Annotated in this window: 61 protein-coding genes (2 of these 61 only partly in view); 43 read left to right on the forward strand and 18 right to left on the reverse strand. The window is 69.2% G+C overall.

Features of this window, described 5'->3' with window-relative positions; genetic code table 11:
• From EDF23_RS04545 to dnaA, 5 genes are all read right to left on the reverse strand, one after another.
• Positions 1–21, reverse strand: the beginning of a protein-coding gene (locus EDF23_RS04545; RefSeq protein WP_111083686.1) for a DciA family protein. It extends 480 nt beyond the left edge of the window; 21 of the gene's 501 nt are visible here — the first part of the coding sequence; the start codon lies at positions 19–21; its stop codon lies off the left edge, out of view.
• Complete coding sequence (gene recF / locus EDF23_RS04550; protein ID WP_131920796.1) at positions 21–1,211, reverse strand: DNA replication/repair protein RecF; 1,191 nt, start codon at positions 1,209–1,211, stop codon at positions 21–23. Before recF ends, EDF23_RS04545 begins: the two co-directional genes overlap by 1 nt.
• A gap of 31 nt (positions 1,212–1,242) precedes the next feature.
• The gene (gene gnd, locus EDF23_RS04555; protein WP_123292939.1) at positions 1,243–2,130 is read right to left on the reverse strand and encodes a phosphogluconate dehydrogenase (NAD(+)-dependent, decarboxylating); all 888 of its coding nucleotides are present in this window, start codon (positions 2,128–2,130) and stop codon (positions 1,243–1,245) included.
• 70 nt (positions 2,131–2,200) lie between these two features.
• Positions 2,201–3,346, reverse strand: a complete 1,146-nt coding sequence (gene dnaN / locus EDF23_RS04560; protein WP_111083683.1) for a DNA polymerase III subunit beta — start codon at positions 3,344–3,346, stop codon at positions 2,201–2,203.
• A 407-nt stretch (positions 3,347–3,753) separates the two neighbouring features.
• Positions 3,754–5,208, reverse strand: coding sequence for a chromosomal replication initiator protein DnaA (gene dnaA, locus EDF23_RS04565; RefSeq protein WP_111083682.1), 1,455 nt, complete (start codon positions 5,206–5,208; stop codon positions 3,754–3,756).
• 518 nt (positions 5,209–5,726) lie between these two features.
• Between dnaA and rpmH the strand changes: the two genes are divergently transcribed.
• From rpmH to EDF23_RS04610, 9 genes are all read left to right on the forward strand, one after another.
• Positions 5,727–5,864, forward strand: a complete 138-nt coding sequence (gene rpmH / locus EDF23_RS04570) for a 50S ribosomal protein L34 (protein ID WP_022889115.1) — start codon at positions 5,727–5,729, stop codon at positions 5,862–5,864.
• Positions 5,865–5,911: 47 nt separating this feature from the next.
• On the forward strand, positions 5,912–6,262 hold the full coding sequence (rnpA, locus tag EDF23_RS04575; protein WP_123937122.1) for a ribonuclease P protein component: 351 nt from the start codon (positions 5,912–5,914) through the stop codon (positions 6,260–6,262).
• The gene (gene yidD / locus EDF23_RS04580; protein ID WP_165901008.1) at positions 6,259–6,639 is read left to right on the forward strand and encodes a membrane protein insertion efficiency factor YidD; all 381 of its coding nucleotides are present in this window, start codon (positions 6,259–6,261) and stop codon (positions 6,637–6,639) included. The genes rnpA and yidD overlap by 4 nt, the downstream gene beginning before the upstream one ends.
• An 8-nt stretch (positions 6,640–6,647) precedes the next feature.
• On the forward strand, positions 6,648–7,616 hold the full coding sequence (yidC, locus tag EDF23_RS04585; protein ID WP_123292941.1) for a membrane protein insertase YidC: 969 nt from the start codon (positions 6,648–6,650) through the stop codon (positions 7,614–7,616).
• Positions 7,617–8,117 carry a R3H domain-containing nucleic acid-binding protein gene (locus tag EDF23_RS04590; protein WP_111083678.1) on the forward strand — a complete coding sequence of 167 codons (501 nt, stop codon included), beginning with the start codon at positions 7,617–7,619 and terminating at the stop codon, positions 8,115–8,117.
• Entirely contained in the window at positions 8,114–8,794 is a 681-nt protein-coding gene (gene rsmG, locus EDF23_RS04595) for a 16S rRNA (guanine(527)-N(7))-methyltransferase RsmG (RefSeq protein ID WP_131920798.1), read from the forward strand. The genes EDF23_RS04590 and rsmG overlap by 4 nt, the downstream gene beginning before the upstream one ends.
• An 81-nt stretch (positions 8,795–8,875) precedes the next feature.
• Positions 8,876–9,769, forward strand: a complete 894-nt coding sequence (locus tag EDF23_RS04600) for a ParA family protein (RefSeq protein ID WP_279388192.1) — start codon at positions 8,876–8,878, stop codon at positions 9,767–9,769.
• Positions 9,769–10,734 (forward strand): ParB/RepB/Spo0J family partition protein, encoded by a 966-nt coding sequence (locus EDF23_RS04605; protein ID WP_123292944.1) that lies wholly within the window; start codon positions 9,769–9,771, stop codon positions 10,732–10,734. Before EDF23_RS04600 ends, EDF23_RS04605 begins: the two co-directional genes overlap by 1 nt.
• 179 nt (positions 10,735–10,913) lie before the next feature.
• Positions 10,914–11,222 (forward strand): helix-turn-helix transcriptional regulator, encoded by a 309-nt coding sequence (locus tag EDF23_RS04610; RefSeq protein ID WP_131920802.1) that lies wholly within the window; start codon positions 10,914–10,916, stop codon positions 11,220–11,222.
• 24 nt (positions 11,223–11,246) lie between these two features.
• Here EDF23_RS04610 and EDF23_RS04615 read toward each other — a convergent pair whose 3' ends face one another.
• The 7 genes from EDF23_RS04615 to EDF23_RS19545 all read right to left on the reverse strand — a co-directional run bounded on the left by EDF23_RS04615 (position 11,247) and on the right by EDF23_RS19545 (position 20,707).
• Complete coding sequence (locus EDF23_RS04615) at positions 11,247–11,834, reverse strand: ATP-dependent Clp protease proteolytic subunit (RefSeq protein ID WP_131920804.1); 588 nt, start codon at positions 11,832–11,834, stop codon at positions 11,247–11,249.
• A complete protein-coding gene (locus EDF23_RS04620) occupies positions 11,831–12,469 on the reverse strand; it encodes an ATP-dependent Clp protease proteolytic subunit (RefSeq protein WP_131920806.1) in 639 nt (212 codons plus the stop codon). Before EDF23_RS04620 ends, EDF23_RS04615 begins: the two co-directional genes overlap by 4 nt.
• A 151-nt stretch (positions 12,470–12,620) precedes the next feature.
• On the reverse strand, positions 12,621–13,583 hold the full coding sequence (locus EDF23_RS04625; protein ID WP_131920808.1) for a D-alanine--D-alanine ligase: 963 nt from the start codon (positions 13,581–13,583) through the stop codon (positions 12,621–12,623).
• 60 nt (positions 13,584–13,643) lie between these two features.
• Positions 13,644–14,948 (reverse strand): PLP-dependent aminotransferase family protein, encoded by a 1,305-nt coding sequence (locus tag EDF23_RS04630; protein WP_123339332.1) that lies wholly within the window; start codon positions 14,946–14,948, stop codon positions 13,644–13,646.
• Positions 14,949–15,109: 161 nt separating this feature from the next.
• Positions 15,110–15,436 (reverse strand): thioredoxin, encoded by a 327-nt coding sequence (trxA, locus tag EDF23_RS04635; protein ID WP_017887828.1) that lies wholly within the window; start codon positions 15,434–15,436, stop codon positions 15,110–15,112.
• Positions 15,437–15,512: 76 nt separating this feature from the next.
• Positions 15,513–16,499, reverse strand: a complete 987-nt coding sequence (gene trxB / locus EDF23_RS04640; RefSeq protein WP_131920810.1) for a thioredoxin-disulfide reductase — start codon at positions 16,497–16,499, stop codon at positions 15,513–15,515.
• A gap of 83 nt (positions 16,500–16,582) precedes the next feature.
• Positions 16,583–20,707 (reverse strand): DUF6049 family protein, encoded by a 4,125-nt coding sequence (locus EDF23_RS19545; RefSeq protein ID WP_243648809.1) that lies wholly within the window; start codon positions 20,705–20,707, stop codon positions 16,583–16,585.
• A gap of 110 nt (positions 20,708–20,817) precedes the next feature.
• Here EDF23_RS19545 and EDF23_RS04650 point away from each other — a divergent pair, with 110 nt between their 5' ends.
• The 21 genes from EDF23_RS04650 to EDF23_RS04750 all read left to right on the forward strand — a co-directional run bounded on the left by EDF23_RS04650 (position 20,818) and on the right by EDF23_RS04750 (position 40,255).
• Positions 20,818–22,254: a CCA tRNA nucleotidyltransferase gene (locus EDF23_RS04650; RefSeq protein ID WP_123937113.1), complete on the forward strand. Its 1,437-nt coding sequence runs from the start codon at positions 20,818–20,820 to the stop codon at positions 22,252–22,254.
• Between the two features lie 159 nt (positions 22,255–22,413).
• Positions 22,414–22,797 carry a 30S ribosomal protein S6 gene (rpsF, locus tag EDF23_RS04655; protein ID WP_111083667.1) on the forward strand — a complete coding sequence of 128 codons (384 nt, stop codon included), beginning with the start codon at positions 22,414–22,416 and terminating at the stop codon, positions 22,795–22,797.
• 3 nt (positions 22,798–22,800) lie between these two features.
• Positions 22,801–23,388, forward strand: a complete 588-nt coding sequence (locus tag EDF23_RS04660; RefSeq protein ID WP_123311310.1) for a single-stranded DNA-binding protein — start codon at positions 22,801–22,803, stop codon at positions 23,386–23,388.
• 50 nt (positions 23,389–23,438) lie between these two features.
• Positions 23,439–23,696, forward strand: a complete 258-nt coding sequence (gene rpsR, locus EDF23_RS04665; protein ID WP_017887834.1) for a 30S ribosomal protein S18 — start codon at positions 23,439–23,441, stop codon at positions 23,694–23,696.
• Positions 23,697–23,710: 14 nt separating this feature from the next.
• Positions 23,711–24,163, forward strand: coding sequence for a 50S ribosomal protein L9 (rplI, locus tag EDF23_RS04670; protein ID WP_111083665.1), 453 nt, complete (start codon positions 23,711–23,713; stop codon positions 24,161–24,163).
• Between the two features lie 656 nt (positions 24,164–24,819).
• The gene (gene dnaB / locus EDF23_RS04675; RefSeq protein ID WP_111083664.1) at positions 24,820–26,184 is read left to right on the forward strand and encodes a replicative DNA helicase; all 1,365 of its coding nucleotides are present in this window, start codon (positions 24,820–24,822) and stop codon (positions 26,182–26,184) included.
• A gap of 270 nt (positions 26,185–26,454) precedes the next feature.
• Entirely contained in the window at positions 26,455–27,069 is a 615-nt protein-coding gene (locus EDF23_RS04680) for a TetR/AcrR family transcriptional regulator (RefSeq protein WP_131920812.1), read from the forward strand.
• Complete coding sequence (locus EDF23_RS04685; RefSeq protein ID WP_131920814.1) at positions 27,066–27,413, forward strand: SMR family transporter; 348 nt, start codon at positions 27,066–27,068, stop codon at positions 27,411–27,413. The genes EDF23_RS04680 and EDF23_RS04685 overlap by 4 nt, the downstream gene beginning before the upstream one ends.
• Entirely contained in the window at positions 27,413–27,727 is a 315-nt protein-coding gene (locus tag EDF23_RS04690; protein ID WP_131920816.1) for an SMR family transporter, read from the forward strand. The genes EDF23_RS04685 and EDF23_RS04690 overlap by 1 nt, the downstream gene beginning before the upstream one ends.
• Before the next feature lie 133 nt (positions 27,728–27,860).
• Positions 27,861–28,679: a UTRA domain-containing protein gene (locus EDF23_RS04695; RefSeq protein ID WP_131877907.1), complete on the forward strand. Its 819-nt coding sequence runs from the start codon at positions 27,861–27,863 to the stop codon at positions 28,677–28,679.
• A gap of 182 nt (positions 28,680–28,861) precedes the next feature.
• Positions 28,862–29,779 carry an ABC transporter permease gene (locus EDF23_RS04700; RefSeq protein WP_131920818.1) on the forward strand — a complete coding sequence of 306 codons (918 nt, stop codon included), beginning with the start codon at positions 28,862–28,864 and terminating at the stop codon, positions 29,777–29,779.
• The gene (locus EDF23_RS04705) at positions 29,776–30,645 is read left to right on the forward strand and encodes an ABC transporter permease (RefSeq protein ID WP_131920820.1); all 870 of its coding nucleotides are present in this window, start codon (positions 29,776–29,778) and stop codon (positions 30,643–30,645) included. The genes EDF23_RS04700 and EDF23_RS04705 overlap by 4 nt, the downstream gene beginning before the upstream one ends.
• 48 nt (positions 30,646–30,693) lie before the next feature.
• Positions 30,694–32,211 (forward strand): ABC transporter substrate-binding protein, encoded by a 1,518-nt coding sequence (locus EDF23_RS04710; protein WP_131877901.1) that lies wholly within the window; start codon positions 30,694–30,696, stop codon positions 32,209–32,211.
• 10 nt (positions 32,212–32,221) lie between these two features.
• Positions 32,222–32,896, forward strand: a complete 675-nt coding sequence (locus EDF23_RS04715; RefSeq protein WP_131877899.1) for an isochorismatase family cysteine hydrolase — start codon at positions 32,222–32,224, stop codon at positions 32,894–32,896.
• An 85-nt stretch (positions 32,897–32,981) separates the two neighbouring features.
• Complete coding sequence (locus tag EDF23_RS04720; RefSeq protein ID WP_131920822.1) at positions 32,982–34,658, forward strand: ABC transporter ATP-binding protein; 1,677 nt, start codon at positions 32,982–32,984, stop codon at positions 34,656–34,658.
• A gap of 106 nt (positions 34,659–34,764) precedes the next feature.
• Positions 34,765–35,448 carry a flavin reductase family protein gene (locus EDF23_RS04725; protein ID WP_131920824.1) on the forward strand — a complete coding sequence of 228 codons (684 nt, stop codon included), beginning with the start codon at positions 34,765–34,767 and terminating at the stop codon, positions 35,446–35,448.
• Between the two features lie 131 nt (positions 35,449–35,579).
• On the forward strand, positions 35,580–36,896 hold the full coding sequence (locus tag EDF23_RS04730; RefSeq protein ID WP_131920826.1) for an NtaA/DmoA family FMN-dependent monooxygenase: 1,317 nt from the start codon (positions 35,580–35,582) through the stop codon (positions 36,894–36,896).
• Positions 36,897–36,916: 20 nt separating this feature from the next.
• The gene (locus tag EDF23_RS04735) at positions 36,917–38,230 is read left to right on the forward strand and encodes an NtaA/DmoA family FMN-dependent monooxygenase (protein WP_131920828.1); all 1,314 of its coding nucleotides are present in this window, start codon (positions 36,917–36,919) and stop codon (positions 38,228–38,230) included.
• Positions 38,231–38,260: 30 nt separating this feature from the next.
• Positions 38,261–39,094: an alpha/beta fold hydrolase gene (locus EDF23_RS04740; RefSeq protein WP_131920830.1), complete on the forward strand. Its 834-nt coding sequence runs from the start codon at positions 38,261–38,263 to the stop codon at positions 39,092–39,094.
• A gap of 32 nt (positions 39,095–39,126) precedes the next feature.
• The gene (locus tag EDF23_RS04745; RefSeq protein ID WP_131920832.1) at positions 39,127–39,624 is read left to right on the forward strand and encodes a flavin reductase family protein; all 498 of its coding nucleotides are present in this window, start codon (positions 39,127–39,129) and stop codon (positions 39,622–39,624) included.
• A gap of 70 nt (positions 39,625–39,694) precedes the next feature.
• Positions 39,695–40,255 carry an MOSC domain-containing protein gene (locus EDF23_RS04750; RefSeq protein ID WP_131920834.1) on the forward strand — a complete coding sequence of 187 codons (561 nt, stop codon included), beginning with the start codon at positions 39,695–39,697 and terminating at the stop codon, positions 40,253–40,255.
• Between the two features lie 7 nt (positions 40,256–40,262).
• On the opposite strand, the gene EDF23_RS19465 is transcribed toward EDF23_RS04750, so the two are convergent.
• Positions 40,263–40,712, reverse strand: coding sequence for a MarR family winged helix-turn-helix transcriptional regulator (locus EDF23_RS19465; protein WP_185040719.1), 450 nt, complete (start codon positions 40,710–40,712; stop codon positions 40,263–40,265).
• 174 nt (positions 40,713–40,886) lie between these two features.
• Between EDF23_RS19465 and EDF23_RS04760 the strand changes: the two genes are divergently transcribed.
• The 3 genes from EDF23_RS04760 to EDF23_RS04770 all read left to right on the forward strand — a co-directional run bounded on the left by EDF23_RS04760 (position 40,887) and on the right by EDF23_RS04770 (position 43,425).
• Positions 40,887–41,540 (forward strand): hypothetical protein, encoded by a 654-nt coding sequence (locus EDF23_RS04760; protein WP_123293393.1) that lies wholly within the window; start codon positions 40,887–40,889, stop codon positions 41,538–41,540.
• A gap of 149 nt (positions 41,541–41,689) precedes the next feature.
• On the forward strand, positions 41,690–42,574 hold the full coding sequence (locus EDF23_RS04765; RefSeq protein WP_131920836.1) for a S26 family signal peptidase: 885 nt from the start codon (positions 41,690–41,692) through the stop codon (positions 42,572–42,574).
• Complete coding sequence (locus tag EDF23_RS04770) at positions 42,571–43,425, forward strand: LamG domain-containing protein (protein WP_131920838.1); 855 nt, start codon at positions 42,571–42,573, stop codon at positions 43,423–43,425. Before EDF23_RS04765 ends, EDF23_RS04770 begins: the two co-directional genes overlap by 4 nt.
• 99 nt (positions 43,426–43,524) lie before the next feature.
• On the opposite strand, the gene EDF23_RS04775 is transcribed toward EDF23_RS04770, so the two are convergent.
• The gene (locus EDF23_RS04775) at positions 43,525–44,436 is read right to left on the reverse strand and encodes a LysR family transcriptional regulator (protein WP_173169042.1); all 912 of its coding nucleotides are present in this window, start codon (positions 44,434–44,436) and stop codon (positions 43,525–43,527) included.
• A 105-nt stretch (positions 44,437–44,541) separates the two neighbouring features.
• Here EDF23_RS04775 and EDF23_RS04780 point away from each other — a divergent pair, with 105 nt between their 5' ends.
• The 3 genes from EDF23_RS04780 (at position 44,542) to EDF23_RS04790 (ending at position 46,791) form a co-directional block, all read left to right on the forward strand.
• Complete coding sequence (locus EDF23_RS04780) at positions 44,542–45,327, forward strand: inositol monophosphatase family protein (RefSeq protein WP_131920840.1); 786 nt, start codon at positions 44,542–44,544, stop codon at positions 45,325–45,327.
• Positions 45,328–45,392: 65 nt separating this feature from the next.
• Positions 45,393–46,046: an NAD(P)-binding domain-containing protein gene (locus tag EDF23_RS04785; protein ID WP_131920842.1), complete on the forward strand. Its 654-nt coding sequence runs from the start codon at positions 45,393–45,395 to the stop codon at positions 46,044–46,046.
• 175 nt (positions 46,047–46,221) lie between these two features.
• Positions 46,222–46,791, forward strand: coding sequence for a manganese efflux pump MntP family protein (locus EDF23_RS04790; RefSeq protein ID WP_131877877.1), 570 nt, complete (start codon positions 46,222–46,224; stop codon positions 46,789–46,791).
• Positions 46,792–46,814: 23 nt separating this feature from the next.
• On the opposite strand, the gene EDF23_RS04795 is transcribed toward EDF23_RS04790, so the two are convergent.
• A complete protein-coding gene (locus tag EDF23_RS04795) occupies positions 46,815–48,221 on the reverse strand; it encodes a hypothetical protein (protein WP_131920844.1) in 1,407 nt (468 codons plus the stop codon).
• 139 nt (positions 48,222–48,360) lie between these two features.
• Between EDF23_RS04795 and EDF23_RS04800 the strand changes: the two genes are divergently transcribed.
• The 3 genes from EDF23_RS04800 to EDF23_RS04810 all read left to right on the forward strand — a co-directional run bounded on the left by EDF23_RS04800 (position 48,361) and on the right by EDF23_RS04810 (position 50,516).
• Entirely contained in the window at positions 48,361–49,083 is a 723-nt protein-coding gene (locus EDF23_RS04800; RefSeq protein ID WP_131920846.1) for an SDR family NAD(P)-dependent oxidoreductase, read from the forward strand.
• Between the two features lie 17 nt (positions 49,084–49,100).
• Positions 49,101–49,751: a dihydrofolate reductase family protein gene (locus EDF23_RS04805; protein WP_131920848.1), complete on the forward strand. Its 651-nt coding sequence runs from the start codon at positions 49,101–49,103 to the stop codon at positions 49,749–49,751.
• Positions 49,752–49,916: 165 nt separating this feature from the next.
• Entirely contained in the window at positions 49,917–50,516 is a 600-nt protein-coding gene (locus EDF23_RS04810; protein ID WP_243648810.1) for a TetR/AcrR family transcriptional regulator, read from the forward strand.
• A gap of 12 nt (positions 50,517–50,528) precedes the next feature.
• Here the strand turns inward: EDF23_RS04810 and EDF23_RS04815 are convergent, their stop codons facing one another.
• Positions 50,529–51,524 (reverse strand): NADP-dependent oxidoreductase, encoded by a 996-nt coding sequence (locus tag EDF23_RS04815; RefSeq protein WP_131920852.1) that lies wholly within the window; start codon positions 51,522–51,524, stop codon positions 50,529–50,531.
• Between the two features lie 172 nt (positions 51,525–51,696).
• Here EDF23_RS04815 and EDF23_RS04820 point away from each other — a divergent pair, with 172 nt between their 5' ends.
• On the forward strand, positions 51,697–51,954 hold the full coding sequence (locus EDF23_RS04820; RefSeq protein ID WP_131920855.1) for a hypothetical protein: 258 nt from the start codon (positions 51,697–51,699) through the stop codon (positions 51,952–51,954).
• On the opposite strand, the gene EDF23_RS04825 is transcribed toward EDF23_RS04820, so the two are convergent.
• On the reverse strand, positions 51,955–52,476 hold the full coding sequence (locus EDF23_RS04825) for a MarR family transcriptional regulator (protein ID WP_243648811.1): 522 nt from the start codon (positions 52,474–52,476) through the stop codon (positions 51,955–51,957).
• 59 nt (positions 52,477–52,535) lie between these two features.
• Here EDF23_RS04825 and EDF23_RS04830 point away from each other — a divergent pair, with 59 nt between their 5' ends.
• Positions 52,536–53,759: an FAD-dependent monooxygenase gene (locus tag EDF23_RS04830; protein WP_131920859.1), complete on the forward strand. Its 1,224-nt coding sequence runs from the start codon at positions 52,536–52,538 to the stop codon at positions 53,757–53,759.
• An 8-nt stretch (positions 53,760–53,767) separates the two neighbouring features.
• Here EDF23_RS04830 and EDF23_RS04835 read toward each other — a convergent pair whose 3' ends face one another.
• On the reverse strand, positions 53,768–54,559 hold the full coding sequence (locus EDF23_RS04835) for an SDR family NAD(P)-dependent oxidoreductase (protein ID WP_131845123.1): 792 nt from the start codon (positions 54,557–54,559) through the stop codon (positions 53,768–53,770).
• Positions 54,560–54,666: 107 nt separating this feature from the next.
• Here EDF23_RS04835 and EDF23_RS04840 point away from each other — a divergent pair, with 107 nt between their 5' ends.
• Together EDF23_RS04840 and EDF23_RS04845 are read left to right on the forward strand one after the other, a co-directional pair.
• On the forward strand, positions 54,667–55,167 hold the full coding sequence (locus tag EDF23_RS04840) for a MarR family transcriptional regulator (RefSeq protein WP_131920861.1): 501 nt from the start codon (positions 54,667–54,669) through the stop codon (positions 55,165–55,167).
• 112 nt (positions 55,168–55,279) lie between these two features.
• On the forward strand, positions 55,280–55,516 hold the 5' end (the start) of the coding sequence (locus EDF23_RS04845; protein WP_165901009.1) for a LacI family DNA-binding transcriptional regulator. 783 nt of this gene lie beyond the right edge of the window; the window shows 237 of its 1,020 coding nt (coding positions 1–237); it begins with the start codon at positions 55,280–55,282; its stop codon lies off the right edge, out of view.

The raw sequence follows: 55,516 nt of genomic DNA on the forward strand, positions 1-55,516 counted from the left end.
CGGCTTCCACGGGCGGGGCATCAGGCGTCGGCTTCCGGCGGGGTCGCGTCGGTCACGATCGTGCCCGCCTCGATCCGCACCGTGTGCGCGGCCAGCTGGGAGGGGACGTCGCCGAACACCGCGGCCGTGATGAGGACCTGCTCGTAGTCGGCCACGGCGTTCCCGAGGCGTTCGCGCCGGGATTCGTCGAGTTCGGCGAACACGTCGTCGAGGATGATGATCGGGTCACCGAGGTTCGACTCCGCCCGCAGGATCGACGCGCTCGCCAGCTGGATCGCGAGCGCGAAGGACCAGGACTCTCCGTGACTGGCGTACCCGCGGGCAGGTAACCCGTTGAGCTGGAACAGGACGTCGTCCCGGTGCGGCCCGACCAGGGTCAACCCGCGGTCGAGCTCGTCGCGACGACGCCGCTCGAGGGCAGCCGCGAACGCCTCGGCTGCAGCGGTCACGCTCACCGGCTCGTCGGGGGTGCCGAGGACCGGGTCCGTCGCGGCGGCGGCCTCCGGGTCACCGCCACGGATCGAAAGCACACCGGCGATCGAGGCATCGTGGTCCTCGCCCGCGACGGTGGCGTACGCCTCGGCGACGAACGGTGCGAGCCGGCGCGTCAGGTGGTCGCGCGCGGCGACGATCTCGGCACCGAGTCCGACGAGGCGGTCGTCCCAGACGTCGAGCGTCGACAGCGCGTTGGCCTTGGCGCCGGTGACACGGGCCGACTTGAGCAGGGTGTTCCGCTGGCGGAGCGTGCGGTCGTAGTCGGCCAGCACCCCTTGCATCCGCGGTGCGATCTGGCCGAGCAGTTCGTCGAGCATGCGTCGGCGACCGGCCGGTTCGCCACGGACCAGGGCGAGGTCCTCGGGAGCGAAGAGGACGGAGGTGCAGTAGCGCGGGAGTTCACGGGGCTTGATCGCGGACCGGTTCACCTGCGCACGGTTCGCCCCGGTGCGGTTGATCTGCACCTCGGCGAGGATGCTGCGGTCCTCGTGCGCCAGGCGGGCCCGGACGATCGCGGCGTCGCAACCCTGGCGGACGAGCGCGGCATCCGTCGGGACCCGGTGGGACCCGAGCGTCGACAGGTACCCGATCGCCTCGACCAGGTTGGTCTTGCCCTGTCCGTTCCGCCCGACGAACAGGTTCGGCCCGCGTGCGAGGTCGACGTCCGCCTCCCGGTAGTTCCGGAAGTCGGTGAGTTGGAGATGGTCGACGTGCACGCGGGCCGAGTCCGGGTTTCCCCGGGTGGTCCTAGGACTTCTTGACGGCGTGACCGCCGAACTGGTTGCGGAGCGCCGCGACGGCCTTCATCGTCGGGGACGCGCTGCCCTGACGCGAGACGAAGCGCGCGAAGATCGACGCCGACAGCGCCGGCATCGGAACGGCGAGCTCGATGCCCTCTTCCAGCGTCCAGCGGCCCTCGCCCGAGTCCTCGACGTAGCCCTCGAGCTCGTCGAGCTTCGGGTCTTCGTTCAGGGCCAGGACCATGAGGTCGAGCAGCCAGGAACGGACGACCGTCCCGCGCTGCCACCCGGCGAACACGGCGGGGACGTCGGTGATCAGGTCCTTGGCCTCGAGGAGCTCGTAGCCCTCGCCGTAGGCCTGCATGATCGCGTACTCGATGCCGTTGTGGACCATCTTGGCGTAATGCCCCGCGCCGATCGGACCGGCGTGCGAGAAGCCCTCTTCGCGCGGGCCCTCGGGGCGCAGTGCGTCGAAGACCGGCATGGCGAACTCGACGTCCTTGACGTCACCGCCGACCATGAGGCCGTAGCCGTTGTCCTTGCCCCACACGCCGCCGGAGACACCGGCGTCCATGTAGCGGATGCCGCGCGCACCGAGCTGCTCGGCGTGCGTGGTGTCGTCGAGCCACTTCGAGTTGCCACCGTCGATGACGAGGTCGCCCTCGTTCAGGACACCGGCGAGCTCGGTGATGACGTCGTCGGTGATCTTGCCGTGCGGCACCATCACCCAGACGAGTCGCTGACCCTCGGGCAGGGCGCCCGCCAGGTCTGCGAGGCTCGCGACGTCGGAGACGGCGGGGTTCGCGTCGTAACCGGTGACCTCGATCCCTGCGTTGCGGAGACGGGCACGCATGTTGTTGCCCATGCGACCAAGGCCGACAAGACCGATGTGCATGATTTCCTCTTCTGTTTCGTCGTCGCGCTGCGTCCGCGGGTGGTGCGTCAGCGCAGTGTTCCTGTTGCGCCTATCGCAGCAGCAGGTTGGGCTGCAGCAGGTACCGGTATCCATCGGTCGCGGCAGCCTCTTGCGAAGTCTGGCCGGTGATCAGCACCGGGCCCGGCTTGTTGGGGTTCTCCGTCTTGGTGAAGGAGATGCGGACGAACTCGGAGTGCACCGCGTTCAGTCCGTCGAGGAGGAAGGCGGGCTTCAGCGAGACCACCGTTTCCTCTCCGGTCAGCAACGCACTGATCGACTCTGACGCCTGCGCTTGTTCGGATCCGATCGCCTCGAGCGTGAGCCCGTCGACCGTGAAGGAGAACCGGAGCGCTGCTTCGCGCTCCAGGACGAGTGAGACCCGTCGGACGGCTTCGACCAGCTCAGCGGTGTTGATCACCGCGTGGTCGTTGACGTTCTCGGGGAAGAGCCGGCGGACCGGCGGGTAGTTGCCCTTGATCAGCAGCGAGGTGACGGTCTTGTCGTCGGCGTGGAACGCGATGAGCTCACGGTCCGAGTTGCCGCTGATCGAGACCGAGACGGTGGACGCCGACCCGAAGGTGCGACCGACCTCCTGCAGCGTGCGGGCGGGGACGAGGGCGTGCAGCGGGTCCGAGCCGACACGGCCGGAGTCCCACGCGATGGTCCGGACGGCCACGCGGTACCGGTCCGTGGCGATGAGCGACAGGTCGTTGTCACCGACCTCGAGCTGGACACCGGTGATGACGGGGGTGACGTCGTCGCGGCTGGCGGCGACGGCGACCTGCGAAACGGCCTCGGAGAAGGCATCGCCGGGGATGACACCGGTCTGCGGACCGATCTCGGGCAGCGTCGGGTACTCCTCGACCGGCATGGACAGCAGCGTGAAGTGCGCCGATCCGCAGGAGACCGAGATCTTGGAGTCCTCGGTCGTGAAGGTCACCGGGGCGTTCGGCAGTCGGCTCGCGATGTCGTTCAGCAGGCGACCGCTGACCAGGACCGTGCCCGGGTCGTCGATCTGTGCCGAGATGGACGTCTGCGCCGAGACCTCGTAGTCGAACGACGAGAGCGTCAGACGATCGCCGTCGGCGTGGATCAGGACGCCCGACAAGATCGGGAGGGTCGTGCGCTGTGGGAGGAGTTTCACCGCGAAGGAGACGGCTTCGGAGAAGACGTCCCGGTTGACCTCGAACTTCACAGCTGGAACCCCTGTCGATCGGCTTGGACTGTCCGGCCGCCCCATTCTGGCACAGGCGGACGTGGGCCGGATTTCTTGTCATCCCGCCGTCCACAAGGTTGTCCCGCGGAGATGGATCGTTAACCAGGAGTAATGGTGTTAACGCCTGTGCACACTGTGGATAACCCTGTGCATGCCGCTCGGCCGTAGGGAACTACACCGTTGTGACTTGTGGGCGGGCTGTGGGCGACGTCGGGATGAATGAATCTCATCTATCCACTTTCATCCCCAGTTTCCACAGGAGGCCCCCTCGCTGTGAACAACCGGGCGGCGTGTCCTCCACAGTTATCCACAGGCTATCCACACTGTGAGAACTCCGGCCCATGGAACCGTCTCAGATGGTGGATGCGCCCGGAGACGTACCGATCTCAGCGGTAGCGGCGGTCCTGCTTGATGCGGCTCGTGAGCTCGGTGACCTGGTTGTAGATCGACCGCCGCTCCTTCATGAGCTCGGTGATCTTCTTGTTCGCGTACATGACCGTGGTGTGGTCGCGGTTGCCGAACAGCTGCCCGATCTTCGGGAGCGACAGGCTCGTGAGCTCGCGGCACAGGTACATCGCGATCTGTCGCGCGGTGGCGATCGCCTGCGAGCGGGACGAGCCGTACAGGTCGTCGACGGAGAGCTTGAAGTACTCGGCGGTGTGGTTGATGATGTCCGTCGGCGCGACGACGTTGTCCTCGTCGAGGGTGATCAGGTCCTTGAGGACGGTCTGCACCAGGGCCATGTCGACGGCCGTCCGGTTCAGGCTCGCGAACGCCGTGACGCGGATGAGCGTCCCCTCGAGCTCCCGGATGTTGCTCGACACCTTCGAGGCCATGAATTCGAGGATGTCGTCCGGCACCTGCAGGTGGTCGGACTGCGCCTTCTTGCGGAGGATCGCGATGCGCGTCTCGAGCTCGGGCGCCTGGACGTCCGTGATCAGACCCCACTCGAAGCGCGACCGCATGCGGTCCTCGAAGCCGGTGAGGTGCTTCGGTGCGACGTCGGACGTGATGACGACCTGCTTGTTGTGGTCGTGCAGCGTGTTGAACGTGTGGAAGAACGCCTCCTGCGTGGAGTCCTTCCCCTGCAGGAACTGGATGTCGTCGATCAGCAGGATGTCGATGTCGCGGTAGCGCTGCTGGAACTGGTTCGAGCGGTTGTTCGCGATCGAGTTGATGAAGTCGTTGGTGAACTCCTCGCTCGACACGTACCGGACGCGGATCCCCGGGTAGAGGCTCTCGGCGTAGTGCCCGATGGCGTGGAGCAGGTGGGTCTTGCCCAGCCCGGAGTCGCCGTAGATGAAGAGCGGGTTGTAGGCCTTCGCCGGCGCCTCGGCGACGGCGACCGCCGCCGCGTGCGCGAACCGGTTCGACGAGCCGATGACGAAGTTGTCGAAGTTGTACTTCGGGTTGAGGCGCGACTCGGGTCGGCCGCTGGTGCCCGGGGAGTCGATCTGGCTCGGGACGAAGGGCGCCTCGATGTACTGGCGGGGTGCAGCGCTCTGCTCCACTGCTTCCTGGACGGGCTCGGCGTACTCCGGCACGTTCGGGTCGACGCGCGGCTCGGACGCCATGTCCGGGTTCACCGTGATGGCGAAGTTCGCGACCGAGTCGTCACCGATGCGGGCGACGGCCTCGGTGATCGGGATGCGGATCCGCTGCTCGAGCATGCCGCGGGTCAGGTCGTTGGGGACCTCGAGGTACAGGGTGCCGGCGAGGACGCCCTTCGGTTCGACCAGGTTGAGGAACCCGTGGAGCTGCGGCGTGATGCGGGGGTCTTCGCTGAGGATTCCGAGTACGGATGACCAGAGGTCCTCGACGGGGTCGGCCGGCATCGTCATGTCGCGCTCGTCTCCAGGTGTGTGTCGTGCGTTCGGTGCCGGACCGGGGTGCGTCCTGCTGGGGTCGGACGTGCCGGAGTGCCGCGGGGTGTGGCGCTCAGCGGACCGTGTCGTGCGCCGGCGGTTCGTCGGGGTCTCGGGGGCTTCGTCGACGCCTCGTACCGCGCGTGTTCCCACAGGGTTGTCCACAGTGTTGTCCACGACCGCCCGGATCCGTCGGACAGGAGTACTTCCCTGTCGTACCGGGGCGCGGGGCCGATCGATGACCCCACTGTAAAGGACCGGGCCGGGTGGCACCGAACGGAAGTTGTCCCCAATGTGGAGAATGGACCGCAGCGGTGTCCTCGACGCCTCCGGCACCGAGGCCGGCCCGATCGGCGTTTGACCTGCTCGCTGCTGTCACGTACCGTTAACCAGTTGACTGCGGCCGATTGGTCGCGCCCATCTGCGTCGTTCGACACCGAGCGATGACACATACATACGTGACGGCTCGCCGCGAGCAGCCGTGTGGAGAGATCATGAGCAAGCGCACCTTCCAGCCGAACAACCGTCGCCGCGCCAAGAAGCACGGCTTCCGCCTCCGCATGCGGACGCGTGCCGGCCGCGCCATCCTGTCGGCGCGTCGCGCCAAGGGCCGCACCGAGCTCTCGGCCTGATCAGGCTCACCGCCTGATCCGGTCCTCGGTCTGACCCCGGCATCGCAGTGTTGGCCAGCGCCAACCGCATCGTCCGCGGGGACGACTACCGGAACGTCGTGCGTCGTGGTCGCAAGAGCGCCACGGCGCACGTCGTCGTGTCCGTGGTCCGTCGCTCGACGGACCCCACCGGACCGTCGCGGTTCGGGTTCATCGTCGCCAAGACGGTGGGCAACGCCGTGACCCGGAACCTGATCAGGCGGCGGCTCAAAGCGATCGCGCACGGCATCCTCGCCGACTCCCCCGTGGGGTACGACGTAGTGGTGCGCGCACTGCCAGCCGCATCGCAGGCCGGATGGCCTACCCTGCTCGAAGACGTCGTGCGCTCCTTCGCGCGCGGGGTGGAGAAGGCAGCATGAACCGCACCCTGTGGACCCGGCTGGCCTGGGTCGCCGCGTTGCTCCCACGCAACGCGTGCGTCGTCGTGCTCCGCGCCTACCGTGCAGTGATCTCCCCGTTGTACGGCAACGTCTGCCGGTACCACCCGTCGTGCTCCCGGTACGCCCTCGAAGCGATCCAGCAGTACGGCGTCGTCCGCGGATCCGCGATGGGCGCCTGGCGCATCGCTCGCTGCAACCCCTGGGCTGCAGGCGGGATCGACGACGTCACGGAACGTCGTCGCCCGTTCGTCGTCAACCGGTTCGGGTTCGTCCTCGCGCCGATCCCGCAGCAGCCGCACCCCGCGGTCGGAACGGCCCGGCCGGTCCTGCTCCCCCAGCGCACTCGAAAGGCGTAGCCGTCCCCATGGACATCATCGGTACGATCCTCTGGCCGCTCAAATGGGTGGTCTCGGCCATCCTCGTCGGCTTCCATTGGATCTTCGAGAGCATCGGCATGGACCCGGGCGCGGGTATCACCTGGGTCCTCTCCATCATCTTCCTGACCTTCGTGGTCCGCGCCGCGCTGATCCCGATCTTCGTGCGGCAGATCAAGTCGCAGCGCCGCATGCTCGAGGTCGCGCCGCAGCTGAAGAAGATCCAGGACAAGTACAAGGGCAAGAAGGACCAGTTCTCGCGTGAGGCCATGAGCCGCGAGACCATGGCCCTGTACAAGGAGACGGGCACCAACCCGCTGAGCTCCTGCCTGCCGCTGCTGCTGCAGATGCCGATCTTCTTCTCGCTGTACTCGGTGCTGCACGAAGCCCAGATCAACAAGACGGGCATCGGCCTGCTCACGAACGACCTCGCGGCGTCGTTCGGCAACGCGGCCCTGTTCGGTGCTCCCCTGCACGAGACGTTCACCAACGCCTCCGGGTGGGAAGTGCGTGCGATCGCCGGCTTCATGATCGTCGTCATGACGGCCTCGCAGTTCATCACGCAGCTGCAGCTGGTGGCAAAGAACATGTCGCCGGAGACCAAGGCGTCGCCGATGTACCGCCAGCAGAAGATGATGCTGTACATCCTCCCGCTGGTCTTCGTGATCTCGGGTCTGAGCTTCCCCCTCGGCGTCATGTTCTACTGGCTCGCCTCGAACGTCTGGACGATGGCGCAGCAGTACTTCGTCATCCGCAGCATGCCGACGCCCGGTTCCGAGGCGGCCCTGGCACGTGAGGCGCGTCTGGCCAAGAAGGCCCAGCGTCGCGGGATCGCCAACCCGGTCCTCGCCGAGGCCGGTGCCGGTGCTGGCGCCGCCGAGATCGAGGCCGTGCGGGTCACCACCCAGCGTTCGCAGCCGGTCGGCAAGCAGCGCTCGAAGAAGAACGGGAAGAAGTAAGTGACCGAGCAGGACACCGCCGCAGCCGTCGACACCACCGAGGTCCCGGACGAGGACGCCCGTGACGAGGCTGACATCGCTGCGGACTACATCGAGGAACTCCTCGACATCTGCGACCTCGACGGGGACATCGAGATCGAGGAGCGCGCCGGTCGCGTCTACCTGTCGGTCACCGACGATGGCGAGGCGCTCCGCGTCCTCTCGAAGCCGGACACGGTCACGGCCCTGCAGGAACTCACCCGCATCGCCGTCCAGGCCGAGACGGGCGAGTTCAGCCGGCTCATCTTGGACGTGGGCGGTTCCCGTGACGCTCGTGCCGACGAGCTGCAGCGACTGGTCGACACCGCCGTCGAGCGCATCGAAGCCGGATCGTCCTCCGCAGCACTCCCCCCGATGTCGTCGTACGAGCGCAAGCTGGTCCACGACCTCGTCGCTGAGAAGGGCTTCCACTCGGAGTCCGAGGGTGAGGGTCGGGACCGCCACACGGTCGTCACCCGATGACGGACGAGTCGGTGTCCGCGGACACCGCTCCCGCGCCTTCGGACGATGCTCCGGTGCTGGAGGCCGAGCCTGCGGCTGCGTCCGTGCTCTTCGGCGATCAGATCGAGACGGCTCGGTCGTTCACGAACGAGCTGGCTCGCCGGGGCGAGGAGCTGGGCCTGATCGGCCCGCTCGAGCTGCCTCGACTCTGGACGCGACACATCCTCAACTCTGCTTTGTTGGCGCCCCTCCTGGAGGCCCGTGGCCGGGTTGCCGACGTCGGCTCGGGTGCGGGATTGCCCGGTCTCGTGCTCGCGATCGCCCGTCCGGACGTGCACTTCACGCTCATCGAGCCGATGGAGCGCCGCGTGGACTGGCTCACCAGTGAGGCGAGCCGGCTCGGCCTGCCGAACGTGACGGTGGTCCGCGGCCGCGCCGAGGACGTCTCCGATGACATCGTGGTCGACCAGGTCACTGCGCGTGCCGTCAGTGCGTTGTCGAAGCTCATCCCGATGACGGTTCCACTCGTCCGCTCGGGCGGGCAGCTCATCCTGATGAAGGGTGCGCGAGTCGACGACGAGATCGAGAAGGCGCGCAAGGTGATCCTTCGCCAGCACCTCTCGGACGTCGAGGTCCTCGAGCTCGGGGACGGTGTGGTCGCAGAGACCACGCGGGTCTTCCGGGCTACAGTTGACTGACCCTGCGGCTCGGATCGGGACGACTGATCTCTTGCTGCTCCACGTTTCACGTGAAACATCGAACCGGGGAAGAGGCACTCGTTGAGCTCATCGACCGATTACGACGCGTCGACTCCGCTTGCTCGCGAGATCGCCGACCTGAACCGCCGGCGTCGTGCGATCGCGACGCAGCAGTTCCCGTTGCCCCCGAAGACGCGGATCATCACCGTGTCGAACCAGAAGGGCGGCGTCGGGAAGACCACGACGACCGTCAACTTGGCCGCCGGCCTCGCGCACGGTGGCGCACGGGTGCTCGTGATCGACCTCGACCCACAGGGCAACGCGTCGACGGCCTTGGGCGTCGACCACCAGGCTGAGGTCGCGAGCATCTACGACGTCATCGTCGACGAGGCTGCAATGGCCGACACCGTGCAGCGCTCCCCCGATTCCGACACCCTGTGGTGCGTCCCGGCGACGATCCACCTCGCGGGCGCTGAGATCGAGCTCGTCTCCTTGGTCGCTCGAGAACAGCGCCTCCGTACGGCGCTCGATCTGTACCTCCAGTCGCTGGACGAGCCGTACCACTACGTCTTCATCGACTGCCCGCCGTCGCTCGGTCTCCTCACGATCAACGCGTTCGTGGCGGCCCAGGAAGTCCTGATCCCGATCCAGTGCGAGTACTACGCGCTCGAGGGACTCAGCCAGCTGCTGCGCAACATCGAGCTCATCGAGCGGCACCTCAACCCGAACCTCCGGGTCTCGACGATCCTGCTCACCATGTACGACGGTCGGACCAACCTGGCGAACCAGGTGGCGAACGACGTCCGCGAGCACTTCGGTGATCAGGTCTTGAAGGCGATGATCCCCCGTTCCGTCCGGGTGAGTGAAGCGCCGAGTTACGGACAGAGCGTCGTCGCGTACGACGTGAACTCCACCGGGTCGCTCTCCTACTTGGAAGCGGCCGCCGAGATCGCAGCACGAGGAGCGCAAGACTGATGGCACCCAAGCGAACCGGACTCGGCCGCGGCATCGGCGCGCTCATCCCGACGGCGACGGACCAGCAGGACCGCCCAGTGGACGTGTTCTTCCCGACTGGTGGGTCGCCGGCCTCGGCACCCACCGCGGACGAGCTCGTCGCCGTTCCGGGAGCCCGACTCGCGAACCTCAACCCGCTGGACGTTATCCCGAACGGGCAGCAGCCGCGCAAGGAGTTCCGCGAAGAGGAGTTGCAGGAGCTCGTCCACTCCATCCGTGAGATCGGCGTGCTGCAGCCCATCGTGGTCCGCCCGATCCCCGGGGCTGCCGGGACGGAGCCGCAGTACGAGCTGATCATGGGTGAGCGGCGCCTCCGCGCCACCAAGGAACTCGGGCTCACGACCATCCCGGCGATCGTCAAGGAGACGCCGGACGACGCGATGCTCCGGGACGCCCTGCTCGAGAACCTGCACCGAGCGCAGCTCAACCCGCTCGAAGAGGCTTCGGCGTACCAGCAGCTCCTGGCGGACTTCGGGATCACGCAGGAACAGCTCGGCCAGCGCATCGGTCGCTCGCGTCCGCAGATCACCAACACCATCCGTCTGCTGCGGCTCCCCTCCCCCGTGCAGCGTCGGGTCGCTGCCGGCGTGCTGTCGGCCGGTCACGCCCGCGCGATCCTTGCTGCCCCGGACGCGGAGGCGATGGAGTACCTCGCCGAGAAGATCGTCAACGAAGACCTGTCGGTGCGCGCTGCCGAAGCGATCGCGCAGCAGTTGGCGACGAAGACCCCTCCGAAGACGACGCCGCAGCCCTCCAAGAACCAGGCGCACTTCAACGACCTTGCTGAGCGCATCGGCGACCGGCTGAACACACGGGTCAAGATCGCCGTCGGTGCCCGGAAGAGCTCCGTGACGATCGACTTCGCGAACGGCGACGACCTCAACCGCATCCTGTCGGAGCTGGGGATCAGCGACGTCTCGTCCTGACGGCTTGTCAATGGCGCTGTGCGCCCCGTAGGGGGCCTCGCATGCCTGGTGTGGGCGCCCGGAGCAGCCAGGGGTCGTTCGGCCCGACACGGGGCGCGTAGCCGTTCCCGTGGTTCGAGTTCACGAGCAGCGAACGGGAAGCCCGTACGTTTCACGTGGAACACTGCCAGGCTCGCATCATGAGATCCCGCAATCCCGAGCCGCTCTGGCGTGATGTCGTCGGTCGAGAACTCCGCGTTCGTCGCCGCGTCCGAGGGGACACCCTGCAGGATGTCGCTCGTCGCGCAGGGGTGTCGCCGCAGTACTTGTCGGAGATGGAACGGGGGCGGAAGGAGCCTTCGAGCGAGATGTTGGCAGCAGTGGCCGGCGCACTCGAGAGCTCCTTGCTGGACTTGACGGCGGCGGCAGCAGAAGAGCTCCGCGAGCGAGCACGTTCCGCAGGTGCTGGTGGCGAACAAGTGCGGAGCGCGTTCGTCCTCGCTGCGTGAGGCGTGAACGGACAGCGCCGTCCGTCAGCGTCGAGTGATCACGTGGTCCACGAGACCGTACTGTCGGGCCTGTTGGGCCGTGAAGACGCGATCGTGATCGGTGTCGGCTCGGAGTTGGTCGGGACTCTGGCCGCTGTGCTCGGCGAGCAGGTACTCGATCTCGGCCCGGATCCGAACGACCTCGTCGGCCTGCAGGATGAGCTCGGGAATGGCCCCCTGTCCCTGCGCTGCGGGTTGATGGAGCACGACCCGAGCATGCGGCAGGGCCGACCGCTTTCCGTCGGCGCCCGCGGCGAGCAGGACGGCTCCGACACCGATTGCCTGCCCAACACAGGTGGTCGCGACGGCGGGGCGGATGAACCGCATGGTGTCGTAGACGGCGAGCATGGCACTCGGATCGCCGCCGTCGCAGTTGACGTAGAGCTGCACGTCCGCGTCCGGGTTGTCTGACTCGAGGAAGAGGAGCTGCGCGATGAGGGCATTGGCGACGCCAGCATCGATTGCCGTCCCGATGTAGATGATCCGCTCGGTGAGCAGGTGCGAGTAGACGTCCAAGACCCGGTCGCCGCGAGCGTCCCGCGCGATGACGTTCGGGATCGTGTACGCGCTCATCGGTCACCCTCCCCTGCCGCAGGTCCGCCGAAGCCTGTCATCGTGGAACGGGGCTGCTGGGGCCGGATCACCGAGAAGTCGTCGACGATCAGGTCGACGAACCCGTAGTCGAGGGCCTCCTGCGCGGAGTACCAGTGGTCGTGCAGCGAGTCCTCGAAGATGCGGTCGACCGTCTGACCGGTGTCCGCTGCGATGAGTCCGAGCACGGTGTCGCGGGTGTCACGGAGGTGGTCTGCCTGTAATGCCACGTCCACCGCACTTCCCCCGATCCCTGCGGATCCCTGGTGCATCAGGATCCGGCTGTGCGGCAGCGCTCGTCGCTTGCCAGGAGTACCCGAGGACAGCAGGAACTGCCCCGCGCTGCAGGCGATCCCGAATGCGAGCGTGCTGATGTCGTTGGGGATCACCCGCATGAGGTCCCGGAGTGCGAGCATCGCCGGAACCGAGCCTCCGGGCGAATGGATCCAGAGCGCGATGTCGTTCCAGGGGTCCGCCGTCGCGAGCTGTACCAACTGCGTCATCAAGACGGTGCCGTTGTCGTCGTCGAGGGCGCCATCGAGTACGAGCACGCGTTGGTCGAAGAGGGCACGCCGGTATTCGGTCGTGAAGGCTGCCGGGGGTGGTGAATCGGTCATGCGTCCACCGTGCGCCCGCAGATGACCCGAGGCACCCGTTGCTGCTCAGAGCGGATCAGCTCTCAGCAGCGAACCACGAGTGCGACGTTCCACGTGGAACATCGACTCTCACGCATTCCGATGTTCCACGTGGAACGTCGGAGCTGACGGATCAGGCGTGGTGGTCGCGGATCGCCTGTTCGGCGAGCTCCGCGTACGTCCACCCGAGATCGAACCCCGATGCGGAGAGTGCCTGCGGCAGCAGGGATGTCTCGGTCAGACCCGGGAGCACGTTGGCTTCGAGGAACCACGGCGTTCCGGCGCCGTCGATGATGAGGTCCACACGGGACAGGTGGCGGAGGCCGAGGGCTGTGTGCGCCGCGACGGCTGCATCGGCTGCAGTGGTCGCGAACTCGTCAGACAGTCGGGCGGGGGTGTAGAACGTCGTCTCCCCCGCGTTGTACCGCGCCTCGAAGCCGTAGATGCCGTTCCGCGGGACGATCTCCACCGCGGAGAGCGCCACCGGCCCGTCGCCCGTGTCGATGATGCCGACCGCGACCTCGGTGCCGCGGATGAGCTGCTCGACCACGACGTCGTCGCAGTAGGTGTAAGCCGTGACCATGGCACGCGGCAGGTCGTTGACGTCGTCGACGAGGGTCACTCCCTGCGCGCTGCCGCCACGCGCCGGCTTCACGGCGAGCGGGACCGGGTGCTCCCCCGCGATGGCCTTGAGCACCCCGACGGCGCCGAGCTCGCGGAACACGTCGTGGGACAGCGTGACGGATCGAGGGGTGCGGACGCCCGCCCGCGCGACCAGCGCTGACGCCGTCGGCTTGTCCCATGCCAACCGGGCCGACGTGGAACGTGAGCCGACGAACGGGATGTCCACCGCCTCCAGGATGCCCCGCAGGGCCCCGTCTTCACCGGAGGCGCCGTGCAGAGCCGGCCACACGACATCCGGGCGGGACTCGGCGAGAGCCGGCAGCAGCAGCGCGTCGGCGTCGCGGAGATCGACCTGCCAGCCGTACCCGGTCAGCGAGTCGGCGACCCGCCGACCGGAGCGCAGGGAGACGTCACGTTCGTGCGAGATCCCTCCGGCGACGACGACGACGTGACGACGAGTGAGCTCAGCCATGGGGATCCTCCGGTGTGGAACGACGGTGCTGATGGGCCACGCACCGCGGAAAAGCGCTGATCAGGAGATGTTCGGCGGCGGAGCGCTCACCGAGGACGTCTCGCGGACGACGCTGTTCGGTCGAGTCGTCGGACCGAACGTCTCGATCAGCTCGAGTTCGTCGTTGACGACGTTGGCGAGCCGCTTCACGCCGACGCGGATCTGCTCGGGGGTCGGGTAGCAGAACGACAAACGGATGTGCCCGCCGCCACGACCGTCGGCGTAGAAGGCCGTCCCCGGCGTGTAGGCGACGAGCTCCTTCACGGCGCGCGGCAGCATGCCCTTCGAATCGAGGGACTCGGGGAGCGTCAGCCAGACGAAGAAGCCACCGTTCGGCTTCGTCCAGGACAGGTCCGGCAGGAACTCCCCCAGAGCGGACAGCATGGCATCACGGCGCTCTGCGTAGATGCCCCGGAAGGTGTCAACCTGACCCTTCCAGTCCGCGGCGTCCAGGTAGGCGTTCACGACGTACTGCCCGAAGGAGTTCGGGGCGAGGACGGCGGACTCGTTGGCGAGCACGAGCTTCTCGCGGATGGCGTGCGGTGCGAGCGCCCAGCCGACGCGGAAACCGGGTGCGAGGGTCTTCGAGAAGGACCCCAGGTACACGACGCCCTCTTCGTCGATGGAACGGATCGCCTGCGGTGCCGGCTCGTCGAACCAGAGGAGTCCGTAGGGGTTGTCCTCGAGCACCAGGATGTTGTTCGACCGGCAGATGTCGAGCACCTCGATGCGGCGCTCCCGGCTCATGGTGACGCCGGCCGGGTTGTGGAAGTTGGGGATCGTGTAGAGGAACTTGATCCGCTTGCCCTGCGTGCGGAGGTTCGCGATCGCCTCACGTAGTGCCTCGGGCACCAGCCCGAGCTCGTCGGTCGTCACGTGGACGGTCTCGGCCTGGTACGACCGGAACACACCGATCGCGCCGACGTAGGACGGGGACTCGGCGAGGACGACGTCGCCCGGATCGATGAAGAGCCGCGTGACGAGGTCGAGCGCGTGCTGCGAGCCCGTCGTCACGACGACGTCCTCGGCACTGGCACGGATGCCCTCGAGGCTCATGACGTCCACGATGTGCTCGCGGAGGGACCGCAGACCCTGTCCGCCGCCGTACTGCAGTGCCATGGCCGCGTGCTCGTTCATCACGCGGTCCAGGGACCCCGTGACGAGCTCCCTCGGCAGCGCGGAGACGAACGGCATGCCGCCAGCCAGCGAGACCACCTCGGGGCGCGAGGCGACGGCGAACAGGGCTCGGACCTCGGAGGCGCTCAGCCCGGCGGTGCGCTGGGCGTAGGAGTCGTACCAGGGGTCGAGGCTGTTGCCGTTCGTCATACCGTGCTCCGATCAGTGAGACATTCCCGCCACACTACGACATCGACCCCGGAAACCCGGGCTCCGCGGCGGGGGCCGATCCGCAACGGGTGGCATGCGAACGCCCCGCCGGCGCCTGCTGAGCAGGACGAGGACGGGGCGTTCGGTGGTGCTGGTGCGACCTACGCGAGGAACTCGGCGAGGTCGGCCTCGAGCGCGGGCTTCGGCTTGGCGCCGATGACGGTCTTGACGACCTCGCCGCCCTTGAAGACCTTCATCGCCGGGATCGAGGTGATCTGGTAGTTCATGGCCGACTGGGGGTTGTCGTCCACGTTGAGCTTCACGATCTCGATCTTGCCGGCGTGCTCTTCGGCGATCTGGTCGAGGATCGGCGAGACAGCGCGACACGGGCCGCACCACTCGGCCCAGAAGTCGACGAGGATCGTCTTGTCGGACTTGAGGACCTCGTCCGAGAAGGTGGCGTCGGTGACAGCCTTTGCGTTGGACATGGGTGTCCTTTCGTGAGAAGTCGGTACTGGGTGTGGAACCGCGGACGGGCCCCCGGCATTCCGGGGGCCGTACGGGTCAGGCGGAGATGGTGACCGGCTCGACCGGGGTCTCGCCCGCAGCAGCGTCGGTCAGCGTGTCTTCGAGGTCGGCGAGGTACTTCTCGGCGTCGAGCGCGGCGACGGCACCGGAACCGGCGGCCGTGATGGCCTGGCGGTAGGTGTGGTCGAGCACGTCGCCCGCGACGAAGACCCCGGGGACGCCGACGGCCTTGGACGTGCGGCCCTCGACGGCGATGGTGCCCTCGGGAGCGAGCTCGAGCTGACCGTGCACGAGGTGCACGCGGGGGTCGTTGCCGATCGCGATGAACAGGCCGTCGAGGGCGAGTTCGCTCTCGGTGCCGTCCACGGTGTCCTTGAGGATCACGCCGGTCACTGCGGAGTCACCCTGGATGCCGATGACCTCCTTGTTCCACGCGAACTCGATCTTCGGGTCGTTGTGGGCACGGTCCTGCATGATCTTCGACGCACGGAGCGTGTCCTTGCGGTGGATCACGGTGACCTTGTCGGCGAAGCGCGTGAGGAACGTCGCCTCTTCCATCGCGGAGTCGCCACCGCCGACCACGGCGATGTTCTTCTGGCGGAAGAAGAAGCCGTCGCAGGTCGCGCACCACGAGACACCGTGGCCCGAGAGGCGCTCTTCGTCTGCGATCCCGAGGTGGCGGTACGCCGAACCGGTCGCGTAGATGACCGCGAGGGCTTCGTACGTCTCGCCGGAGCCGACGGTGACCTTCTTCACGTCGCCGGTGAGGTCGACGGAGACGGCGTCGTCGTACAGGACCTCAGCGCCGAACTTCTCGGCCTGTTCCTGCATCTTGATCATGAGGTCGGGGCCCTGGATCCCCTCGGGGAAGCCCGGGAAGTTCTCGACCTCGGTCGTCTTGGTAAGTTCCCCGCCCGTCTCGACGCTGGACGCGACGATGAGCGGCTTGAGCTCTGCGCGCGCGGCGTAGATGCCGGCGGTGAACCCGGCCGGACCGGAACCGATGATGATGAGCTGGCGCATGCCTGACTGCCCTTCCGTTGCGTGCTGACCGGGTCAACACATGGTACCGGCGCGGCATTCCGCGACGTCCGGGAAGCGTGCGGTCAGCGACCGAGCTTGCTCTTCACCATGCCGACGGCGTTCTTGATCTCGCCGTTCTTGGCGACGACGAGCGCCCCGAAGTACACGAGGACCATGACGGCGCCGGTCAGGACGATGGTGATGAGTGCCCCGGTGCGGTCCGACATCGCGAACCCGGCTGCGGAGAACGCGCCGAAGAAGTTCGCGACCACCAGACCGACCACGCCGGCGATCAGCGCGGCGATGACGAACTGCACGTGCGAGCGGGTCACGACCGGTCCTTCGATGCTGCCGAGCTTGCGACGCACCAGGACGAGCGCGACGATCGTCTGCGCGGTGCCGGCGAGCGTCGTGCACGCGGCCACACCGATGCCGATCACGGACGTCGGGAACGTCGACACCGCGAGGGCACCGATGACGAACAGGACGGACTGGATGCACTGCATCAGGAAGGGCGTCCGGTGGTCGTGCATGGCCCAGAACACGCGCTGGATGATGAACAACATGCTGAACAGGACCAGGCCCGGCATGTAGGCGACCAGGACGGCACCCACCTGCAGGGCGCTCTCGAACGTGCCCTCGTAGAGCCGCCCGAACGGCACCGCGACGACGACCAGCGCCACGGACGCGAAGACCGTGAAGAGTCCGACGATGCGCAGGGACAGCGACAGGTTCCGTCGGACTGATGCCAGGTCGCCGCGTGCAGCATCGTGGCTCATCCGGGTGAAGTACGCCGTCGCGATGGAGACCGTGATGATCGAGTGCGGCAGCATGAAGATGAGCCACGCGTTGCCGAGTACCGCGTTGCCGGGACCGTCGCCCTGACCCTTCCACGCGACCGCGGACTGCACGATGCCGGCGACCTGGGTCACCAGGATCATCGCGAAGAGCCAGCCGGCAGCGGTTCCCGTCGACTTCAGGCCGACGCCGCGCCACCGGAAGTCCGGCCGGAACGACAGGCCTGCTCGCCGCCAGAACAGCGGTAGGAACGCCGCCTGGGCGAACACACCGAACGAGGCGCTGCCGGCGAGCAGTGCGATCTTCGCCGGCGTCCAATCGTCGAGGGCGCTGCCGCTCGTGCCGTACAGGGCGATGAACACCACGAGCCCGGCGATCGCGATGACGTTGTTGAGCAGTGGCGCCCAGGTGAACGGTCCGAAGACCTGCTTGGCGTTGAGGACCTCACCGAGCAGCGAGTACATCGCGTAGAACAGGATCTGCGGCAGGCACCAGAACGCGAAGGCGATGGCGAGGTCGGTCGCAGCGGGACTCCGGGTGTCCGAGGACGTCGTGTACAGGCGGACCAAGAGCGGTGCCAGTGCCGTCGCGACGATCGTGATCACGATGAAGACCGAACCGCCGAGCGTCACGATCTTGTTGACGTACGCCTGTCCGCCGTCCGTGCCGTTCTTCATGGCGCGGACGATCTGCGGGATGAGCACGGCCGACAGCAGGCCACCCGCGATGAGCGCGTAGATGTTGTTCGGCAGCTGGTTCGCGACGGCGAACGCGTTCGCTGAGGGGCTCGCGTTCTGCCCGATGGCGTAGGCGAGCACGAAGGTCTTCGCGAAGCCCAGGATCCGGCTCACCATCGTCCCCGCCGCGAGCATCGCACTCGCACGCCCCAGGCTTCGCTCCGCGACGGGTTCCGCGTCGACGTCGGGCTGGGGCTGGGTGGCGCTGATGGTCGGCTCCTCGGGGTCGCGGGCGTCCGCGACGCGGCTGGTACGGGCGTCGGACGGGAGGCCCGGCTCGGCCCCGGCACGGGCGATCGCGTCCTGCAGGCGGTCGCCACCAGGAGCCGCGACAGCGGCCGTGCCGGAGCCGGCCACGGCGAACGCGGTGGGTGCCTCGGCGCGGTGATCCGGGCCTCCCGGTCCGGCGACCGATCCCGTGGACGAAGCGACCGCGCCGGGCGCACCCGGCTGCACGGCGAGCGGGCGGTTGGGGTCGTCGTCGTCCTCGTCGTCGAGTTCGCCGTTGCGACGACGGATGCGCTTCCGGATGCTGCGGAAGATCCCGAAGCCGAAGATCGCGATCAGGGCGACCGCTGCGGCGGCGGTGATGACCGTCTCCCACTGCGCCTGGACGTTGAGTTCGACGGTGGCGGGCTGCGCGATGGCGACACCGGTCGGGCTCGACAGGGACATGGTCAGCTCGACCTTGCCGTTCGCGACGGACTGCACGGGGACGGTCGCTCGGGTCGAGGAGTCCGGTTGGATCTCGACGACGATGTCGTTGCGGACGATCCGGAGAGCGGAGTTCGACGGCTGGACGGCCAGGTGCACCGTCACCGGGTAGTCCGAGCTGTTGCGGATGGACACCGGGAGCGAGGAGCGGTCGCCGAGCAGGGTCAGGCTGCTCGAGTCGACGATCCCGACCTCGGTGGTCTGCTTCGCCCAGGCCGCGGTGCGGACGTCGACCGCGGCCTGGAGCCCGTCGTCGTCCCCGCGCCACGCGTTCGACGCGATGGCGAGCAGCCGGAGTCGTGCGGGAGCCGTCAGTTCAGCGGGGGTGTCGAGGATGGTGGCGAACGCGGAGAGCCCCTGTTCGCCCTGCACGAGGCGCTTGAGCTGTGCGATGCGGTCGGCCCCGGTGGACGCACTGTTGAGCGTGAGCGAACCCGCCGTGGCGTCCGACGCGGTGGAGAGGTCCGCCGGTGCCACCCAGGCGGTGCTCTCGAGGGCGTCGAGGGTCTGGCTGAGGCGTGTGGAGTCCGAAGGCCAGTCGCGACCGAGGGTCAGCAGGATCGGCCCCGTGGCGGTGCCGTCGCGCGCCGAGGTGGCGAGCGTCGCGGTGAGCTCGGACATCGCCGACGACCAGCTCTGGCGATCCGGTGCGGTCGCGGCGTCCCGCAGCAGGGACGACATCGACTGGTCCGACACGAGGACGTGGTCGTCGCCGATCTTCTCCGATGCCGAGACCGTGGCGTTCGCGCCGGCGGAGGTGTTCCCGCTCGAGACGATGGTGGTGTCCTTGTCGGCCCGCTGCAGTGCCGTGAGGTCGGCCGCGGTCACGGTGCCGTCCGCCGGCCACGCGATGGAGTCCATCGAGTACGGGAAGTCCAGCAGCTGCTCGGTGGTCGGCAGCGTCTCCGTGGTCTCGCCCGAGCCGGCGTCGGTGGTGGCGTCGTCGCTCGGGGACGCGGTGCTGCTCGGGGTCGTCGTCTGCCCGGGCGTCGCGGTCGGGGTCGGTGCGGGGGTCTCGGCGCCGGGGAAGTTCTCGGTCTTCACGGACTGGTCGAGTGAGATCGGAGCGAGGATGCCGTCCGACCCGGCCTGGCGCAGCCCGGTGACGTCGGCGTCGGCGTACGACAGCGCGAAGGTCTCGTTGCGCAGGGACTCGAGGCGCTGGAGCCACGCGGTCGCCGCGGACGGCGCGTTCTCGCCGAGGATCCGGATCGAGGCGATGATGCGGGGGTCGACCGCGACGGCGACGTTGTGGTCCTCGGCGGCGTCGAGCTGCTGGGTGAGGGTGCCGTCCACCGAGGTCGCGGCGGCGAGGACGGCCGCGCTGAGGATGCCGTCCGTGGACTTCGGGACCGTCACCGGCATCGCGACGGAGACGCTGACCGGCACCTGCTCGAAGTCCGGGTACCAGGTGATCGCGGAGCGGGCGACGGCGAAGGTCTCACCGGCCGTGTACTCCGCCGCGATGCGTCGCGCACCGAACGAGGAGTACCCGCCGAGTGCCACGTTGCCCGAGACGATCTCGACCGAGTCGATGGTGACCGATCGGTGCGCTGGGACCTCCGGGATGTCCACGGAGTCCATCGGGGCGCCGAGGTAACCGGTCGTGGTGGTGTCGGCAAGCCAGTCGGCGAGGACGTCCCGCGTGCTCACGGAGCGGAAGATGTCGAACTCCGCGGTGCCGGCGGGCAGCGCGGCGTCGGTGTCGTTCGTGACGGTCACCGAGAGGGTGAGGTCCTGGTCGCGCTGGACGATCCCACGGTGCGCGGGGGCGACCGAGATCGTGGCCTTGCCCGCATCGGCAGCAGCCGGATCGGCGAGGTGGGTCTTGGCCGACGACACCGTCGCAGCATCGGCGTGCGGGGCGCTGACGGGCGCGACGACCAGGCCGAGCGCGACGAGGGTCGACGCGGCTGCGGCGAGCGTGGTGCGGAGGATGTGCATACGGAAGCGGGCCACGGGGTCGGTTCGGGCCGAGCACGAGTGTATGAGGCGTGACCATGAACAGGTCCCGTGCGCGCGGGGTTGTGGAGAACTCGGGGCCTCGATCTGGGAGGATGAGCACCGTCATGCAGTCCGTTGCCCAGGCCGTCGAACGACTCGACGCACTCGCCACCACCGAGCCCGTCGACCTCCTCGCTCGGGCCTTCGCCGACGCCGGACACGAGCTGGCCCTGGTCGGTGGACCCGTGCGGGACGCCTTCCTCGGTCGTCCCGTCACCGACCTCGACTTCACGACGAGTGCGCGTCCGGACGAGATCCTGGCGATCGTGGAGCCGATCGCGAGCACCACGTGGGACGTCGGGCGGCAGTTCGGCACGATCGCCGCTCTGGTCCGCGGCGAACAGGTCGAGATCACCACCTACCGCAGCGACGTGTACGACGGCGAGACCCGCAAGCCCGAGGTGGCGTTCGGCGACACCATCGAGGACGACCTGCTCCGCCGCGACTTCACCGTCAACGCGATGGCGCTCCGGCTGCCGGCGCGCGAGCTCGTCGACGTGCACGGCGGCGTCGAGGACCTGCTGGCCGCACGACTCCGCACCCCGCAGGCCGCCGTGGTGTCGTTCCGCGACGACCCGCTCCGGATGATGCGGGCAGCGCGGTTCACGTCGCAGCTCGGGTTCACCGTCGACGACGACGTTCGTGCCGCCATGCAGGACCTGGTCGACTCCATCGACATCGTGTCCGCCGAGCGGGTGCGCGACGAACTCGTCAAGCTGCTCGGCACGGGCGACCCCGTGCCGGGCATCCGCCTGCTCGTGGACACCGGGTTGGCGCAGCGGTTCCTGCCCGAGCTGCCCGAGATGCAGCTCGAGATCGACGAGCACCACCACCACAAGGACGTCTACGAGCACTCCCTGACCGTGCTCGAACAGGCGATCGGCTACGAGGCCGAGCGGCACGCGGGCGACCCCCCGGACACCGTGCTGCGGCTCGCGGCGCTGCTGCACGACATCGGCAAGCCCGCCACCCGCAAGCTCGAGCCGGGCGGCGCCGTCAGCTTCCACCACCACGACCTGGTCGGCTCGAAGCTCGCGAAGAAGCGGCTCCGGGCCCTGCGCTTCGACAACGACACCATCGCCGCGGTGTCCCGCCTGATCGAGCTGCACCTGCGGTTCTTCGGGTACACCGACGGTGCCTGGACCGACTCGGCCGTCCGGCGCTACGTCCGCGACGCCGGCCCGCAGCTCGAACGGCTGCACGAGCTCACCCGCTCGGACGTCACCACGCGGAACCGTCGCAAGGCCGATCGCCTGGCGTTCGCGTACGACGACCTCGAGGAGCGGATCCGCGTCCTGGCCGACCAAGAGGAGCTGGACTCGATCCGGCCCGACCTGACCGGCGACGACATCATGCGGATCCTCGACATCCCGCCGGGGCGTGCCGTGGGCGAGGCCTACCGCTTCCTGCTCGAGGCGCGGATGGACGACGGACCCCTCGGCGCCGACGCTGCCGAGGCGCGCCTGCGCGACTGGTGGGCCGCTCGGGACGCGACCGCCTGACGGACGCGACGGTTCTCCACAGACCGGTGGCGCGCCTCCAGGCCGTCGGGTAGTCTGTGCAGGTTGCCCGGCGCGTGTCTGCGTGCCGTGGCACATGCATCAACCCTCCTGCCCCGGGAACTGCCCGGGGCCGCTGAGACCAGAGGAGGTGGGTTCCGCATGCACCAGTACGAACTGATGGCGATCCTCGACCCCGAGATCGATGAGCGCACCGTCGCTCCCAGCCTGGACAAGTTCCTCGCTGTCATCCGCAACGACGGTGGCACCGTCGACAACGTGGACGTCTGGGGCCGTCGCCGGCTCGCTTACGAGATCGCCAAGAAGTCCGAGGGCATCTACGCCGTCGTCGACTTCACGTCCTCGCCCGAGGCCGCCAAGGAGCTCGACCGTCAGCTCGGTCTCTCCGAGGCCGTGCTCCGCACGAAGGTCCTCCGCGCCGAAGAGGGCATCGCGCAGGTCGCCGCCCAGAAGCAGCGCGACGAGGCACGCGCAGCCCGCAAGGCTGCCAACGCCTCCGCAACCGCGACCGCGAGCGCCGAGTAACCCGTGGCCGGCGAAACCGTCATCACGGTGGTGGGCAACCTCACCGCGGACCCCGAGCTGCGGTACACGCAGAACGGGCTCGCAGTGGCGAACTTCACCATCGCCTCCACGCCTCGCACGTTCGACCGTCAGGCGAACGAGTGGAAGGACGGCGACGCGCTGTTCCTCCGCGCGAGTGTGTGGCGGGAGTTCGCCGAGCACGTGGCGGGGTCGCTGACGAAGGGCTCGCGCGTCATCGCGCAGGGTCGTCTGCGTCAGCGTTCCTACCAGGACCGTGAGGGTCAGCAGCGCACGAGCATCGAGCTCGAGGTCGACGAGATCGGCCCGTCGCTCCGGTACGCGACCGCACAGATCACCCGCGCAGCGGGTGGCGGCGGCGGTCGTGGCCAGGTCGGCGGCGGCAACGGTGGCGGTCAGCAGGGCGGCGGCAACGGCGGCTGGAACAACAACGGTGGCGGCAACGCCTCCGCTGGTGGCCAGTCGGACGAGCCGTGGTCCCCGCAGGGTGGCCAGCAGGGCGGCGGCAACGCACAGTCGAACGACGTGTGGAGCACCCCCGGCGGCAACTTCGACGACGAGACTCCGTTCTGATCCTCCTGGTTCCGACGGACACACAACTTTTCTTCTAAGGACAAATCACTATGGCTGGAAAGAGCACCGGCGACCGCCGGAAGCCTCGCGGCAAGGGCGGCAAGAACGCCGCTCCCGCGAAGTCGATCAAGGTCGGCGTCATCGACTACAAGGACGTTGCGACCCTTCGCAAGTTCATCTCGGAGCGTGGAAAGATCCGCGCCCGTCGCATCACCGGCGTCTCCGTCCAGGAGCAGCGCCTCATCGCCCGTGCCGTGAAGAACGCCCGTGAGATGGCGCTCCTCCCCTACGCCGGCTCCGGCCGCTGATCGGAGGTCGACACATGTCGAAGCTCATCCTCACCCACGAGGTCTCCGGCCTCGGTTCCGCTGGTGACGTCGTCGACGTCAAGAACGGCTACGCCCGCAACTACCTCATCCCCCAGGGCTTCGCTGTCGCGTGGTCCAAGGGCGGCGAGAAGCAGGTCGAGTCGATCCGTGCCGCGCGCACCGCGCGTGAGCTCGCCACCATCGAAGAGGCACAGGACCTCAAGATGAAGCTCGAGAACGCGACCATCTCCCTGGCGGTCAAGGCCGGCAAGGACGGTCGTCTGTTCGGCTCCGTCCGTCCGGGCGACGTCGCTGACGCCGTCCAGGCGCAGGGCGTCGGCTCGCTCGACAAGCGCAAGGTCGAGGTCCCCGCGACCATCAAGACCGTCGGTGACCACGAGGCCACCGTGCGTCTGCGCGAGGACATCACTGCCGTGATCTCGCTCAAGGTCGTCGCTGCCAAGTAGCACTGACGTTCCGCTCCACGACGGGCGGGTCTCCTTCGGGAGGCCCGCCCGTCGTTGCGTTGGCGGGTTCTCCGCGTGGTGCGTGGCGCGGGGCGCGGGGCGTTCGTGCTTTCACTTGGTGAGCAGAAAAGGTCGGGTCCCGATCCCCCACTCGACATCTTCTGCTCACCATCAACGCACGGTCGTCCAGAACGGCCGGGAGGCCCGGCTCGGCTTGCACGGGCGGGTTCGGCTTGGCTGGCTGGTTACCTCTCAGGCACGGCCCGGCTTGCTGGGAACGGCCCGAGAACACTTCCCACAGGAGGGGTGCTTGTCAAGTCGTTTTACACAGCAGAAACGTGTCAAATCGGAACCTTCAAGGCGTACTTGAACCCCACTTTTCCACACACCGTGTGAACATGAAAACCCCAGGTCAAGTGGTCGAAAGTGTGTTCCCATGGCTCTGTTTCCACAGACCCATCCACAGTTCTCCACACAGCATTCCGGCGTGTTCCGCAATCCCTCCACAGAGTTATCCACAGGGCCGTTTGTTGGGGATAACTCTGCGGCCGTAGCTTGGCCCAGCGACTCGGGGATGTCGGTCGCTGGGGGTAGAAAGTCGTTGCAGGTGTCGGACCACCGTGTCCAGCCCTGCGTCGTTCAACAGAGGAGAGAGTGTGTCGATCGCGCATCTTGAGCCCGCACCGCAGGAGTACGCGGAGCGCGGCATGGAACGCACCCCGCCGCACGACCTGTTGGCCGAACAGTCGACCATCGGCGGCATGCTCCTGTCGAAGGACGCCGTCGCCGACGTCATCGAGACCGCTCGTGGCGTGGACTTCTACGTCCCCAAGCACGAGGTCATCTTCGACGCGATCCTCTCGCTCTACTCGCACGGCGAGCCCACCGACGTCATCGCCGTCACCGACGAGCTGACCAAGACCGGTCTGCTGTCCCGCGGTGGTGGCGCCGAGTACCTGCACAGCGTGACGAGCATGGTGCCGACCGCTGCCAACGCGGGGTACTACGCCGGGATCGTCGCCGAGAAGGCCGTCCTCCGTCGCCTCGTCGACGCCGGCACCCGCATCGTGCAGATGGGCTACGCGTCCGAAGGCGAGGTCACCGACCTCGTCAACAGCGCGCAGGCCGAGGTCTACAACGTCGCCGGTGGCGTGCAGACCGAGGACTACGTCCCCCTGACCGACGCCATCTCCGCCGCCCTCGACGAGATCGAGGCCGCCAAGGGCCGTGACGGCCAGATGACCGGCGTGCCGACCGGGTTCGCGCAGCTCGACGGCCTGACGAACGGCTTCCACCCCGGACAGCTGATCATCGTCGCCGCTCGACCCGCCCTCGGTAAGTCGACGCTCGCGCTCGACCTGTGCCGCGCCGCGGCGATCAAGCACGACCAGACCGCCGCCTTCTTCTCGCTCGAGATGGGTCGCGCCGAGATCGCCATGCGTCTGCTGTCCGCCGAGACCAGCGTGCCGCTGCAGAACATGCGCAAGGGCACCGTGGACTCCCGCGACTGGACCACCATCGCGCAGACCCGCGGGCGCATCAACGACGCGCCGTTCTTCATCGACGACTCCCCCAACATGACGCTGGTCGAGATCCGCGCCAAGTGCCGTCGACTCAAGCAGCAGCACAACCTCAAGCTCGTCGTCATCGACTACCTGCAGCTGATGACCTCGGGCAAGAAGGTCGAGAGCCGCCAGCAAGAGGTCTCCGAGTTCTCGCGTGCACTGAAGCTGATGGCGAAGGAGCTCCAGGTCCCCGTCATCGCGCTGTCCCAGCTGAACCGTGGTCCCGAGCAGCGTGCCGACAAGAAGCCGGCGATCTCCGACCTGCGAGAGTCCGGGTCGATCGAGCAGGACGCCGACATGGTCATCCTGCTGCACCGCGAGTCGGCGTACGAGAAGGACAACCCGCGGCAGGGTGAGGCCGACCTGATCGTGGCGAAGCACCGTAACGGTCCGACGGACACCATCACCGTGGCGTTCCACGGGATGTTCTCGCGGTTCGTGGACATGCCGCAGTAAGGCGGGTGCCGCCCGCCAGCTGACAAGAGTGCCAGCCAGTGCAAGTAAGGACGGTCTGATGTCTCCTCGCAGCTACAAGATCACCCTCGCCGTCCTCGGCGTGGCCAGCCTCTTGCTCCACAAGTAGGCACGTCTCACCACAGAACGACCCTCAGCCGGTTGGCCGAGGGTCGTTCTGCTGTGGACCGGGTGCTGGGGCGAACCAGTCCCACGCTGAGAGTTCACCGCCCGACTTGGCCACATGGCCAAGTTCGGCGTTACGGTCGGACCATGACCCTCCAGCAAGAGCACCGCAGCGTCGAGGAACGGCGCGAGCAGCTCGTCGACGCCGCGATCGCCGTCCTGCGCGACGGCGGCATCAGCGCGGTGACCACCCGCGCGGTCACCGCCCGCGCGGGCCTGCCGCACGGCGCCTTCCACTACTGCTTCGCATCGAAGGCGCCGCTCTTCCGTGCCGTGCTCGAACGCCAGCTCCGCACGGCCATGGCGGTCGCGTTCGCACCGCCGGTCGCGCGGCTCGACCTGGAGGCCCGGATCACCTCCGGCCTGTCGGCGCACCTCGCGCAGACGCGCGACGACCCAGCGACCGCACTCGCCGTCGTCGAGCTGGTCACCCACTCACGGCGCGACCCCGACCTGCAGGACCTCGCCGCGTGGGAGCAGCACGCGTACCTCGATGCGGTCCGCGAGCAGGTCGACGAGTGGACCGCGGAGGACGGCATCCGCTGGGCAGTGCCGGTCGAGCACGTCGTCCGGCTGCTCATCGCGACCGCCGACGGCATCAGCTCGACGTGGCTCGCCGACCGGGACTATGCTGCGGCGGATGCCACCGTCCGGGTCGCGGCACGGGCGATCGCGGCCCTGGCGGACAGGACCGGCGCATGAAGTGGCTGTTCCTCGGGACCGCGATCGTCGCCGAGGTCACCGGGGCGCTCTCGATGCAGGCCGCTGTGGACCAGCCCGGGTGGTACGCGCTCGTCGTCGCGGGCTACGTCGCCGCGTTCGCGATGCTGATCCTGGTGCTCCGCGCGGGGATGGCGGTCGGGGTCGCCTACGGCATCTGGGGAGCCTCCGGTGTCGCCCTGACCGCGGTGCTCGCGGCCGTGCTGTTCGGGCAGGCACTCACGCTCACCATGGTCGTCGGCATCGTGCTGATCGCTGCCGGCGTGCTGCTGGTCGAGATCGGCTCGCAGCGAGCCCTCGCCGCACGGAAGCGGGGGGCATTCTGATGGCGTGGGTTCTGCTCGCCGTCGCGATCGTCTCCGAGGTCGGTGCCACGATCAGCCTCAAGCTCGCCACCGACGGCAAGAAGCTGTTCTTCGTACCCGTCGTCCTGGGGTACCTCGTCGCCTTCAGCCTGCTCGCCGTGGCCCTGACGCTCGGCCTGCCGATCGGTGTCGCCTACGGGATCTGGGCCGCGACCGGTGTCGCACTGACGGCGATCCTGGGCCTGGTGCTCTTCCGCGAACCCTTGACGTTGCTCATGCTGGGCGGCATCGCGCTGATCATCGCGGGGGTGTTCCTGGTCGAGCTCGGACACTGACCCCTGCGCTCGGCCGGCTGCACGGCGTAATCAACACGTAACGCTCCGGGGTAGTTGCACGACACGCGTCGTCCATAAGCTCACCTCCACCGAGGGGCCGCTGGCACTGTCGGCTCCGGACCGGAGGATCGACGTGTACACGCAGACCGAACTCACCGAGGCCATCGCCCGAGCCCGGAGCGGCAGTGGCCAGCGGATCCGCGAACTCCTGCAGTCCTCCCCGCGACGGGCCCACGTGCTCCTGCGGGCGAGCATCCGGCGCGGCGTGCTCGCGGCCGGGCGTCCGGTCGAGGAGCAGAGCCTCACCATGTCGATGATGATGAGCCGGAGCAGTATCCGGTCGGCGCTGTCGATGCTCGGTGCCGAGGGGCTCATCGAACGACGACAGCGGATCGGGACGAGCGTCGTGGCCTCGATCTCCGAGCTGCCGCTGCTGGAACTCCTGCCGATCGGCGGATGGACCCGCGCCGAGGAGGACCCGGACCGGCCCTCCGTGTCCCTCGAACTGACCGAGCTGGAGCGCGCGCCCGTGCTGGCCGACGAGCACATCCGGAGCCGGCTGGAGATCGACGATGAGTACGTGCTCATGCGCGAGGACCTCGTCACCCGCGGTGGCGAACCGCTCGGCGTGCTCGTCGGGTACTACCCGATGGACGCGCCGGACCTGCTCGTCGACGACGACGACCGGGACGCCCGGCTCAACGCGATGCGGCAGGTCGCGTTGTCGCACGTCGAGGCGACCGTGGAGGCGGTGAACTGCGACGAGCGCACCGCCAAGGTCCTGAAGGTCGCGGTCGGTGCCGCGATCCTGGTGCGCGAGACGCTCGTGCGCGGTGCGGACGGTCGCGTCGGCATGCTCGCCTACGGCCACTACCGCGGCGACCGTGTGGCGCTGTGGGCGAAGCACGACGACGTTCCCGCGATGCTCAAGACACCGACGCCTCCGCGCTGAGCAACGCGGTACGAACCAAGACCGCCGACAGCGGCGGAAACGCCCTCGATCGGCTTGCACATGCGGATCGACGGCGCGCAATCAACCGTTACCGACAGGTCACGGTGCGGAATCAATCGGTCCGTAGCGTCACCTGCACACCGAGGTGACCACCTCGTACCCGCTCAAGGAAGGACCGTCACATGGTGCGGTTCATCGGCTCCCGCGTCGCGCGGATCGTCGTCACGGTCCTCGCGGTGCTCACGTTCGCGTTCGTGCTCGCCCGGCTGACCGGGGACCCGGTCCGGCTCATGCTGCCGGACCAGGCGACGCAGGCCGACGTGGACGCCGCCCGGCACAGCCTCGGGCTCGACCGGCCGCTACTCGTGCAGTACGTCGACTTCATGGCGGGTGCGTTCCGGGGCGACTTGGGCGACTCGATCCGGCAGGGTCAGTCAGCACTCGGCCTCGTGCTCGAGCGGCTGCCGAACACCGTCGAGCTCGCCCTGACCTCGTTCGTCATCGGGTTCGCGCTCGCAGTTGCCCTGGCGGTCATCGCCGAGACGACCGGCAGCAAGCGGCTCCGGTCGACGCTGATGTGGCTCGCGACGGTCCGGCAGGCGATCCCGCCGTACCTGTTCGGCATCCTGCTGGTGCTCGTGTTCTCGGTCTCCCTGGGGCTGCTCCCCGCGATCGGCCGAACGAGCTACGCGAGCTTCGTGCTCCCCGTCGCGACGATGGCGACGTTCGAAGTGGCGCTGTACCTGCGGCTGATCTCGTCCTCGTTCGACGAGTCACGGACCCTGGACTACGTCCGGACCGCCCGCGCGAAGGGCGTCCCCCGAGGCCGGATCGTCGTGCGGCACATGCTCCCGAACGCCCTGCTGCCCGTCATCACGATCGCCGGCATCAACCTCGGGGTGCTGATGGGCGGCACGGTCGTGCTCGAGATGGTCTTCAACTGGCCGGGCCTCGGCCGGCTGATCGTGCAGGGCGTGACGGAGCGCGACTACCCGATCGTGCAGGCCGGCGTCGTGCTGATCGCCGTGCTCTTCGTCGGCATCAACTTCATCGTCGACATGCTCTACGCGGTGCTCGACCCGCGAGTGAGGCTCTCATGACCCAGGCAACGAACCGGCTCCGTTCCCGCACCCAGGCACGGTCCCTCACCGCGGGACTCGTCGGCGCGGCGCCCTCGCTCGTCGTCGCGACCGTCATGCTCGTGATCGTCGCACTCGTCGTGGTGGTGGTGCCGTTCCTGCCCGGCTTCAACCCGTACACGCAGGACCTCTCGAGTGCGCAGCAGACGCCCTTCACGAGTGGTGCCCACCTGATGGGGACGGACGCACTGGGCCGTGACCTGCTCAGCCGGCTGTCCGTGGCGACCCGGACGTCGCTCGTCGTGGCCTTCGGCGCCGTGCTCATCTCGATGGTCCTCGGGCTGGCGATCGGGCTCGTCGCCGGGTGGCGCCGCGGTCGTCTCGACGCGTTCCTGATGGGCGTTGCCGACGTGCAGCTGTCGATCCCGGTCGTCCTGCTCCTCATCGTGCTGGTCGCCGCGCTCGGTTCGAGCACCACCCTGCTGGTGGTGATGCTCGGCCTGACGAACTGGGTCGGCTACGGCCGCGTCTCGCGCTCCATCGCGGTGTCGCTGCGGGAACGCGAGTTCGTCACCGCCGTGACCGCGGCCGGCGGGTCCGGATGGTGGGTCATCAGCCGCCACCTGCTGCCGAACGTGCTCCCGCAGATCGCGATCCTCGCGGCGTTCGAGGTCGGCACCGTGATCACGATCGAGTCGTCCCTGTCCTTCCTCGGCCTCGGCATCCAGCCGCCGACCCCCAGCCTCGGAGGACTCATCGCCGACGGCCAGAACTACCTGCAGACCAACCCAGCGCTCGTCGTCCTGCCCGCCCTGATGATCCTGATGGTCATCGGTGGGGTCCAGTTCGTCTCGCAGGGCCTGTCCGCGCGCCGTTCGCGTCGCTGACCGCTCGTCCCACCCCCGCACCCCTGACCCGGAAGGGACCACCCCCTCATGGCATCACCCCGGATCCACCGACTCCTCGCTGCAGTCGGCCTCACCGGCACCGCAGCACTCGTGCTCACCGGCTGCTCGGGCTTCTCGTCCGCCGACACCGGCAGCGGCTCGACCACCAAGGACACCGTCACCGCCGCCCTGACCGCCGAACCGTCGACCCTCGACCCGGTGTTCGACACGAACCTGCAGTCCCTCAACGTCTTCGAGAACGTCTTCGACCAGCTGACGACCATCGGGGCGGACGGCAGCGTCGAACCGGGCCTGGCGACCGAGTGGACCCACGACGACGCCCTGACGACGTGGACGTTCACGCTCCGTGACGACGCCGAGTTCTCCGACGGCTCCCCTGTCACCGCCGACGACGTCGTGTACACGTACGAGACGGCGATGAAGGACCCCGAGTCGAACCTCGGCGGCTACATGACCGCGATCGACTCCCTCGAAGCGACCGACGACACCACCGTCGTGTTCCACCTCAACACCGCGTACGCGCCGTTCGACCGCCAGGTCACACTCGTGTCGATCCTGCCGGAGGCGATCTACGCCGAGGGTGCGAAGGCGTTCGGGCAGAAGCCGGTCGGCTCCGGTCCCTACGAGGTGGTGAAGTGGACCCGCGGCGACTCCATCACCCTGAAGCGGAACCCGGACTACTGGGGCAAGCAGGGCACCTACGAGAACGTCGTCTTCCAGTTCGTGCCGGACGAGACCACCCGCGCGAACTCGGTGCAGTCCGGCGACCTGGACATCGCGCTGCTCGGACCGGCCAGCGTCGACACCGCGGAGTCGTCCGACGCGATCGACGTCGTCGACACGAAGTCGAACCGGGTCATCTACACCGGCTTCAACGCGACCGCGAAGTGGCTCGACGACGCCGACTTCCGCAAGGCCGTCAGCCTGGCTGTCGACCGCGACGCGATCTCCGAGAAGCTGATGGCCGGGACCACCGAGCCGGCCAGCCAGCTCGTCGCCTCGGTGACCCAGGGCTACGACGACTCCATCGAGCCGACGGAGCAGGACGTCGCGAAGGCGAAGCAGCTCGTCGAGGCCTCCGGGTACGACGGGTCCGCCATCACGCTGAGCTACCCGACGACGACCCTGCCGCAGATCCAGCAGCTCGCACAGTCGATCCAGCAGTACCTCGAAGCGGTCGGTATCACGGTGGAGCTCGACGGCCAGGAGTTCTCGACGTTCTCGTCGAACTGGTTCTCGAACAAGTTCTCCGGTCTGTACATCTACGCGTTCGCCCCGTCGGTGCTCGACGCCGACCTTCCCCTGACCATGCTCACCAAGTCCGGCGGCCAGGGCTACGCGAAGAACGCAGAGATCGACGCGCTGCTCGAGAAGGAGCTCGCAGAACCCGACGAGGACGCCCGGAACGCCGACCTCGGGCAGGTCTCGGCGATCGTCGACGAGAACACGTACTACGCACCGCTCATCGCCGACACCTACACGTACGGCGTCACCAAGGGGCTCGACTGGACGCCCCGTCCCAACGGCATGATCCTCTTCAACTAGGAGTCGCACGATGACCACCACCATCCCCACCGAGAACACCGCCGTCATCGTCGTCGACATGCAGCGCGCGTTCTTCGACAACGACGACTCGCTCGGCCGCGCCGGCATCGACGTCACCCCGCTGCGGCACGCGATCCCCGGCACCGTCGCCCTCGTCGACGCCGCACGTGCTGCCGGCGTGCCGGTGATCTTCACCCGCTACGTCTACAGCCCTGGCATGGTCGACTTCGGTGTCACGAAGGGTGCGAAGGCAACCGACCGGATCGCCGCGAACTCGCTCGGGTACGGCACCGACGAGATCGAGCTCATCCCCGAGCTCGGAGCCCGACCCGACGAGGTCGTGATCGACAAGTCCCGCCCGAGTGCGTTCTACGGCACCCGGCTCGAACCCGTCCTGACCGGCATGGGTGTCCGCAACCTCGTGGTCTGCGGTGTGACGACGAACATCTGCGTCGAGACCACCGTCCGCGACGCGGGACAGCGTGACTACGCCACGTACGTCGTGCGGGACGCGGTCGCCGAGTTCACGCCGGAGCGCAACCACTTCGCCCTGTTCGGCATGGGCTGGTCGTTCGGCGAGGTCGTCGAGCTCGCCGACGTCGAGACCTCGTGGGGCGGCACACCGTCCTTCGCAGGCACGCCCCAGCCGCGTGTGGAGACCCCGCTCCCCACCGTCGCGGTCTAGTCACCACCCCAGCGCGGGCCGGCCGCAACGGCCGGCCCGCGCCCCTCTCCTCGCACGCTCCGCTCCTGTCCCGAAGGCAGCCCCCATGACGCAGCAGCCGCTCCTGTCCGTCCGCGACCTGGCCGTGACGTTCACGACCCCGTCCGGTGAGTTCGAGGCGATCCGCCGGGTGTCGTTCGACCTGGCCGCCGGGGAGACCCTGGCGATCGTCGGCGAGTCCGGCTCCGGCAAGTCGACGACGGCGGCCAGCGTGAACCGCCTGCTCGCCGAGAACGGCCGGATCTCGGACGGCAGCATCACCTTCGACGGGGTGTCGATCCACGATGCCCCCGAGCGCACGATGGTCGGTATCCGGGGCAAGGGCGTCGGCCTGGTGCCACAGGACCCGATGTCGAACCTCGACCCGATCCACCGTGTCGGCACGCAGATCCGCGAGGCATTAGAGGTGCACGGCATCGCCAAGGGCGCGGCGGCACGGACCCGTGTCGTCGAGCTGCTCGAGATGGTCGGGATCCCCGAGCCGGAGCGCCGTGCACGCCAGTACCCCCACGAGCTCTCCGGCGGCATGCGGCAGCGGGTGCTCATCGCGATGGGGCTCGCCTGTCGTCCCAAGCTCCTCATCGCCGACGAGCCGACGAGTGCCCTCGACGTCACGGTGCAGCGGACCATCCTCGACGAGCTCGACCGGCTGACGAGTGAACTCGGCACCGCCGTGCTCCTGATCACCCACGACCTGCCGCTCGCCGCCGAACGTGCCGACACGATCCTCGTCATGTACCGCGGGGACGTCGTCGAGCAGGGACGCGCCGCCGGGATCCTGGCGCGTCCGCAGCACGAGTACACGCAGCGGCTCCTCGCGGCCGCCCCGGACTTCGGATCCGTCCGCCTCGTCGGGGACGGTCCTGCGACGACGGTTCACCGTCCGACCGGCCCCGACCTCGCGGTGGCGGCGGCCGAACCGCTCGTCCGGCTCACCGACGTCCGCAAGGAGTACCCGATCCGCTCGAGCAGCTGGCGGCGGCAGGACCCCTTCGTCGCAGTGACCGGCTCGACCTTCGACATCGCACGCAGTGAGACGGTCGCGGTCGTGGGCGGCTCGGGGTCCGGCAAGTCCACGACGGCGAAGATGGTCCTCGCGCTCGAGCACCAGACGAGCGGCTCGATCACCTTCGACGGCGCCGAGCTCTCCGGGCTGCGCGGCGGCGACCTGATGCGGTTCCGCAGTCGCGTGCAGCCGGTGTTCCAGAACCCGTACGGCTCGCTCGACGCCCGCTGGACCGTCCGTCGGAGCATCGAGGAACCGATGGTGCTGCACGACATCGGCGACGCCGCAACGCGGAAGGCCCGCGCCCTCGACCTGCTCGACCGGGTCGCTCTGCCGGCGGCGACCGCGGACAAGCTGCCGAACGAGATGTCCGGCGGGCAGCTCCAGCGCGTCGCCATCGCCCGCGCCCTCGCACTCCAGACCGACCTGGTCGTCCTCGACGAGGCCGTCTCCGCGCTCGATGTCGTGGTGCAGGAGCAGATCCTCGAGCTCCTCGTCGAGCTGCAGCAGGAACTCGGTCTGGCGTACCTGTTCATCAGCCACGACCTCGCCGTCGTCCGGATGGTGTCGCACCGCGTGCACGTCATGGACCACGGGCAGATCGTCGAGTCCGGCACCCCCGACCAGATCTTCGGTGCCCCGCAGCACGAGTACACCCGGACGCTCCTCCGGGCGATCCCCGGAGCCCGCGTGCTGGACGACGACCGCGCGGCCTGAGCCGGGCCCTGCGACCGGCTGCCCCGGGAGGCGCGCCGACCCACCGGACCTGCACCGAGCCTCCCGTCAGATCTCGACCCACGAACGCGCGCCGGGAGGCCACCGCATGTACCTCGACACCTCGTCCGAACACGTCGACTTCATCTGGATGATCAAGAACGCGGTCGTGCCGCGGCCGATCGCCTGGATCGGTTCGGTCTCGCCCGCCGGCGGGTACAACCTGGCCCCGTACAGCTACTTCCAGCTCGTCACGATGGACCCACCGATGCTCATGGTGTCATTCACCGGCAGCAAGGACACGCTCGACAACATCCGGCACACCGGCGACTTCGTGGTCAACCTGGTCACGGAGGGCTTCGAGGCCGACCAGACGGACACGGCCGCGCTGTTCGACGCCGACGTCGACGAAGCGGCCCTGCTCGGACTCGACACCACCCCGAGCACCGTCGTCACGCCGCCACGCCTGGCGGGTGCCAAGGTCGCCCTGGAGTGTCGTGCGACCGAGGAGAAGGAGATGCCCGGCGCGACGCTCGTCTTCGCCGAGGTCGTCGGTGTGCACACCGACGACGGGGTCCTCGACGACCGTGGGCGCATCGACATCGAGCGCTACCGCCCCGTCGGCCGCCTCGGCGGCGCGCTCTACACGACCATCACGTCGGCCTACCGGATCCCGGTGCCGTCCGCCGCCGCCGTGCTCGCCGGCCACCGCTCCGGCGTATTGGCGGGCGCGGTGGCGGACCGGACCACCGGCACGCCCGAACCGCAGGCGGAAATCTCCACGTCCGCCTGAAACCCCCGATCAGCGGGAGGTCCGAGCGATCGGGTGCACGCGTAATCGAATCCTCACGGTGCCGCAGCGGCGGCGAAATCGCGCACTGCTCGACTGGTCGCACCACCACCTCAGTCCCCTCTGGAGCACGAATGGCAGCCGACCCCTTCCACCTCGCGTGGTTCACCCCGTTCAAGACGCCCGCGTGGAAGTCCCCCTGGGCGGCCGACACCCCGCTCACCTGGCTCAACGGCGAGTACTACATGGACATGGCCCGCTCGCTCGAGCGCGCCGGCTTCGACTTCATGATGTTCGAGGACTCCACGCTCGTCAGTGACACCTACGGCGGCAGCACCGAGAACGACCTGAAGCACGGGCTGCACTCCCCCAAGGGCGACCCAGTGCCGCTGCTGCCGATGCTGGCGCAGGTCACCCAGCACATGGGCTTCATCGCCACGATGTCGACCTCGTTCTACCCGCCGTTCCTCGTCGCACGGGTGATGGCGACGATGGACCACCTGACCAAGGGGCGCGTCGGCTGGAACGTCGTGACGAGTTCCGAGGACCTCGCCGGCAAGAACTACGGCCTCGACCACCTGCTGCCACACGACGAGCGCTACGTGATGGCGGACGAGTTCATCACCGTGGTGAAGGACCTCTGGGACTCATGGGAACCGGGCGCGATCGTCGCCGACCGCGAGTCCGGGTACCTCGCCGACCACACGAAGGTGCACCCCATCCACCACGACGGCAAGTACTTCAAGGTCCGCGGACCGCTCAACCTGCCGGCCGGGCCGCAGGGCCACCCCGTCATCTGCCAGGCCGGTGGTTCGCCGAAGGGGCGTGACTTCGCCTCGCGGCACGCCAACGTGCTGCTCTCGGCGCCCAAGGGCGTCGACCAGATGCGCGAGTACCGCGACGACATCCGTTCGCGTGCCGTCGGTCACGGGCGGGACGCCGACGACGTCAAGGTCATGTACATCATCCAGCCCGTCCTCGGCGAGACGCAGGCCGACGCCGAGGAGATCGCGCGCCGCCGGAACGAGCTGACCCAGGACCAGATCGAGACCATCCTCGGCATCATGTCGATCACCACCGAGGTCGACTTCAAGCAGTTCGACCTGGACGCCCCGCTGCCCGACGACGTCTCGACGAACGGGCACCAGTCCGGGCTCGAGCAGTTCCGGAAGCGCACGCAGGGCAAGACCATCCGCGAGGCGCTGATGGGGCAGCAGACCGAGGCCGTCGAGCTCGTCGGCACACCGGCGTCGGTCGCGGAGCAGATGGACGAGGTCATGGAGGCCGTCGGCGGTGACGGGTTCCTGATCCGCGGCGAACCGGTGCGGACGCACTCGCGCCGGTACATCGACGAGATCGCATCGGGTCTGGCGCCGGAGCTCCGCAAGCGCGGACTCATCCGCAGCGACTACCCCGAGTCCACGTTCAAAGCGAACCTCGCCGCGTTCTGAGCGTCGGGACTGGAGCACTGATGACCGCCTCACCATTCCACCTCGGGTGGTTCTGCAACGGGACCTCGGTACCCGCCTGGGCACAGCCGTTCTCCGGTTCGATCGGCGACGACTGGCAGGACGCGCAGATCTTCGTCGACCTGGCCCGGGCCATGGAGCGCGCGAAGTTCGACTACGTGCTCATCGAGGACAACACCTTCGTCGGCGACCGCTACGGCGACTCGATGGAGGTCTACCTGAAGTACGCCATGCAGGCGCCGCGGCAGGACCCGATGATCGTCGCGACACTGCTCGCGCAGGCGACCGAACGGCTCGGGATCATCGCGACGGCCGGGACCTTCGCGTACCACCCCTACCTGCTCGCGCGGATGGCGGGCACGCTCGACCAGTTGTCGAAGGGCCGGTTCGGCGTCAACGTGGTGACCGGCACGAGCGACCGTGCGCTGCAGAACTACGGCCACGACGGGATGGACGAGCACGACTCCCGGTACGACGTGGCCGAGGACTTCGTCCGCTCGATGACCGCGCTGTTCGACACGTGGGAGCCCGGGGCGGTGGTGGCGGATCGTCGCACGGCGACCTTCGCCGACCACACGAAGGTCCGGTACGCCGACCACCGGGGAAGCCACTTCTCGACCCGGGGGCCGCTGAACTCCGGGCCCTCGCCACAGGGCCGCCCGGTGATCTCGCAGGCCGGTGGTTCGCCGCGCGGCATCGCGTTCGCAGCGCAGTACGCGGACACCATCGTCGCCATCCACTCGTCACCCGAGAAGGCGCGCGACTACCGGAACCGCGTCCGTGACGCCGCCGCGGCGGTCGGGCGCGACCCGGACGACGTCAAGGTGCTGTTCGGGGTCTGGCCGATCGTCGGGTCCAGCGAGGAGGAGGCGCGGCAACGTGCCGACGACCGCGTCCAGCTCGCGATGGACAACATCGACATCCCGCTCGCAACGATGTCGAAGTCCACCGACATCGACTTCTCGACCGTGCCGCTCGACACCCCGCTCGGCGAACTCGACCTGGCGACGAACGGTACGCAGAACTTCGCGCTCTACCGGGACCGCAACGCCACGCTGACGCTGCGGCAGGCGGTCGCGAAGGAGGCCGGTGGCGCCGGTCCGGCGCTCGTCGGGTCCGTCGAGCAGGTCGCGGACCAGCTCGAGGCGTTCGCGGACGTGTCCGGTGGGGACGGCTTCCTGATCGGGACGAACGGTGTCACCCGGCGGTTCATCGCCGAGGTGTGCGACGGGCTCGTCCCGGAGCTCCAGGCTCGCGGGCTGACCCGCACCGAGTACGACCACGAGCAACTGCGGGACAACCTGCGGGCGTTCTGACCGGGCATCGGCCCGACGAGAGGAACCATCATGCGCGGTTACGTCGACACCGACTGGGGCCAGGTGCACTTCCGCGCCGGCGGACCGACCCCGGGGGACGCCGAGCGCGTCATCGCGATGTACCACGAGTCACCTCGCACCTCGGCGGTCTACGACCCCGTCCTCGAGGCGTTCCCGGACGGCGTCGCCGTGCTCGCCTTCGACACCCCGGGGTTCGGACAGTCCGACGACGCACCGGCGGACCGACCCCTGGGTGACTACGCGACCGTGCTGCTGCAGGCCCTCGACGGGCTCGGGGTCGGACGGTTCCTGCCGGTCGGGATGAAGACCGGGTCGGCACTCGTCACCGCGATGGCGGTCGCGGCCGGGGCGGACCGGGTCCCCGGCGCCGTGCTCTACGCGCAGGAGGAGCCGGACGACGCAGCGTTCGAGCACTGGGCCAACGACTGGGCGCCACCGATCGCGTTCCCGGCGGACGGGTCGACGCTGATGAAGCTCTACGCGAAGAACGTCGGCCTGTACGGCAGCGACGACCCACGGGTGCTCTACGAAGCCGTTGCGGACACGATCGCGAACGCCGATCGGTACGCCTCGGTCTACCCCGCGGTGTTCCGCGGGCACCGGCAGACGTGGGAGGACATGCACGCGCTCGTGGCGGGCGGCGTGCACCTCACCGTCCTCGAGCCGCCGACCGCGCAGTTCACCCCGGACGACCCGATCACGTTCGGTGTGGTCCCGGGCACCGACGTCGTGGCGATGCCCTCGACCGGTCAGTTCCCGGCCCTCGCGACGGACGAGTTCGTCCGCGCCGTGACCACCGCCCTCGACCGGTCCGGACTCACCGCACCCGCGGACGCTGCCTGACCCTCTGCCCGCCCACCCTCGAAGGAGTCCCGATGTTCACCGCACCGTCCACCGCCGATCCGGCCCTGCTCCGCCAGGCGTTCTCCGGCTTCCCGTGCGGCGTCGCCGCGCTGTCCGCCGTCGTCGACGACGAGCCGACCGTCCTCGTCGCGTCCTCGTTCACGGTGGGTGTCTCCCAGGACCCGCCGCTGGTGATGTTCGCCGTGCAGCACACCTCGACCACCTGGCCCGCGCTCGCGGGCGCACGGACGATCGGCGTCTCGGTCCTCGGGGAGCGCCACGAACCCGTCACGAGGCAGCTCGCGTCGCGCGACAAGTCCGTCCGGTTCGTCGGCATCGAGACGATGGTCTCCGACACCGGCGCGGTGTTCCTCGAAGGAGCCCCGATCTGGCTGGAGTGCTCGGTCGAGCACACCTACCCGGCGGGTGACCACGACATCGTGGTCCTCCGGGTGAACGGTCTGATGTCGGACTTCTCGCACAGCCCGCTGGTCTGGCACCGATCCGCGTTCGCGAAGCTGAGCGCATGAGCGCGTGAGCGCGTGAGCGCGTGACCAGATCTGTGCTGCGCCGGACCCGAACCTGCGCCAGAATCGCACCATGACCGACAACCGTGACGACCAGCCGCGTGTGATCGCCGTGAGCCGGGACGACGTCCATCGGTTCAGCAAGCCCGTCGTCGACGAGGTGACCCTGGTCGAGGGCTGGGGCATCGAGGGCGACGCGCACGCCGGGACGACCGTCCAACATCGTTCCCGCGTGGCACGTGACCCCTCCCAGCCGAACCTTCGGCAGGTCCACCTGCTCCACGCCGAGGTGTTCGACGAGGTCGCCGACGCCGGGTACCACCTCGAGCCGGGCCAGATGGGCGAGAACGTCACGACCCGCGGCGTCGACCTGCTCGGCCTGCCGACCGGGACCGTGCTGCACCTCGGCGACGAGGCGTGCGTCCGGGTGACGGGCCTGCGGAACCCGTGCCAGCAGATCAACGGGTTCGAACCGGGGCTGTTGCGTGAGGTGCTCGGGCGGGACGAGGACGGTGCGGTGGTGCGGAAGGGCGGCGTGATGAGCGTCGTCGTGACCGGCGGTGTCGTCCGGACGGGTGACCGCATCCGGGTCGAGCTCCCCGCCGGCGAGCAGCAGGCGCTCCAGCCGGTCTGACGAGCGCCTACTCCCCCGCCGCCGCGGCCTGCTGGTACAGACTCGTCGCCAGGTCGTTGAGCACCTCGTGCAGCTCGCCGCCGTGCGCGCCGTCGACCGCCCGGAGCATGGCGGCGTAGCGCTGCCGGTAGTCCGCGACGACGTCGTCGCCACTCGGCAGCAGCCGCAGCAACGACCCACGACGGTCGTTCGGGTTCGGCGCGCGCTCGAGGAGTCCGGCGGTGCTCATCCGGTCGATCATGTTCGTCACCGCGCCCGAGGTCAGGCCGAGGTACCCGGCGACCTCCGTCGGCGTGGAGTAGCCGGTGTCGCTGATGAGCACGAGTGCTCGCAGGGCGTTCTCGTGCACCCCGGCTCGGGCACTGAGCTGGTTCACCAGGCTCGCGTTCGCGCGCACGACAGCGGTGAACGCGGCCATCAGGTCGGCGGCGTCGTCATCGGGTGCGGCGGGGGTCACGGGGGGAATCCTTCCATGTCGGGAACCCGGGGGACGGGAGCGTCCCCCGCACTGGGGTAGGTGTGCGAGTGGCTAACTTGGTCAAGCGGTGACTATCTTAATGATTGAAGCAAATCCGCCCGAGTGACTTGCTTCCCCCAACCACTGCGAACCACCGAACCGATGAGGTACACCGTGTCCACCAAGCTCCGCACCTCCGCGCTGAAGCGGATCCGTTTCGCCCCCGTGGCGCTCCTCGCCGGCATCTTCGCCGCCGTGCTCCTCTCCCTCTCGCTCACCGGCACCCTGTCCGGGTTCGCGGCGAGCATCACGAACAGCAGCAACACCGCCGCCAGCGGCACGCTGATCATGCAGGAGCAGAACGCCGGCGCGACCGTCACCTGCCTCAGCACCGACGGCGGCTCGGTCTCGACGAACTCCGCGACCTGCTCGACGATCAACAAGTTCGGCGGCAGCACGACGATGACGCCGGGCAACACGGTCAACACGGCGATCTCGATCAAGAACACCGGCACCGCTGCCGCGAGCACCTTCACCCTGACGCCGGGCAGCACGTGCACCCAGTCGAACAACGGCTCCTCGAACGGAACCGCGACCGACCTCTGCGCCAAGATGAACCTCGTCATCACCTCGGGCTCGACCACGGTCTTCAGTGGCACGCTCGCCAGCTTCAAGGGCGCCGCAGCGTCGGCCTTCACGATGCCCGCAGCTCCGGCCGCCGGCGCCTCGACGCCGTTCAACTTCGCGGTGACCCTCGACTCCTCGGCGGGCAACACGTACCAGGGCCTCGCAGCCTCGGTCCCCATGACCTGGACGTTCACGGCCTGATCCCGCTCCGGGCCGGCTCCCCCAGCCGTCCCGGGACGTCCCGTGACCCCAGACCGGCGACGCTCGACCGACCCCCCTCCGGCCGAGCGTCGCCACCCCCGTTCCACCACGCGCAGTAGCCGAACCCCACCGAGCCGCAGGAGCACGACATGAGCCAGACCGCAGCGATCCCGCTCAGCGGCACGCTCGACCGTCCGGTCCTCCGCGGTCGTGCGGTCACCCGCTCCGAGACCGTCCTCGCCTGGTTGCTCGCCCTGGTCGCCGCGCTGCTGCTCACCGCCGCCGTCCTGTTCCTGTCCGCCGGCGGCCGCTGGTTCGTCGTCGAGACGCCCTCGATGGGTGAAGCAGCCCCGGTCGGCACCCTCGTGCTCGACCTGCCGGTCGACGTCACCACCCTGCGCGTCGGCGACGTCGTCTCGTTCGAGACGTCCGCGAACCCGGACGTCGTCTACACCCACCGCATCATCGCGATCGACGCCGACGGTGGCCTGCACACCCGCGGCGACGTGAACGGCGCCGTCGACCCGTGGACGCTGTCGCAGGCCGACGTGATCGGCACCCCGGCGCTCCTGGTCCCGCACCTCGGCTGGCTGTTCCGCGCCGCCCCGATCCTGCTCATCGGCACGCTCCTGATCCTGACCCTGACCAGTGCCTTCACGGACCGGGTGACCCGCACGTGCCTCCGGATCGCCGGCTCCGCCCTGACGGTCTCGTACGCCGCGTTCGTGCTCAAGCCGTTCGTCAACGTGACGACCATCACGAACACCTCGAGCCCGACGGGCGTCGAGGCCACCGTCATCTCGTCGGGCATCTTCCCGGTGCGCGTCGATGCCCACGGCGGCAACACCGTGCACCTGGTCGACGGTGAGGTCGGCCGCGTGGTCATCCACGAACTCACGAAGAACGGGCACTACCAGCTGACCTCGAACATCGACCTCGACCCGCTCGGGTGGGTGGCGCTGATCGCCCTGTGCCTGGTGCCGCTCGTGGCCTGCCTGGCCGTCGGCCGCGTCGAGGCGGTGCGTCCCTCGTGATCCTCCGTCGCCTGCGTGACGGCCGCGTCGTCGCCCTCCTGCTCGTGGTCGCCCTGGCTGTCGTCGTCCTGCTGAACCAGTTCGCGCCGACTCGCTCCGCCTACAGCGCCACCGTCCGGAACGACACGAACACCGCCGCGACCGCCCCGTACTTCACCTGCACGGGCGCCGTCGGAGCCGACACCGCGAACGCCCTGTTCGCGTACCGGCTCACCGAGTCGACGAACGCGAAGACCGCCACGGACTGGTCGGGCCGCGGCGTGAACGGCACCTACCAGGGGTCGATGACGGCGGTCACGCCCGACCCGAACGCCTGCCCGCGCGACACCGGCAGTGCCTACGTGCTGAACGGCTCCACGAGCTACGTCTCCACCTCGCGCTCGTACGCCAACCCGACGACCTTCAGCGAGGAGGTCTGGTTCAAGACCACGGTCGCCGGTGGACAGCTCATCGGCTTCGGCAGCAGCCAGACCGGCGGATCCGGGCAGCACGACCGCAAGCTCTACCTCAACACGAGCGGGCAGCTCGCGTTCGGGACGTACAGCGGCACGACCCAGGTCGTCTCGTCGCCGAAGGCCTACACCGACGGCGCATGGCACCACGCCGTGACGACGATGTCACCGGCCAACGGCATGCGCCTGTACGTCGACGGCACGCTGGTCGCGTCGAACGCGGCGTACAAGACGCCGGAGAACTACACCGGCTGGTTCCGGATCGGCTACGACACCATCGGCGGATGGCCGGGTTCGCCCGCCAACGCCTACTTCACCGGGTCCATGCGGTACGCGGCCGTCTACGGGACGGAACTGTCCGCCGCCCAGGTCGCCGCCCACGCAGCAGCCGGTCGCTGACGCGCCGCAGACCGGACGGGAGGCCCGTGGCGGGCCCGCCACGGGCCTCCCGTCCGATCCGGCTGACGTCGAAGACGTGAGCCGGGTCGCCGAAGCCGGTCAGGGTTCCAGCGTGCCGACGAGCGCCTGCTCGACGAGGCTGCGCAGCCACCGGTGCCCCTGGTCGGACGTGGAGCGCTGGTGCCAGGTCAGGACGACCGACACCGCCGGCAGCTCGACGGGCGGCGTGAAGACCACGGTGTCGTCCGCGCGGACGGCACGTGACGCCACCGACGCCGGGATGACGACGACCGCGTCCGTCTCGCGCACGATCTCGACGGCGGCGCTCGTGGACGCGACCGACGCGACCACCGACCGTGACCGCCCGGTCGCGGCGAGCAGCTCGTCGATCCGGTCGCCGAACCGGCCGCGGCGGGAGACGACGACGTGCGGCACACCTGCCCACGCAGCCAGGTCGACGTCGGCGGTGCCCGAGGCCAGGAGCGGGTGCCCGCGGCGTGCCAGCCCGACCAGGGGGTCGGTCGCGATGTGCCGGTGGTCGATCTCGGCGGTCGCGGGCTCGGCGGAACCGATCTCCAGGTCCACGACGCCCCGCCGCAGGTCCGTGGTGTCGTCGTCCGGTTCGCCGAGGAACCGCAGGCCGACGCCGGGGGCGGCCCGGTGCGTGTGCTCGACGAGCCACGGGGCGAGCACGGAGACCAGGGCGTCGTGCGCACGGATCGTGAAGGTCCGGTGCAGGGCGCCGGCGTCGAAGGTCGTCTCGGGTGTCAGGACCTGCCGGCTGCGCAGCACGAGCGACCGGACCTCCTCGCGCATCGCGAGGGCGCGTGGCGTGGGCCGCATGACCCGGCCGCTGCGCACCAGGACCTCGTCTCCGACGGCGATCCGGATGCGTCCGAGCGCGCGGCTCATGGCGGGTGCGGACAGGTGCAGCCGATCGGCGGCTCCGGTCACGCTCTCCTCTTCGAGCAGGGCGTCGAGCGCGGTGAGCAGGTTCAGGTCCAGTTGCACGAGACGCAATCTACCGGTGCGCGGAATGTACTGGTGTGCAATGGTCGGCGTTCGTAGCGTTGCTCCCGGATCGACGGACCGCGTCGGCCGGGACAGGAGACGACCATGGACGACCACCAGCTGCTCACCGGCGTGACGGAGGCGGTGACCGCGGCCGCGCAGGTGCTCCTCGAGCGCTTCTCGACCGCGAACCGGGTCGACGACGGGCGGTCGCTGCTCGCCGCGATCGACGCGAACGACGCGGCCTCGACGGCGGTGCTCCGACCGGCGCTCGAGCGCCTCCGGCCCGATGCGAAGTGGGACGACGACGAAGAGGGCACCGGCACGCTCGGCCCGGGCGAGTGGTGGGTGACCGACGCCGCCGAGGGCAACGTCAACCTGGTCCACGGATCCGCGAACTGGGGCGTGACCGCGACGCTCGTGCGCGACGACGTCCCCGTCCTGACCGCCGTCGTCCTGCCGGCACTCGACCAGGTGTTCACGGCCGTCCGCGGGGCCGGTGCGCGGCTGAACGGCACCCCGATCAGTTCCTCGCGGAAGACCGAGGTCGGAGCCGCCCTGGTCGGTACCGGTCAAGCGAAGCCGGGCGAGGCGCCGGCGGTTCGCCGCCGGATGAGCGACTCGATCGACCGGATGCTCGAAGCAGCACTGCTCGTGTCGGCCTCGGTCCCTGCGACCGTGCAGCTCGTCCAGGTCGCCACCGGGCACGTCGACGGCTTCTGGCAGTTCGGGCAGGTGCGGTCCGGCCTGGCTGCAGGAGCGCTCCTGGTGCACGAGGCGGGCGGTGCCGTCACCGACACGACCGGTGCCCCCTGGACGCTGGCGAGCGAGGACTGCATCGCCGCGGCGCCGGACCTCGCCCGCCCGATCGCAGCAGTGCTCACCCGTTGAGCCGCTGAGCCGCTGACCCCAACCCCTTGACCCACCCGTCGCACCTGACCACGAAGGACACCCCCATGACCACGACCACGACCACGACCATCTCCGTCCTCGGATCCGGACGTGTCGGGAGCACGCTCGCGCGCGGCCTCGTCGCCGCCGGCCACCCCGTCACCATCGGCGTCCGCGACCCCGAGTCCGTCCGGCCGCACTGGGCCGACACCGGGGTCGAGGTCGCCGACGTCGCGACCGCCATCCGGACCGCCGCGGTCGTGGTCAACGCCACACCGGGCGACACAACCCTGGAGCGGATGACCGCACTGCGGGCCGGACTCGCCGGACGGATCCTGCTCGATGTCTCGAACGCGACCACGCGGACCGCCGACGGGTTGCCGGGTGGACTCGCCTACCTCGACGGCAGCCTCGGCGAGCGGCTGCAGGCCGCCCTGCCGGAGACCCGGGTGGTGAAGAGCCTCAACACGATGCTGTTCTCGGTCATGACCGCGCCGGCGGCACTCGCCACCCCGCCGACCGCCTTCGTTTCCGGGGACGACGCCGCGGCGAAGGCCACGGTGGGCGACCTGCTTCGCAGCCTGGGTTGGCAGGACGGGTGGGTCGTGGACCTCGGCCCGATCGCCACCGCGTCCGGCCCGGAGTCGATGGCGCTGATGGTGCCGAGCCTGCTCGGCGCAATCGGTTTCGCGCCCTTCGCCCTGTCCGTCGCTCGCTGAGGACCGGAGGCGCGACCGGCGGCGACCACGGGGGTCCGGGGCGGGCGCACCAACCCCCGGATTCGGCACGACGAATACCGCTGATCAGGCCTTTTCGTCCTCGGAACCATGCCAGGATCGTCAGGTCCTGAGACGTCGGCGTCTCCGTCCGACCGTCTCGAAAGGCGCCGCCCCCATGTCGTTCTGGGCCCTCTTCCTCATCGCGCTCGGCGTCTCCGCAGACGCCTTCGCCGTCGCCCTCGGCAAGGGCCTGCACATGAAGCGCTTCGACGTGCGGCACGCGCTCGTCATCGCGCTGACGTTCGGTGCGTTCCAGGCGCTCATGCCCCTGCTCGGATGGCTGCTCGGTTCGGCGTTCGCGCAGTACATCGCCGCCTTCGACCACTGGATCGCGTTCGGGCTGCTCGCGCTGATCGGCGGCAAGATGCTGTGGGAGGCGTTCTCGAAGCACGAGGACACCGAGCAGGACACCGACCGTCTGCCGATCCGCGAACTCCTGGTCCTGGCGATCGCGACGAGCATCGACGCCCTGGCCGTCGGTGTCACGTTGGCGTTCCTGCCGGTGTCGATCGGCGGCGCGGTGCTGCTCATCGGTGTGACGACGGCAGTGCTGTCCTTCGCCGGCGTGGTCGTCGGGCGCCGCGTCGGAGCCCGGTTCGGCAAGCCGGCCGAGATCGCCGGCGGTGTCGTGCTCATCCTGATCGGCGTGAACATCGTGCTCGAGCACACGGGCGTCATCGGCTGAGGCTGCGGAACGGGCGCGATCCGTCAGATGTCGAGGACGCCGTCCACGGCGGCGTCACGCGCAGGGATGTCCCGGGTCGCGATGTCCTCCTCGAGGTACACCGTCACGTACGTCCAGTCCTCGACGTGGCCGGCGTCGTCGAACACCCGGTAGCGCCGACGGAGCCGCAGGTACGGCACGTCGCTGTGCTCGAACGACACGACCACCTCGGTCGACGGCCACTCCCCCTCGACGACGACCTCGACGGCCCGGTAGGCGCTCGCCGCACGGCGGGGCTCCGGGTGCTCGCGGGTCCACAGGATGCCCGGCTCGGCCAGCGACTCGAACACCCCGACGAGTGCGGCGACCGCCTGCGCCTTCGTCGAGTCGTCCGTGTCGTGGAGCGGCCACCGGGCGCCCTCGACCCCGGTGAGGTCGAGCCGCTCGATCCACGGGGCGCGAGCCGCTTCGAGCCGTGCTTCCTCGGCCTCCCACGACGATTCGTCCTCGTCCTCGTCCACCGTCCGCGCCGGCAGGGCATCGGTGGTGATGGTGGTCGGCAGGCCATCGGAGAGGTCGACGTCGACTTCGCGGTACTGGTACGTGTAGTCCAGCCCGCCCGCGGAGTCCGGAGTCCGCCGGGGCCCGGTGGGCGCGTACCGGACGGTCAGCACCGAGCCCTCGCGACCGACGCCGTCGACCAGGTGGTCGACGGCGATCGTCGCGCGGGTGCCGTCCGGCCGCACGAGCACCAGGTCGGTCGCCGGGGTGGGCAATGGCGGACCCGGGTCAGCGAGTGGCTCCATCGACGGGACGAAGCCGTCGGACTCGTCGCCGAAGCCGAAGCCGATGCTCCAGGTGTACGGGCCACCGTCGTCCTCGTCGTCGAGCAGTTCCGGGTCGTCGTGATCGTGCTCGGCGGCGGCCTCGGTCTCGAGCGTCGCCGCCCACTCCTCTGGTGTCGGCCAGAACGGCTCGGCCGGCGCCCACGGCAGGGTCTCGGGGTCGACGCCGTCGAGCGGATCGTCGGCGTCGGCGTCGGAGTCGTCGGAGCCACCGGCATCCACATCGACGTCCACGTCGTCGTCCTCGCCGTCCCACATCGACGCGGGTCGCGGGTCACCGATCCACAACCCGTCCACGTCGGCACCGTGCGGCCGACGATCCCCGAGCTCGACCGCGCACGTCACACCGGTCGGCGTGACGTGGACGGCTGACCGGGACACGGCGTCGCCACCGTCACCGTTCGACCCGTAGACGATCCACGCGCCATCTGTGGTCGCCAGGACGCGGACGTCGTCGACCGCACCGGCGGGCAACGGGGCGTCCGGCCACGTCACCCACCGCACGTCGTCACCCGTGACGACCGCTGCGACCGGACGCGTCGCGTCCGGCACGATCGTCGCGTCGCCGACGGCGACGGCGTCCGCGGGGTCGAGGAAGCTGATCATGCTGCGACCGTACTGCAGCCCTGTGGCCGGGCCGAGAACGGACGGGAGGCGCGGTGCGGGCCCGCCCCGCGCCTCCCGTCCGCCCCGCTGCTGGTCCACCTGCCGCACACGCCCCCGCCACCCGGCGCATGATGAACGCATGTCCCGCATCCTCGTCACCGGCTCGACCGACGGCCTCGGGCGGGCGACCGCCGACACCCTGCTCCGCGACGGGCACGAGGTCGTCGTGCACGCCCGGAGCACGGCACGGGCGGAGGCAGTCGCCGACCTGCTCGACCGTGGTGCCACGCTCGTCGTCGCCGACCTGTCCGACCGCGACGCCGTGATCGCCGCTGCGCGCGACCTCGACACCGGCGACCCGATCGACGCGGTCGTGCACAACGCCGGCGTGATCTCCGGCCGTGCGCTGATCCCCGTCAACGTCGTCGCGCCGTACCTGTTCACCGCGCTGCTCCACGCGCCGACCCGGCACGTGTACCTGAGCAGTGGGATGCACCGCGGCGGCCGCCCCCGACTGGACGGCGTCGACTGGGACGGCATCGCGGAGACCAACACGTACTCGGACACCAAGCTCTTCGTGACCGCGCTCGCAGCCGAGGTCGCCGAGCGCCGGCCCGGCGTCCTGAGCAACGCCGTCGACCCGGGCTGGGTCCCGACCAAGATGGGCGGCGCGGGGGCGTCGGACGACCTCGAGCTCGGGCACCGTACCCAGGAAGCCCTCGTGACCGACCCCGACGCAACCGTCAGCGGTGGTTACTGGTTCCACGGACAGCGGCAGGAGCCGCACCAGGCGGTGGCTGACCCGCAGTTCCGCCGCCAACTCGTCGACGCCCTGGCGACGGCGACGGGCATCACCCTCTGAAGCAGGACAGGAGCACCATGTCGACGGTCAGGGTCCACAACTTCGCGATCTCGCTCGACGGGTACGGCGCCGGAGCCGACCAGTCGATCGACCGGCCGTTCGGGCACGCCGACGGCCGACTCATGGGGTGGTTCGCCGCCACGGCCACCTTCCGCGCGATGCAAGGAGCGTCCGGCGGGACCACCGATGTCGACGACGAGTTCGCTCGCGCCTGGGGACCGGAGATCGGTGTCGAGATCATGGGGCGGAACAAGTTCGGACCCCAGCGCGGACCGTGGCCCGACGACGGCTGGACCGGGTGGTGGGGCGACGAACCACCGTTCCACACGCCCGTGTTCGTGCTCACCCACCACCCGCGCGAGCCCCTCGAGATGGCGGGCGGGACGACCTTCCACTTCGTCGACGCCACCCCGGCGGAAGCGCTCGAGCTCGCCCGCCAGGCCGCACCGGGCCGGGACGTCCGGATCGGCGGCGGGGTCGAGACCGTCCGCGAGTTCCTGCAGGCCGACCTGGTCGACCACCTGCACCTGGTCGAGGTGCCGATCGTGCTCGGCCGCGGCGAGCGGCTCTGGGACGGACTCGAGGGGATCGAGGAGCGCTTCGACGTCGAGACGGTCGCGTCGCAGTCGGGGGTCGTGCACCGCACGTTCACGCGGGCGGCGCGCTGACCGCCGGGGGCACTGAACGCAGGGGGCGGCGGACGGGAGGAACGGTGCGGGCCCGCCACGGGCCTCCCGTCCACACTGCGCGCCACGTCGACGACCGACGGCGGTCCCGGGGTTCTCCTGCGGATGGCAGGATGGGTCGACCCCATCGCCGATCAGATCCGGAGTGTGCACGTGACACAGGTTCCAGGTCGGCGTGAGCGGAACCGGCAGGACAAGCTCGACCGGATCACGGCTGCTGCCGGCGAGTTGTTCGCCGAGCACGGCGTCGACGACGTGACGACGCAGCAGATCGCGGAGCGCGCGGACATCGGAGCCGGCACGCTCTTCCTGTACGCGAAGACCAAGGGCGAGTTGCTGCTGCTGGTGCAGAACGCGAAGTACGACGAAGCGCTCGAACAGGGCCGTCGAGCTGCTGAGGCGACCGACGACGCGCTCGATGCGGTGCTCGCGCTCGTGACGCCGATCGTCGCCTGCAACCGGGTGCAGGTGTCCAACGGGCGGACCTACCTGCGGGAGATGGCCTTCGGGGACCCTGGCGAGCCGCACCATGCGCGAGCGCTCGCGATCTCGGGGATGACCGAGCAGGCGGTCGCGGAGATCCTGATCGACCGCGGTGGTCTCGACGACGCACGGGCCGCGACGCTCGCGCACGTGGTCTCGGCGGTGGTGTTCGTCACCATGGTGTCGCACGTCGACCCCGAGACCAGCGTGGCGAGCGTCGTCGAGTCGATCCGGGCGCAGCTCGGGGCGGTCCTGCCGCGCTGAGCCGGACTCCCGTCAGGCGACGGTGACGACGGTCTTGCCGCGCACGCGGCTCGTCCCGATCAACGCGAGCGCTTCGGGGGTCTGGTCGAAGGCGAACGTGGCGCCGACCACCGGGCGGATCGCGCCGGCCTGCACGAGGTCGGCGATCTGCTGGAGCTGCGCGCCGTCCGCTCGCATGAACAGGAACTCGTACGTGACCCCGAGTCGCTTCGCCTGCGCGCGGACCCCGCGGCTGATGCCGGCGATGACCAGTCGGATCACCGGGCCCAGCCCGGCCTCCTTCGCGAAGGCGGGGTCAGGGGTGCCGTTGATGCTCACGACCTTGCCGCCGGGGCGCAGCACGCGCAGGGACTTCTCGAGGTTCTCGCCGCCCAGACTGTCGAGGACGAAGTCGTAGTCGGACAGTTCCTGCTCGAAGTCCTGGGTGCGGTAGTCGATCACCACGTCGGCACCGAGCTCGCGGACGAAGTCGGCGTTGGCGGCCGACACCGTGGTGGCGACGTGGGCACCGAGGTGCTTGGCGAGCTGGATCGCGATCGTCCCCACGCCACCGGAGCCCGCGTGGACGAGCACCTTCGTGCCCGGTCCGACCCTGCCCTTCTCGACGAGCGCCTGCCACGCGGTCAGGGCGACGAGCGGCATCGAGGCAGCCTCGGCTGCGCTCAAGTTCGACGGCGCGCGGGCGACGTCGGCTTCGTCGACGGCGATGCGCTCGGCGAACGTGCCGATGCGGTGGTCACGGGGGCGGGCGAAGACCTCGTCGCCGGGCTTGATCCGTCGGACGCCTGCGCCGACCGCGATCACGGTGCCGGCGACGTCGTGGCCGAGGACGAGCGGGGTCTTGTACGGCAGGATCAGCTTGAACTCGCCCTGGCGGATCTTCTCGTCGAGCTGGTTCAGGCCGGCGGCGGCGACGGCCACGAGGACGTCGTGGTCGCCGACGACCGGTTCGGGGATGTCGGTCTCGCGGAGGGGCTGCTTGTACTGGTCGAACGCGAAGGCGCGCATGGTGGTGCTCCTGAGGGTCGATGAGAAGACTCAATTCTGAGTGCACTCAGTAACCGATGTCAATCGGTCGACGTTGGGCCACCCGCACGAGGAGGGACTACCGTCGACCGCAGGTGACCCAGGCCCCCGGCTGCCGGCACGATCTCTTCGTCCGATGCCGACCGGAAACGCCATGTCCTCCTCGCAGACCGATCTCCCACACCAGCACGACCCGACGAGCTGGACCGCGCTCGAGGTCGGCCGGTGGGAAGCCCGCTCCGGCCGGTCCCACATCGGAACAGTCGTCTTCACGAACCGGTACGAGGTCCGTGGGTGGTCGGGCGAGGTCTTCGGCGACCACACGAGCCTGGAGAGCGCGAAGGCACAGGTCGAGGCGATGGCGCGGTGGAGCCTCGGTGAGCGACCGTGGTCACCCGACGGAGTCGACTGATCAGTCCATCGCGTCGTCGTAGATCCCGATCAGGCGGTCGAGGAACGCCTGCACCGTGGCGCGCTCGCTGTCGTCCATGTCGGCGACGACGTCCTCGATCCCCTCGATCAGCGGCAGCACCAGGTCGTACGCACGATCGGACGACCGCTCGGCTGCGGTGACCACGAGCTTCCGGCCGTCGCTGGGGTGCCGCTCGCGCGTGACGTGGCCGGCGGACTCGAGTCGGTTGAGCACGAGGGTCATGGCTGCGGTGGAGATCTCCAGTCGCCGCGCGAGCTCGGTCGGGGTGGACCGTCCGTGGGTGATGAGGTGGTCCATCGCCTCGAGCCCGGCCGCGTCGACGTCGAGTGCCCGGGCGAGGTGTCGCTCGAACCGCTGCTGTCGCACCCCGACCTGTTGGACCCGGGCGCGGATGTCGTCGTCGGGCAGCGGTCGTCCGTCGCGACGGGCGGCTTCGCGGTCGCGTCGGTCCTCGCGGTCTCGTCGTCCGTCGGTGGGCGCTGTCGGTTCGTCGTGCGGCACGAGGTCGATGGTAGTCGTGTAGATTGCTAATCTCATTGGTAATCAAGATTCGAGGCAACATGTCGACCGACCGCAAGCGCGTCCTCATCTCCGGTGCGAGCATCGCCGGACCCGCCCTGGCCTACTGGCTGCACCGGTACGGCTACGACACGACGATCGTCGAGCGCGCGCCGGAGCTCCGGACCGGCGGCCAGAACGTCGACGTGCGGGGCGCCGGGCGCGAGGTCTCGCGGCGGATGGGGATCGAGGACGACATCCGTGCCGCCACGACCGGTGAGGTCGGCACGCGGTTCATCGGCCGCTCCGGTTCGGTCATCGCGGAGTTCCCGGCCGGAACCACGGACTCGGGCGGCGCCACCGCGGAGCTCGAGATCCTGCGCGGTGACCTCGCGCAGCTGCTGGTCGGCCGGACCACCGACACCACCGAGTACCGGTTCGGCGACCGCATCACCGGCATCGCGGACAACGACGGCGCCGGCGACGGCGTGACCGTGCAGTTCGAGCACGCCGCCGACGAGCGGTTCGACCTGGTGGTGGCGGCGGACGGCATCGGGTCGAGCACCCGGCGACTGGTCTTCGGCGACGAGCCCGAGATCCGGTCCCTCGGCCTCGAGACCTCCTACGCGACGATCCCCCGCACCGACGCGGACGACGACTGGTGGCGCTGGTACAACGCACCGGGTGGGCGATCGGTGACGCTGCGCCCGGACCCGCACGGCACGATCCGGGCGACGCTGTCGTTCGTGACCGACCGGACCCGGGAGCGCGCCGGCTCCGAGCGACGATCCATCGAGGAGCAGCGTCGCCGACTGCACGAGGTCTTCGCCGACGCCGGCTGGGAAGCGCATCGTGTGCTCGCGGGCATCGACGACGCCGACGACCTGTACTCCGAGTCGATCGGGCAGGTCCGCGCGCCGCGGTGGTCCGAGGGTCGGGTCGCGCTCGTCGGCGACGCCGCCTACTGCGCCTCACCGGTCAGTGGCATGGGCACGAGCCTGTCGCTCACCGGGGCGTACGTGTTGGCCGGTGAACTCGCCGCACACGTCGACCACCGCGATGCATTCCGCGGTTACGAGCGCATCATGCGGCCGTACGTCGCCCAGGCGCAGCAGCTGCCGCCGGGGGTGCCGCGGGTCGCGAACCCGAAGAGCCGGCTCGGCATCGCCGCGTTCGGTGCTGCGGTCCGGGTCGCCTCCACCCCGTTCATCGGTCGGCTCGGCGACCGGTTCTTCACGCCGCCGGCCGACGCGATCGACCTGCCGGACTACGCACACCTCGGCTGACGTGCCACCTACAGGAGCCCGGTCAGGACGCCGCCGTCAGCCCGGATCGCGGCGCCGTTCGTCGCGGAGGACAGCGGGCTCGCGAGGTAGGTGACGAGCGCCGCGATCTCGGCCGGGTCGATGAAGCGCTCGAGCAGGCTGGTCCGGTTCTGACCGATGATCGCGGCCTGCATCGCCTCGACCGGAAGAGCCTGCGCCTCGGCGATCGCCTCGACCGTCGTCGCGACACCGTCGGAGTACGTGGGACCGCCGAGGACGGTGTTGATCGTGACCGAGGTCCCACGTGTCTGCTTCGCGAGTCCGTTCGCGAGCGCGATCACCGCGGCCTTGGTCACGCCGTAGTGCACCATGTCCGCGGGGACGTTCACGCCGGACTCGCTGCCGATGAACACGATGCGACCCCACCCGCGTTCGAGCATCCCGCCGAGCAGGTGCCGCGACAGGCGGACCCCGCTCATCACGTTGACCTCGAAGTACCGGGACCAGTCCTCGTCGGCGATCGACTCGAAGGCGGCGAGGCCGAAGAGTCCGACGTTGTTGACGAGGACGTCGACGTCGTCGAGGGACCCGAGCAGTCGGGTGACGTCGCCCGGGTCTCCGAAGTCGGCCGCGATGCCGGACACCGTGGTTCCCGGCTGGTCACGCCGCAGGCGATCGACGGCTGCTTCGACCCGGGCGTCCTCCCGGCCGTTGACGATCACGCGCATGCCCTCGGCCGCGAGTGCGGAGGCGATCGCGTACCCGATGCCCTGCGTCGATCCGCTGATGAACGCCGTTCTGCCTCGGAGTTGCAGGTCCATGGATCCTCCTTCGTCGTCCCGCGTCACTCGACCCGGTGACTTGCTTGAGCAAGTCACCGTACGGCCGTTTACTTGCTCAGGCAAGTCACCGGTCGTACGATGCCGTGATGGCACCGCCCGATGAACCACACGGCCTGCGCGGCGAACGACTCGAGATCTGGGCAGCCGTGGCGGCGATGCTCGAACGGCTCCCGGTCGCCCTGGACGCCCAACTCCAACGAGACAGTGGCCTCACGCACTTCGAACTCGGGGTCCTCACCGCCCTCGACGCCGCGCCGGACAGGACCCTGCGGATGAGCACGCTCGCCGGGTACGCGAGCTCGACGCTCTCGCGACTGTCCCGCGCGGTGACTCGGCTCGAGGCGAAGGGTTGGGTGCGCCGTGTGGTCGACCCGACGGACGGCCGCTTCACCCTCGCGGTCTTGACGGATGACGGGCACGGCAAGGTCCTCGAGTCGACGCCCGCGCACCATGCCCTGGTCGAGCGCCTGGTGTTCGACACGCTCACCGAGACCCAGACGCGGCAGCTCGGGGTCATCGCGCGGAGCATCGGCGACACAGTGGACGCAGCTCCGGCGTGGACGCCGCCCAGGGCCCGCCAGCCGTGACCGGACCGACACCTCGGGCCGCACCACGCTGGTGCGGTAGGTTCCTGCCCAACGCATTCCGGACGCGAGAGAGGGGACGCGGATGGCCCAGGGACACCGCTCGCCCCCCACGATGAGCGACGTCGCAGCCGTCGCCGGCGTCTCGAAGAAGACCGTCTCGAACGTCCTGTCGGGCTACGAACACGTCTCCGCTCGCACCCACGATCGCGTGATGGCCGCGGTGGACGAACTCGGCTACGAGCTCAACGTCTCGGCCCGGAACTTCCGCGCCGGCCGGTCGAAGGTCATCGGCCTGGCGGTGCCGGAGCTACGGCAGGCGTACTTCGCCGAGCTCGCCGACGCCGTCATC

It is taken from the genome of Curtobacterium sp. PhB128, assembly GCF_004340725.1.
In the GTDB taxonomy this organism is placed as follows: Bacteria; Actinomycetota; Actinomycetes; order Actinomycetales; family Microbacteriaceae; genus Curtobacterium.

Bases quoted from the DNA above. Each gene is read 5' to 3' on its own strand.
- EDF23_RS04740 (WP_131920830.1), top strand. From the start codon at position 38,261: ATGCGCGGTTACGTCGACACCGACTGGGGCCAGGTGCACTTCCGCGCC.
- dnaA (WP_111083682.1), bottom strand. From the start codon at position 5,208: ATGACGATGCCGGCCGACCCCGTCGAGGACCTCTGGTCATCCGTACTC.
- yidC (WP_123292941.1), top strand. From the start codon at position 6,648: ATGGACATCATCGGTACGATCCTCTGGCCGCTCAAATGGGTGGTCTCG.
- EDF23_RS04680 (WP_131920812.1), top strand. From the start codon at position 26,455: ATGACCCTCCAGCAAGAGCACCGCAGCGTCGAGGAACGGCGCGAGCAG.
- EDF23_RS04610 (WP_131920802.1), top strand. From the start codon at position 10,914: ATGAGATCCCGCAATCCCGAGCCGCTCTGGCGTGATGTCGTCGGTCGA.
- EDF23_RS04815 (WP_131920852.1), bottom strand. From the start codon at position 51,524: ATGCGCGCCTTCGCGTTCGACCAGTACAAGCAGCCCCTCCGCGAGACC.
- EDF23_RS04720 (WP_131920822.1), top strand. From the start codon at position 32,982: ATGACGCAGCAGCCGCTCCTGTCCGTCCGCGACCTGGCCGTGACGTTC.
- EDF23_RS04795 (WP_131920844.1), bottom strand. From the start codon at position 48,221: ATGATCAGCTTCCTCGACCCCGCGGACGCCGTCGCCGTCGGCGACGCG.
- EDF23_RS04750 (WP_131920834.1), top strand. From the start codon at position 39,695: ATGACCGACAACCGTGACGACCAGCCGCGTGTGATCGCCGTGAGCCGG.
- EDF23_RS04780 (WP_131920840.1), top strand. From the start codon at position 44,542: ATGGACGACCACCAGCTGCTCACCGGCGTGACGGAGGCGGTGACCGCG.
- EDF23_RS04685 (WP_131920814.1), top strand. From the start codon at position 27,066: ATGAAGTGGCTGTTCCTCGGGACCGCGATCGTCGCCGAGGTCACCGGG.
- rpsF (WP_111083667.1), top strand. From the start codon at position 22,414: ATGCACCAGTACGAACTGATGGCGATCCTCGACCCCGAGATCGATGAG.
- EDF23_RS04745 (WP_131920832.1), top strand. From the start codon at position 39,127: ATGTTCACCGCACCGTCCACCGCCGATCCGGCCCTGCTCCGCCAGGCG.
- yidD (WP_165901008.1), top strand. From the start codon at position 6,259: ATGAACCGCACCCTGTGGACCCGGCTGGCCTGGGTCGCCGCGTTGCTC.
- EDF23_RS04605 (WP_123292944.1), top strand. From the start codon at position 9,769: ATGGCACCCAAGCGAACCGGACTCGGCCGCGGCATCGGCGCGCTCATC.
- EDF23_RS04615 (WP_131920804.1), bottom strand. From the start codon at position 11,834: ATGAGCGCGTACACGATCCCGAACGTCATCGCGCGGGACGCTCGCGGC.
- EDF23_RS04835 (WP_131845123.1), bottom strand. From the start codon at position 54,559: ATGGACCTGCAACTCCGAGGCAGAACGGCGTTCATCAGCGGATCGACG.
- gnd (WP_123292939.1), bottom strand. From the start codon at position 2,130: ATGCACATCGGTCTTGTCGGCCTTGGTCGCATGGGCAACAACATGCGT.
- EDF23_RS04730 (WP_131920826.1), top strand. From the start codon at position 35,580: ATGGCAGCCGACCCCTTCCACCTCGCGTGGTTCACCCCGTTCAAGACG.
- trxA (WP_017887828.1), bottom strand. From the start codon at position 15,436: ATGTCCAACGCAAAGGCTGTCACCGACGCCACCTTCTCGGACGAGGTC.
- EDF23_RS04765 (WP_131920836.1), top strand. From the start codon at position 41,690: ATGAGCCAGACCGCAGCGATCCCGCTCAGCGGCACGCTCGACCGTCCG.
- EDF23_RS04710 (WP_131877901.1), top strand. From the start codon at position 30,694: ATGGCATCACCCCGGATCCACCGACTCCTCGCTGCAGTCGGCCTCACC.
- EDF23_RS04715 (WP_131877899.1), top strand. From the start codon at position 32,222: ATGACCACCACCATCCCCACCGAGAACACCGCCGTCATCGTCGTCGAC.
- EDF23_RS04785 (WP_131920842.1), top strand. From the start codon at position 45,393: ATGACCACGACCACGACCACGACCATCTCCGTCCTCGGATCCGGACGT.
- EDF23_RS04735 (WP_131920828.1), top strand. From the start codon at position 36,917: ATGACCGCCTCACCATTCCACCTCGGGTGGTTCTGCAACGGGACCTCG.
- EDF23_RS04705 (WP_131920820.1), top strand. From the start codon at position 29,776: ATGACCCAGGCAACGAACCGGCTCCGTTCCCGCACCCAGGCACGGTCC.
- EDF23_RS04800 (WP_131920846.1), top strand. From the start codon at position 48,361: ATGTCCCGCATCCTCGTCACCGGCTCGACCGACGGCCTCGGGCGGGCG.
- EDF23_RS04630 (WP_123339332.1), bottom strand. From the start codon at position 14,948: ATGACGAACGGCAACAGCCTCGACCCCTGGTACGACTCCTACGCCCAG.
- EDF23_RS04690 (WP_131920816.1), top strand. From the start codon at position 27,413: ATGGCGTGGGTTCTGCTCGCCGTCGCGATCGTCTCCGAGGTCGGTGCC.
- rpmH (WP_022889115.1), top strand. From the start codon at position 5,727: ATGAGCAAGCGCACCTTCCAGCCGAACAACCGTCGCCGCGCCAAGAAG.
- EDF23_RS04725 (WP_131920824.1), top strand. From the start codon at position 34,765: ATGTACCTCGACACCTCGTCCGAACACGTCGACTTCATCTGGATGATC.
- rsmG (WP_131920798.1), top strand. From the start codon at position 8,114: ATGACGGACGAGTCGGTGTCCGCGGACACCGCTCCCGCGCCTTCGGAC.
- EDF23_RS04805 (WP_131920848.1), top strand. From the start codon at position 49,101: ATGTCGACGGTCAGGGTCCACAACTTCGCGATCTCGCTCGACGGGTAC.
- EDF23_RS04840 (WP_131920861.1), top strand. From the start codon at position 54,667: ATGGCACCGCCCGATGAACCACACGGCCTGCGCGGCGAACGACTCGAG.
- rplI (WP_111083665.1), top strand. From the start codon at position 23,711: ATGTCGAAGCTCATCCTCACCCACGAGGTCTCCGGCCTCGGTTCCGCT.
- EDF23_RS04625 (WP_131920808.1), bottom strand. From the start codon at position 13,583: ATGGCTGAGCTCACTCGTCGTCACGTCGTCGTCGTCGCCGGAGGGATC.
- EDF23_RS04830 (WP_131920859.1), top strand. From the start codon at position 52,536: ATGTCGACCGACCGCAAGCGCGTCCTCATCTCCGGTGCGAGCATCGCC.
- EDF23_RS04820 (WP_131920855.1), top strand. From the start codon at position 51,697: ATGTCCTCCTCGCAGACCGATCTCCCACACCAGCACGACCCGACGAGC.
- EDF23_RS04650 (WP_123937113.1), top strand. From the start codon at position 20,818: ATGCAGTCCGTTGCCCAGGCCGTCGAACGACTCGACGCACTCGCCACC.
- EDF23_RS04700 (WP_131920818.1), top strand. From the start codon at position 28,862: ATGGTGCGGTTCATCGGCTCCCGCGTCGCGCGGATCGTCGTCACGGTC.
- rpsR (WP_017887834.1), top strand. From the start codon at position 23,439: ATGGCTGGAAAGAGCACCGGCGACCGCCGGAAGCCTCGCGGCAAGGGC.
- trxB (WP_131920810.1), bottom strand. From the start codon at position 16,499: ATGCGCCAGCTCATCATCATCGGTTCCGGTCCGGCCGGGTTCACCGCC.
- EDF23_RS04620 (WP_131920806.1), bottom strand. From the start codon at position 12,469: ATGACCGATTCACCACCCCCGGCAGCCTTCACGACCGAATACCGGCGT.
- EDF23_RS04790 (WP_131877877.1), top strand. From the start codon at position 46,222: ATGTCGTTCTGGGCCCTCTTCCTCATCGCGCTCGGCGTCTCCGCAGAC.